Below are 57039 nucleotides of genomic sequence, written 5' to 3'. Positions count from 1 at the left end.
TCGGGGTGGCGGGATTCGAACCCACGACCTCTTCGTCCCGAACGAAGCGCGCTACCAAGCTGCGCCACACCCCGTGTACCGCTGGAGAAGTCTAACTCACGACTGCCTCGGAACGCGAAACGCCCTCGTCGGAGACGTTTTTCGGACCCATTCTGGGGGCCGGAGTCAGCGTGATCAGGGTGGCCTCGGGCCGGCAGCAGAAGCGTGCCGGCGCGTAGGGCGAGGTTCCGATGCCCGCAGAGACGTGCAGTTGGGTGTGCGCGCCCCACTTGGACGGACCCTTGACTCGGGAGCGGTCGATCTCGCAGTTCGTCACCAGGGCACCGTAGAACGGCAGGCACAGCTGCCCACCGTGCGTGTGACCGGCGAGGACGAGGTCGTAACCGTCCTGGGCGAACTTGTCCAACACCCGCGGCTCCGGTGAATGCGTGATGCCCAGGCGCAAGTCGGCCAATGGATTGGGCTGACCGGCGATGGTGTCGTATCGATCGCGCTTCAGGTGGGGATCGTCGACGCCTGCAGCCGCGATGCGTACCCCGGCGACCTCGAGCTCACGACGCACGTGCGTGACGTCGAGCCAGCCGCGCTCGGAGAACGCCGCCCGCAGATCGCGCCACGGCAGCGATTCACCCGTCGTGCGCTTGTGGTTCTTGTCGAAGTACTTGAACGGGTTCTTCGGCTTGGGTGCGAAATAGTCGTTGCTGCCGAACACGAACAGACCCGGCCGGGCGAGCATCGGCCCCAGCGCTTGCACGACGCTGGGGACGGCGCGCTGGTGGGAGAGGTTGTCGCCGGTATTGACGACCAGATCGGGTTCGAGCCGGTCGAGTTCACGCAGCCAGTTCTGCTTCATCCGCTGGCCCGGCATCATGTGCAGGTCGCTGATGTGCAGCACCCGCAGGGTCGCCGAACCCGGCTCCAACACGGCCATGGACGTCTCGCGCAGCGTGAAGGCATTGCGCTCGATGAGGGTGGCGTATCCGAGCCCCAACGCCGCCGCGCCTGCAGTCCCGATCACGGAACTCTTCAGCGGAGCTGCTCGGACGGCGTCGCGAGCCTGCTCTGCAGCACTGCGCAGTTGCGTGGAGGCGCTGCGAAGCTGCGTCGAGGTACGGAGAAACGAGGGACTGAATTGTGCGGACACCCTGTCCACGATACGGCAGCAACGGGATATGGACGTGCGAGCCGACGACTGCTCCGCGTAGCGTTTCCGCCATGTCCGAACTCAAGGCCCGTCTCCGTACCGACCTCACCGCAGCGATGAAGGCGAAGGACAAACTCCGCCTGGCAACGCTGCGCATGATTCTCGCCGCCATCCAGACCGAGGAGGTCTCCGGTAAGGAGGCCCACGAATTGACTGATGACGACGTGCTGAAAGTGCTTGCCAAGGAAGCGAAGAAGCGCGGCGAATCGGCCGAGATCTACACCCAGAACGGTCGCGGCGAACTTGCGGCGAACGAGCATGCCGAAGCGCAGATCATCAACGAATACCTGCCCACTCCGCTCACCGACGAGGAATTGGCCACCATCGTCGACACCGCCATTGCGCAGGTGGCCGAGGACCTCGGCGAGCGACCGGCGATGAAGCAGATGGGTCAGGTCATGAAGATCGCGTCGGGACTCGCAGCGGGTAAGGCCGACGGATCGCGACTGTCGAAGGCTGTCAAAGACCGCCTGTAGTGCGCTCCGCGCAGTGGTGCGGTTAGGTGCCCCAGGAGGGCCGTAACCACACCACTGCCGCAGGCACTAGCGAGGAGCCGTCAGGCCCGGGATCGCCGGTATCTGAATGCCCGGCGGCAGTTCCGGTATCTGAATGTTCGGCAGCGCAGGGGCCGGAGCCGGTGCCGGTCGAACCGAGCCGTCGCTGACGTAGATCGTGATGTTGGATCCCGGTACCGCCGAACCCGACGGTGAGGTCGACACCACGGTGCCTCGCGCAGCCTGGTCGGCCGTCGTCACCGCCGTCACCTGGAAACCTGCACCCTGCAGCGTGGACGTCGCAGACGACTGGCTCTGACCGGTCACGTCGGGAACCTGACCGTTGGCGGAGCCGCGGACGTACTTCTGGTCGACGGGTGGCAACGCGACGGGACCGTAGTTGTTGGCGATCGGGGTCATGGCGTCGAACCACGTCCGCGCCGGCTCGTTGCCGCCGTACAGGTTGCCCGAGCCGCAGGGCCGCAGCGGGAACGAGCAGATCTCGCTGGGCGTCGGTGAGTCGCCGTAGGTGTACACGGCGGCGGCGTAGTTGTTGGTGAAGCCGAGGAAGCCTGAGGATCGGTTCGACTCGGTGGTGCCGGTCTTGCCGGACATCGGCAGGTTCCAGCCGGCCGAGCCGGCGGCGGACGCGGACGTGCCACCAGCCTGATCGTCTTTGCTCATCGCGTTGGCGAGCGTGTTCGCCAAGCCGGGCTCGACGACCTGCTCGCAGGCCTGGTGAGCGACCGGCACGGGCTTGCCGTCACGGTCGAAGATCGAATCGATCGGGGTGGGCGGGCACCATTTACCGCCGGAAGCCAATGTGGCAGCCACGTTGGACAACTCCAGCGGGTTCACCCAGGTGGGTCCGAGGGTGAACGAGCCCAGGTTCTGACTCTTCTGGAAATCGGCCATCGACTGGTCGGTACCCGACGAACCCGGGTCGGTGTACGAGCGCAGGCCGAGGCGAACGGCCATATCGACCGTCGGCGTGACGCCTACCGACTCGATCAGCTTGACGAACGCGGTGTTGGGGGACTGAGCCAGCGCGTCGGTGATGGACAGCGCGGGTGGGTAGTTGCCCGCGTTCTCCACGCAGTACGTGGAAGCGGGGCAGTTTCTGGCACCGCCATCGCCGACGCCCTTGACCTCCACGCGCTTGGGAACCTGCAGCGTTGCGCTGGTGCCCAGTCCGCGCTCCATGGCTGCGGCCGTGGTGAAGATCTTGAAGATGGAGCCCGCTCCGTTGCCGACGAGGGAGTGCGGTTGCGGCTGCACGGTCTCGTCGTCGTCGGCGTTGAGGCCGTAGGTGCGGCTGCTGCCCATCGCGAGTACTCGGTGTTGGTTCTGACCTGGCGCGACGACGTTCATGACAGTGGCGACGCCGTCGAGCGTCGGGCTGGTGTTCTCGACCAGCGCGGCCTTGGTGGAGTTCTGCACCGCGGGGTCGAGCGTCGTGCGGATGAGGTACCCGCCCTTGTCGATCTGCTCCTGGCTGATTCCGGCCTGGGCGAGGTACTGCAGTGCGTAGTCGCAGAAGAATCCGCGGTCGCCTGCCGCGATGCATCCGCGGGGCAGAGTCTGAGGGACCGGAAGCACGCCGAGCGGCTCGGCTTTGAGGGCGGCCAGTTCGTCGGCACGCTCGGGGAGGTTCTGAATCATCGTGTCGAGCACGGTGTTACGTCGCTCGATCACGCCCTCCTCGTTGGTGTACGGGTTGAGGGCCGAGCTGGACTGCACCATGCCGGCCAGCATGGCGGCCTGGACGGCGCTGAGCTGGCTGGCGTCGATGCCGAAGTAGGTCTGGGCCGCGTCCTGGATGCCGAAGGACGCGTTACCGAACGGCACCAGGTTGAGATAACGGGTGAGGATCTCGTCCTTGGTGAGCTCTTTGTCGAGCGTCAGCGCCATCCGGATCTCGCGGATCTTGCGGGCGGGTGTCGTCTCGATCGCGGCACGACGCTCGGCGTCGGTCTTGGCCACAACCAGCAGTTGGTAGTTCTTCACGTACTGCTGATCGATGGTGGACGCGCCCTGCTCCACCTGGCCGCTGGTGGTGTTGGTCAGAAACGCGCGCAGCGTGCCCTGCCAGTCCACGCCTCGGTGTTCGGCGAAGCGGCGATCCTCGATGGAGACGATGGCGAGCTTCATCTCGTTCGAGATCTTGTCGCTCGGTACCTCGAAACGGCGCTGCTCGTAGAGCCACGCGATGGGGGTTCCGTTGACGTCCGTCATCGTCGAGACGGCAGGCACCGCGCCCTCGACCAACTCGGCCGAGACGTTGTCGACGGTATCGGCGGCACGGTTCGAGGCGTACCCGAATCCTCCGGCCATGGGGAACATCACGCCGGCGAGCAACGCACCGGCGAGTGCTGAACATCCGGCGAGCTTCGCCACGGTTTTTCCGACTGACACAGAGCACAGCGTACGTGGGTACTGCTCGGACCGGCATCAGGCCCGCACGCGCTGTGTGCTGCGCCCCTGCTCGGGACGGCCGTACCAGAAATGTGACCTCGCCGTCTTGCATTCGCGGCTCGCTTTACCTAAATTATGAGCACGGTGTGATTCACGTAACACTTGATAATGATTGTGGGGCAGCTCTTAGAATTTGTGCTTCGCCAGCGAGGTACAAACTTCCTTGGAGCCTCCGGGACGTCCAGCGAGGACGACCGACACGCAAAGGGGTATCCGCATGCACACGACAACCGCGCCGACGCGACTCGATGTAGAAGAAGCAGAAGCACGCATCGCCTGGGTGTCGCACGCCCGCTGCAAGGGGACGGACCCGGATCAGCTCTTCGTCCGGGGTGCAGCGCAGCGCAAGGCCGCGACGATCTGCCGGCACTGCCCGGTGCTGATGCAGTGCGGTGCGGATGCACTCGACAATCGAGTCGAGTTCGGTGTGTGGGGCGGCATGACGGAACGCCAGCGCAGGGCGCTGCTCAAGCAGCACCCCGAGGTCGACTCCTGGTCCGAATTCTTCGAGACCCAGCGCCAGCAGCAAGCGGCCATCTAGCCCCTGCCGGGCCCGGCTGGTCCACAGCCCTGCCGGGCGTGGCCGATCTAGCCCTTGCGGGTCAGCTGATCGGCCACCGCGCGCAGCGCGGCGAGGTCCGAGACCTCGAACGGCAGGGACGGAACACCGACGATGGGCACGCGGGGGTGCGCGCCGGTGAAGCGTCGAAGCAGTCGTACTTCACGCGCTGCCGTCACTGCGCGTTGCGCGTGGATTCGGAGAACCGCAGCGGTCAGCGTCGAGCCCGGGTCGTCTATCCGATCCAGCAGGTCTGCGGCGGTGGCAGCATGATCGGCCTGCACCGACGACAGCGTCGGGTGCGTCCTGTTCACCACGAGCCCGGCCAGCGGCATCTTCTCCGCCGAGAGGCGTTCGACGAAGAACGCGGCCTCCCGCAAGGCGTCGGGCTCCGCGGCAGCAACGACGAGGAAGCTGGTGCCGTCCTCGCGTAGCAGCTGGTAGGTGCGCGTCGCGCGCTCGCGAAACCCGCCGAACATCGAATCCAGTGATTGGACGAAAGCTGATGCGTCCGAAAGCATTTGGCTTCCGATAACCGTGGAGACGCCGCGCATCGCCAGACTCATCGCGCTCGTGACCACCCGGGTGATGCCGCGGCCGGGAGCGGTGAGAAGCCGGATGAACCGGCCGTCGAGGAACGAGCCGAGCCGCTGCGGCGCATCGAGGAAATCCAGTGCATTGCGCGACGGGGGAGTGTCCACCACGATCAGATCCCACGACTTGTCCAGGGACAACTGCCCCAGCTTCTCCATCGCCATGTACTCCTGCGTGCCCGAGAAGGACGACGCCACAGTCTGATAGAACGGGTTGGCGAGGACCTGCTCAGCCTTCTCCGGCGTCGAATGTTCGATGACCATCTCGTCGAACGTGCGCCGCATGTTCAGCATCATCGCGTGCAGCTCGCCCTTGGCGCCGGCACCCAACTTCACCGGCTGCGGGCTGTTGTCGAGGTCGCCGAGCCCCAGAGCCTGAGCCAGACGGCGGGCCGGATCGATCGTCAACACCACCACGCGCCTACCCTGCTCGGCGGCACGTAACGCCATCGCGGCCGCCGTCGTCGTCTTGCCGACCCCGCCTGCCCCGCAGACCACGACGATCCTCGATGCGGGATCGGTCAGAATGCGATCGACGTCGAGTTCGGTTGCTACTGGTCGAGTCATCGGACACCCTGTTCTGCCAGCTTGGCGGCGAGCTCGTACAAGCCGCCGAGATCGACACCGTCGGCCAACATCGGCAACGACATGCGCGCGACGTCGAGTTCGTCGAGTTGGGTCGCGCTCTCCACCTGAGCCGAGAGCGTCGACGCGTGCTCGATCGATTCGGTGAGCAGACCCGCGAAGTCGGCCTCGGAGAGCGTGATTCCGGTCTTGGCGAGGCCGTCCTGGATCGCAGCGGCGTCGATGTCACCCTCGGCGATGGCCTCGAGCGACTCGTCCGGCAGGAACGTCGGCTCGGTGCGGTTGACGATGACCGTGCCCAGCTGCAGGTCTGCCGCCTCGAGTTCACGTACCGCGTCGGCGGTCTCCTGAACCGGCAGGGCTTCGAGCAGTGTGACGAGATGCACGACGGTGTCCGCCGAGTGCAGCAGCCGAACCACGCCCTCGCTCTGCGAACGCACCGGGCCGCCCTTGGCCAGATCGGCCATGGCCTTGGTGACGTCGAGGAAGTTCCCGATCCGACCGGTCGGCGGTGAGTCCACGACGACCTCGTCGTACGCGCGGTTTCCCTTCTTGTCGGTCCGCACCACACATTCCTTGACCTTGCCGGTCAGCAGGACGTCGCGCAGACCGGGTGCGATGGTCGTCGCGAACTCGATTGCACCGATCTTGCGCATCGCGCGGCCGGCGAAACCGAGGTTGTAGAACATGTCGAGGTATTCGAGGAACGCGGTCTCGATGTCGATGGCCAGCGCGTAGACCTCTCCGCCGCCGTCCGCCGAGGCCACGCGCGTTTCCACGGGTGGCAGCTGCGGCACGTCGAACAGTTGCGCGATGCCCTGCCGTCCTTCGACCTCCACCAGCAGTACCCGTCGGCCGCCGGCGGCGAGCGCCAGCGCCAACGCGGCGGCGACGGTCGACTTGCCGGTGCCGCCCTTACCGGACACGAAATGCAGCCGCGCGGCATCTGCCTTCGCCGGCCATCCCTCTTCGTTCGATGTACCCACGCCTCGACCATATAGAGCTACGCCCCGAACGTCCGACGGACGCGGCTAACCGGGGGTCGGTCGTCGACGCAGCTCGTCGACCAAGTCGTGTGTGTACGCCGTCAGCGACGGCATCACATCGGGGCACGCGACGGCGACGACCGTCACCGTCTCACCGAGCCCGAAGAAACCGTGCGTCAGCCCGCGCCCGTCTTCCAGATAGGGGAAACCGGCGGTGAATCGCGCAGTAGCACCACACAATTCGAGGTTCGCGGCACCACGGTTCACGCTGACTACCGTCGTCTGACCGGCAACGTGAACGGGCTCTCGGGTGCGACGGCGAAACCGACGGTTCTGAACGAATCGGACGATCGGCGCGGGCACCTGCTCGTCGGCTCGGGCGAGGCGCAGAACCGGGTCACCCGTCACCCGCGCCCGCTCGTCGTCCAGGGATCGGGCGATCCGCGTCCGTCGCTCGTCGGGGTCGAGAGTGGCGACGTGAAGATTCACCATGCCGATCACCACGCGGTTGGCCGCGGGCCACGAGCGGTCCGGCGGCAGCGCCACGGGCACCGTGGCGGCGACGTCGAGGCCGTTGTCCTGCCCGTCGACGTCGCGCAGATATTTGTTCAGAGACGATCCGACCGCTGCCAGTGCAGAGACCGTGACGGTCGAGTTGCCCGCGCGCACCTCGTCGGCGGGGATCGGCACGATGCGAACGGCGCGGGACGCGCTTGCGGCTCGGTTCAGCGAACTCGCCCGAACCCAGGGCGGCATCGGCGTCCCCAGAACTGCGCGCAGCGATCTGTGCGCTTCCAGTCGAGAAATCGCGAGATCGACGGGTGCCGACAAGAGGGCACGCGCCGCGCCCAGCATGGCGCGGACCGGTGTGTCCGGCTCGGTGTGTCCGGGCAACGGAGCGTCGATCGTTCGATCGTCGGACGGTGGCGCGAAAAGCGCTCGTAGCAGTCGAGTCACGCCGAGGCCGTCGGTCAACGCATGCCCCACCTGGAGAACGACGAGAGTAGCGGTACCCCGAACGAGTGGAGCATCTCGTACGCCGCGGATCACGTGCAGCTTCCAGGCGAGGTCACGCATGTCCAGACGCGTGCACAGCAGCTCGCCGATGAAGTGTTCGACTCCGTCCCAGTTCTGTTGTCCCAGATCGTGATCGACGAGGTGGTGTCGAGGGGGAGAATCGTCTCGTACCCATCGTGGATAGTCCAGGCCCCACAACGTCTCCTGCAGCCGCACTCCGAGGCCGGAGACTCGAGGAGCTCGAGATTCCACGTGTGCCTGCACGTCGGCAAACGTGGGTTCGGAACCGTCGATCGAGTCGAACACGAGGAGCGCGAACTGATCGCTCGACCCCCCGTGATCGCGACCGAAATGGTAGACCGCGTCCTTCATATCGAGTCGAGACATTCATCGACCCTAGATCGACCGCACCGGGGCCACCACCGGACGATAGGGTCAACAGCATGAGCGAAAAGATCATCTGGGAGTACTTCACCGCACCGGTTCTGATTCACGCCACCAAGCAGATTCTCGACAATTACGGCTCCGAGGGCTGGGAGCTCGTGACGATCATGGCCGGACCCAACGGCGGCGACACTCTGGTCGCGTACTTCAAGCGTCCGAAGGCCTGAGCGCGGTGGCCAACTGGAGCGAACGACTGTCCGAGCTGGGTATCGAGCTGCCCGAGGTCGTCCCGCCGCTGGCGGCATACGTCCCCGCGGTACAGGTGGGTTCCCTCGTGTACACCTCGGGTCAGCTGCCGATCGTGGACGGAACTCTGACGTCCGTGGGCAAGGTCGGCTCCGACGTCTCGGCGGACGACGCCACTGCAGCGGCGCGCATCTGCGCTCTGAACGCGCTCGCCGCGGTCCATGGCCTCGTCGGCATCGACTCGATCGCCCGCGTGGTCAAGGCCGTCGGCTTCGTGGCGTCCGCGCCGGGGTTCACCGGCCAGCCCGGGGTGATCAACGGGGCGTCGAACGTCATCGGTGAGATCTTCGGAGATGCAGGTAAGCACGCGCGCTCGGCCGTGGGAGTGGCCGAGCTGCCCCTGGGTGCTTCGGTGGAAGTGGAGCTCATCGTCGAACTGCGCTGACGCGCAGTGGTGTGCTTATGTGCCCTCTGGGGCACCTGACCACGCCACTGGGGCGCAGCCGCACGTCACTGGGGCGCGGCCGCGCTGATCACCTTCTGCAGATGCAGGCCTCGGTGCACCGAGCATTCGTGGTCCACACCCGACTCGACGGATTCGAGGAACTCGTCCAGCAACACGGCGAAACAATCGGTCGACGAGGTGGATCGATCGGTGAGGGTCTCGACTCCGTCGGTACCGCTCAGCTCGATGCGCATGAGCGAGGGCGTGATCGGGGTCCGCAGTGACAACTGCACGGTGCTGCGGGCACCGCCCTCGTGTTCGAGCACAACCGTCCAACTGTCCGACGCCACCTCGCGGTGCGAGTAGGCAACGCGTGCAATGGGTCCCAGCGCAGCGTCGAGTAGGTCGAACACGTGTGGCCCGATGTCGAGTATCGCCCCGTCGTCGTGTCGCCACTGTGAATTGGCGTATGCCCCGCCGAGGATCGCTCCGGAGAACCAGGTTCCCGATCCTGCTGCCCAGGTGCGTCCGGCCGCAGCGTCGAGGAATTGTCTTGTCTCCGGGGCGAATCGGAGAGTCAAGGTCACCATCGACCGCACTCCGGCTGCCGTGACGGCAGCAGCAAGTTCCTCGGCCTCGGCCACGGTTGCCGCAATCGGTTTGTCCAGCAACACATGTTTGCCTGCCTCGACTGCGCGCAGTGCGTACCCGGCCTGTACGGCGGGTGGCACTGCGAACGCCACCGCGTCGACTGCGCCCAACAATGCGTCGAACGAGTCGAAGACCGGTGCTCCCAGTTCGGCCGCGGCTTCCGGTCTGCGTGCCCACACTCCGGTGAAGTCCACTCCCGGATGAGCGAGCAGCGAGGGGGCTTGAGTCTTGCGAGCCCAGGGGCCCGCTCCGACGAGTCCGATCTTCATGAGAGTCGACGGTAGTCCTCGTCACCACGGCCTGGGGCGGGCGACCTACAGTACTTTCATGGCCGTCTCGAACCCCCAGCATCCCGCGTACGGACTTCTTCGGCAGGTGACGCCGACCGCGTCGGTTCTGCTTGCCGACAACCCGGGCAAGATGACTCTCGACGGAACGAACACCTGGATTCTTCGTGCGCCGGGTGCCGAGGAGTGCATCGTCGTCGATCCGGGGCCGAAGGACCGCGCCCATCTCGACGCCGTCGCCGCGTCGGGCACGGTGGTTCTGACGCTCGTGACCCATCGCCACGCGGATCACACAGGCGGAGTGAAGCGGTTCCACCGCACGTCGTCCGCTCCGGTACGGGCGATCGGCGAGAAGTTTCTGTACGGGGATGGCGCAACCCTTGCCGACGGCGAAGTCATCGAGGCAGCGGGGCTACGGATCGAAGTACTGCACACGCCCGGACACACAGCGGATTCGGTGAGCTTCGTGCTCGATGACGCAATCCTGACCGGCGACACGATCCTCGGCCGCGGCACCACGGTGCTCGACCCGAAGGACGGCTCCCTCGCGGACTACCTCGACTCGTTGGACCGGCTGGAAGCAGCAGGTGCCGGGAAGACGGTTCTGCCTGGGCACGGGCCCGAACTACCGGACGCTGCCGAGGTGGCGCGAGCGTATCGCGCTCACCGTCGGCAGCGGTTGGACCAGGTTCGTGCGGCGCTCGTCGAGATCGGCGAGAACGCAAAACCGATGCAGGTGGTACGCCACGTCTACTCGGACGTGGACAAGAAGTTATGGCCGGCTGCGCGGATGTCGGTCAAGACGCAGCTGGCCTACCTCAGAGAGAACGGGTCTGTCTAGCGAGCTCGGCGGGCCAGACGCTCGGAGTCCGAGATCAGCACGGACTTGCCCTCGAGGCGCAACCAACCGCGGTGTGCGAAATCGGCGAGTGCCTTGTTGACGGTCTCACGAGAGGCACCGACGAGCTGAGCGATCTCTTCCTGCGTCAGGTCGTGGGTCACGCGAAGCGATCCCGCCTCCTGCGTGCCGAAGCGCTGCGCGAGCTGCAGCAGCGCCTTCGCGACTCGTCCGGGGACGTCGGTGAAGATGAGGTCGGCCAGGTTGTTGTTGGTGCGGCGCAACCGGCGAGCCAGCACGCGCAGGAGCTGCTCGGCGATCTCGGGTCGCTGGTCGATCCAGTCCTTGAGTGCAGCGCGGTCCATGCTGACCGCGCGGACCTCGGTGACCGTGGTGGCCGAGGACGTACGGGGGCCGGGATCGAAGATGGAGAGCTCGCCGAACATGTCCGACGGTCCCATGATCGTCAGCAGGTTCTCGCGGCCGTCGGGAGAGCGTCGTCCGAGCTTGATCTTGCCGGAAACGATGATGTAGAGCCGGTCTCCGGGCTCACCCTCGTTGAACACGACGTGTCCGCGGGGGAAATCGACAGGCTGCAGCTGCTTCGTCAGGGCCGCAACCGCAGAGGGTTCGACTCCTTGGAAGATGCCGGCCCGTGCCAGGACGTCGTCCACTTGCGCTCCTTTAGGGATGTCGGCGATGCGGAAAACCCACACCACCGAAGGCGTTTGTACACAGTCGTGCCACCCACCGAACTGCGTGGGCAGTTCAGGCGTCGAAGCCGGTGCAATGTTCAAACACAACAATTACCTCAGGGGAGTCTACTTCGACTCGGTCGAAACCGAGTGATCGACGCCACCACAGGTTGCCAGAGCGATTGCCTGTGTGTTCCCGTTCACCGAAAATTCATCGAAATCGCGGCCTATCGGACAAATCGGTGGCTCAGCTGGCGCGTTGGTCGACCATGCCGTCGCGCGTGTCGATGGTCCGCGGTGGGGTCTGCCGACGCTTGCGGGTGTTGAAACGAGCCAGCGCGTGCGGGAAGCCTTCGTTGGCCAGTGTGGCGACCTCGGACCTGCTCGCCTGATCGAGGAATTCCTCTACTTCGTGCTCCCGAACGCCGAGCTTGCTGAGTCGGAACTCGACGCGCTCCATCGCGAGTGCGAAGAGCATGAGTAGTACCGGAAAGAGCACCACGGCGAGTCCTTGCATACCGGCCAGTTAACACCGAAAAGGTCTCGATACAAACACAGCTCGGTGCGGTCGCGTAGTTCGTTACGCATTCTTGTCCGTACAGTTGTGGAGTGGATTCGACAGCTCCGAAACGCCCCGACGTGCGCAAACGCGAGGAGACGCACCTCGGGCTCGTGCGTCGAGCTCGGCGAATGAACCGGACGCTCGGGGTCGCCTTTCCGCACGTGTACTGCGAACTCGACTTCACCACGCCCCTCGAATTGGCGGTGGCGACCATCCTGTCCGCGCAGTGCACCGACAAGCGCGTCAACATGGTCACTCCGGCACTGTTCGTGAGATACCGCACAGCCCGCGACTACGCCGAGGCCGACCGGACCGAACTCGAGGAGTTCATCCGCACCACGGGGTTCTATCGCAACAAGGCGAACTCGTTGATCGGTCTCGGCCAGAAGTTGCTGGAGAACTTCGACGGCGAAGTGCCGGCGACCCTGAAAGACCTCGTCACCCTGCCGGGTATCGGCCGCAAGACGGCCAACGTCGTTCTCGGCAATGCGTTCGACGTACCCGGCATCACGGTCGACACCCACTTCGGTCGGCTGGTGCGGCGCTGGCAGTGGACGGAGGAAGAGGACCCGGTCAAGGTCGAGCACGCGGTCGGTGCATTGATCGAGCGCAAAGAGTGGACTCTGCTCTCGCATCGCGTCATCTTCCACGGCCGACGCGTCTGCCACTCCCGTACGCCGGCGTGTGGGGTGTGTGTCCTCGCGAAGGACTGCCCGTCGTTCGGCTTGGGTCCGACCGATCCGGCCGCCGCTGCAGCCCTGGTGAGGGGCCCCGAGACCGAACACCTTCTCGCTCTTGCCGGAATCGTGTCGTGAACAAAGCCGCTCTTCGCTGGTCTCTTGTTGCGCTCATTCTCGTCGTCGGGATGGTCTACGCGCTCTGGCCCCGCAGTGAATCTCCCGGCGCGCAGCGCTCGGACGGTCCCGGACTCGGGCAGGCGGGACCGTCGACGGCCGAACGCCGCGCCGCCGACACACCCGAAGCTCTCGCACCGCTGCGACGCAGCGCCGGTCTGGCCGCATGTCCGACGCCGTCGGGCACGTCGACGGGCCCGTTGACGGGCATCACACTCGAATGCATCGGCGACGGCTCGTACGTCGACCTGGGCCAGGCCCTGGCCGGTCGACCCGCGCTGCTGAACATCTGGGCCTACTGGTGCGGACCCTGCGCGGAGGAACTGCCGTACCTGCAGCAATACGCTGAGCGGGCGGGTGATGCCGTCACGGTCCTCACGGTGCACAACGACGCCAACGAGGCGAACGGCCTCACTCGGCTCACCGATTACGGGGTCACTCTGCCCGGAGTTCAGGACGGCGGCGGCCGCATCGCGGCCGCGGTGGGAGCACCGAACGTCCTGCCCGTATCCGTTTTGATATCTGCGGATGGCACTGTCGCCAAGGTGCTACCTCAACCCTTCTCGAGCGTCGACGACATCGCCGACGCCGTGCGCGAGAATCTCGGAGTCGCGTCGTGAGCGCGCCCGAGTGGCTCGGGCGCATGCTCGACGTCGCCGGCAGCGCGAACGGACTGACCGACACCACCGGCATCAACCCGGTGCTGCAGCGGCACGCGCAGCCGGCCGACCGAACTCGTTCCGCGGCGGTGTTGGTGCTCTTCGGCGGGCCGGCCGCCGCTGATCCGACCGCTCCCGGTGGGCTACCCGCCGATGCCGACGTACTGCTGACCCAGCGCGCGTCGACGCTGCGCGATCACAGCGGTCAGATCGCCTTCCCCGGTGGTGCCACCGATCCCGGCGACGACGGTCCCATCGGTACTGCGCTACGGGAGGCGCAGGAGGAAACCGGTCTCGACCCCGCCGGCGTCGTACCGCTGGCGACGATGCCGGGGATCTATGTGCCGCCGTCGCGCTTCGATGTGGTGCCGGTGCTCTCGTACTGGCAGGCCCCGAGTCCGGTTCGGGTGGTCGACGCGGGCGAAACCGAGCGGGTGGTGCGAGTTCCGTTGCGAGAGTTGCTCGATCCGGACAACCGATTCCAGGTGCGCCATCCCGCCGGCTACCAGGGCCCGGCCTTTTCGGTACAGGGAATGCTGGTGTGGGGATTCACGGGCGGTATTCTGGCGGGCCTGCTCGCTGTGTCGGGCTGGGAGTCCGACTGGGACACGGGGGACATACGCGATCTGGAGGCCAGCTTGACTGCGGTAGGAGCGAGGCTCGATCGGTGACGGGTTCAGGGTGGGTCGATATCGCGGTGGTCGCCATCGCACTGTTGGCGGCAACATCGGGATGGCGGCAGGGTGCGGTGGCGTCGGCGCTGGCGTTTCTCGGCGTCGTGCTCGGGGCCGTTGCCGGCATTCTGGTGGCACCGCACGTGCTCGAGCACGTCGACGGTTCGCGAATGCGGGTATTCGTCGGCATCGCGTTGATCGTGGTGTTGGTGATCGTCGGCGAGGTAGCCGGCATGGTTCTCGGTCGCGCGCTGCGCAGCGGAATACATTCGCGCGCAGCCAGATCCGTGGACAGTACGATCGGGGCCGGTCTGCAGGCCGCGGCCGTTCTCGCTGCCGCATGGCTGCTCGCCATTCCGCTGACGTCGTCCTCGCAGCCCGAGGTCGCCAGTGCGGTGCGTGGCTCGACGGTCCTGGGCAAAGTCGACGAGGTGGCACCCGACTGGTTGCGTCAGGTGCCCAAGGAATTCTCGGCGCTGCTCGACACGTCCGGATTGCCGGACGTCATCGGACCGTTCGGTCGTACGCCGGTTGCCGACGTCGCGGCGCCGGATTCCGGCCTCGCAGCGGGTCCGATTCCGGTGGCGCTGCAATCCAGCGTCATCAAGATCAACGGCATCGCGCCGAGCTGCCAGAAGGCCCTCGAAGGCTCTGGTTTCGTCGTCGGGTCCGACCTGGTGATGACCAATGCGCACGTCGTGGCAGGTACGTCCGAGGTGACCGTCGATTCACCCAACGGCCCGCTCGACGCCGATGTCGTACTGTTCGACCCCGAAGAAGACGTTGCGGTGCTTCGTGTTTCGCAGCTGCAGGCACCGGTGCTGAATTTTGCTCCGACGCCGGCCGAATCCGGATCCGACGCCATCGTGCTCGGTTACCCCGGCGGCGGTCCCTACACGGCGAGCCCGGCTCGGATCCGCGAGATCATCAACCTCAGCGGCCCCGACATCTACCGCACCGGAACCGTCCAACGCGAGGTCTACACGGTGCGCGGATCGGTGCGACAGGGCAATTCCGGTGGACCACTGGTCAACTCGTCCGGTGAGGTTCTCGGTGTCGTGTTCGGCGCCGCTGTCGACGACCCCGACACCGGATTCGTGCTGACCGCGTCGGAGATCGCGGACGAGCTGGCGCGCAGCTTCGATGCGCCGGTCAGCGTGGGTACCGGCGACTGCATCGTCTGACCCAGTCGTCCAGCCCGGTCGTCTAGTCCTCGCGCACGATGCGCAGGATCTCCTCGGACACCACATCCGGTGCTTCCTGGTGCACGTAGTGCCCCACGTCCCGCACTGTTCGACGCGTCAGGCCCGGGGCCCAGTGCCGATCCCGATCGAGGGTGGTGGGCAGCACGTACGGGTCCAGGTCGCCGATGATCTGCGCGACGGGAATCGAGGTGCGTACGTCGACGGCATCCATGAAGCGGCGGCCGTCGGAGCGGAACTGGCTACGGAACGCCCAGCGTTGATATTCGAGCGCACAATGTGCGGCACCGGGAATGCGGATGGCCGAGCTCATCTTGGCTGCGGTGTCTGCGAAATCCTCGGTGCTCTTCCATGCGGACCCGGCTCGACTACGCATCAGTTCTTCCACCGCGCCGCCGCCTCGACGCGTCAGCAGCCTTTCGGGCCGCAGCGGAACCTGGTAGCGAACGAAGTGCGGCAGCAGAGCCGCGCGTTGTGCAGAATCCTTCAACACGGCGCGGCGCAGGGAGATGGGATGTGGGGCGTTGATCAGCACCATCGAGCGCACCAGACGTGGATGGAGAGCCGAACTGGCCCAGCAGACCAGTCCGCCGTCGGCGTGGCCGACGAACGTGGCGTTCGGGTAGCCGAGGGCGCGAATCAGGCCGACGATGTCGCCGGCCAGGGTCCACCCGTCGTATCCGCGTGGGGGTTTGTCGGAATCGCCGTACCCACGCAGGTCGACGGCGATGGCGCGGACACCGGACCGAGCGAGTGCGTCGAGTTGGTGTCGCCAGGAGTACCAGAAATCGGCGAAGCCGTGCAGTAGGACCACCAGCGGCGCGTTCGGTTCGTGTTCGCCGACTTCGACGATGTGGAACCGGATTCCGTTGGCGTGTATATCGCGATGGATCCACTGTCCCGGATAGCGGACCGTGGACGGATCGGGTTGATTCATACTGCTCGACTCGCCGGGCGTCGACTACTTCTTGTAGCCGGGAATTCCGGGGATGGAATCGTGCTGGTTCGGCAGCACCGTCGACGCCTGCTTGAGCGAGTCGATGGTCTTCTCGGGCTTGCGCAGCTTCTTCACTCGGCGATAGCCGAGGAAACCGAACAGCGCCGCGGCCAACACCATGACGGCGAACACGATGAGGAAGGCCGCCCAGCGGTAGAGCCACACGTCGAGCAGTTCGGCGGCGAAGAAGAAGAAGAAGAACGTACTGAACAGCAGCACCGTCAGCGCGACGATGAAGAAGACGCTGCCCTGCAGACCCTTCTTGACCTCGCCGGTGACCTCGGCCTTGGCGAGGGCGACTTCGGCGCGCACGAGCGTCGAGACCTGGGTGGTGGCGTCCTTGACGAGATTTCCGATGCTGGCGCTACCAGGGGTGCGGGCATCGACATCGGTCAGAGGTATCGACGAAATCGTGTTCGGGACGCCGTTTCCGTATCCCTTGTCATTGCTGACGCTCAACTCTCGACCCCTTGTAATCGCTCTGCTCGGTGTTATGCGGATCGTATCGACAGTAGTGCCTAGGTAGCAGGTTAACCGCTCCGCTGCGGGCGAGCGATGCTCGGCCCGCCGATGGTTACCTCCCCGCCCGTCGAGACAAACACGGAAAAGTTGCACGAATCGGCAACGAACGGACCGGGGGCGTGAAATTCTCAGGTGTTCATCAGGTAATTTTCAGGGAACTTCCCTCTTCAGGAGCAATTCGTGAGTTCACCACACGTCGTCACGAACGACGGCGCAATTCCCGCACCTCAGGTGCCTCGGTCACGCATCGTGATCGCCTCGATGGTCGGCACGTCGATCGAGTTCTTCGACTTCTACATCTATGCCACCGCCGCAGTGCTCGTCTTCCCCCGCCTGTTCTTCCCCGCGGGCAACGACACGACCGCGCTGCTGGCGTCGTTCGCGACGTTCGGTTTGGCGTTCGTCGCGCGACCCATCGGCTCGATTCTGTTCGGCCACTTCGGTGATCGCATCGGACGGAAGGCGACCCTCGTCGGGTCCCTGCTGACGATGGGTGTCGCGACGTTCGCGATCGGACTCCTGCCGACGTACGCCGCGGTGGGTCTGTGGGCTCCGGCTCTACTGGCGATCATGCGCTTCACCCAGGGCGTCGGCCTCGGCGGTGAGTGGAGCGGTGCGGCGTTGCTGGCCACCGAAACCGCCAAGCCGGGTAAGCGAGCCTGGGCGGCGATGTACCCGCAGCTGGGCGCGCCGATCGGCTTCTTCTTCGCCAACGGCATCTTCTTGCTCATCGTCATCGCGACCGGCTACGACTCCGCGAACTCCGGCACCGACCACGCGTTCCTCACGTGGGGCTGGCGTATCCCGTTCCTGCTCAGCGCGATCATGGTGATCATCGGCCTGTACGTCCGGCTCAAGCTCGAGGAGACGCCGGTGTTCAAGCTGGCCGTCGAGCGCGGCCAGAAGGTCAAGACCCCCTTGGCTCAGGTGTTCAAGACCAGCTGGCGCCAGCTGATCATCGGCACCTTCGTCATGCTCGCCACCTACACGTTGTTCTACATCATGACGACGTGGGTGGTCAGCTACGGAACGGGCAAGGTGGCCGACGTCAACGGCCCCAAGTTGGCCATCCCGTACACCGACTTCCTGGAGCTCCAGCTCATCGCGGTGCTGTTCTTCGCAGCCCTGATCCCGGTTGCCGGGCTGCTCGCCGACAAGTACGGCCGTCGCCCGACGCTCATCGTCATCACTGCGGCGATCGTGCTGTTCGGTCTGTCGTTCCACTGGTTCGCCGACCCGTCGTCCGCGTCGGCAGGCAAGATGCTGGTGTTCATGTGTGTCGGCCTCGGATTGATGGGCCTGACGTTCGGGCCCATGAGTGCCGTTCTGCCCGAACTCTTCCCGACCAACGTGCGCTACACCGGCTCGGGAATCTCGTACAACACTGCGTCGATCCTCGGTGCCGCAGTGGCCCCGTTCATCGCCACCTGGCTGGTGAGCAGCTACGGCGTCGGCTGGGTGGGCGTCTACCTCGCCATCGCTGCCGCGCTGACACTGATCTCGCTGATCATCATGAAGGAAACACGAGACCAGTCGCTCGACAGCGTGTAGAGCGGCTTCGCCGCAGGTGAGCGGAAACTCGTAGCACGGGTCGAGTTTCCGCTCACCTGCGTAGCTCGTTTCGGTGATCACTGGACATAGACAGGCGATTGCCAGGAAGTCGGCAGCGGACCCTCAGGGTCGAGGGCAACAGTGATCGTTTGTGACCATCCTCCCTGTGACCACCGCTTCCGAGCGCGACGCGCGTCGACCGCGCTGGGCGTTGCCCGCTCTAGCCGCCCTTCTCGTCGGAACAGCAGGGGCATATGCCCTCGATCTGAACCGCGAGCAGTGGGGTAATTCCTTCTACGCGGCGGCCGTTCAGGCCGGTTCGATCAGTTGGAAGGCATTCCTGTTCGGTTCGTCCGACGCCGCGAACTCCATCACGGTGGACAAGCCGCCGGCATCGCTGTGGATCATGGAGCTCTCGGTACGAATCTTCGGCCTCAACTCGTGGTCGCTGTTGTTGCCGCAGGTGCTGATGGCCGTGCTGAGCGTGGGAATCATGTACGCGATCGTCGCCCGTCGATTCGGGTACGGGGCAGCGCTGATTGCGGGCGCGGTCTTGGCCACTACGCCGACCTTCGCGCTGATGTTCCGCTACGACAATCCCGACGCCTTGCTCACCCTCACCCTGTTGGGGGCAGCGTGGGCGATGCTGCGTGCTCTCGAAGACGGACGCACTCGCTGGCTGGTGCTGACGGGCGCTGTTGTGGGTCTCGGATTTCTGACCAAACAGCTGCAGGCGTTCCTCGTTGTTCCGGCTCTTGCCGTGGCCTACGCGGCGTTCGGTCCGCCCAAGCTCGGAACTCGACTGCTGCAGTTGCTCGCCGCCGGTGCCGCAGTGCTCGTCTCTGCTGGATGGTGGGTGGCGATCGTGCAACTGGTGCCGGCAGCGGACCGCCCCTGGGTCGGTGGATCGAAGACCGACAGCATTCTGGATCTGACCTTCGGCTACAACGGCTTTGGTAGGTTGACCGGTAACGAACACGCGGGCACCGCCGGATCGTCTGCCGGTGATGCAGCGCAGGCGGGCGGTTTCGGTCCGGGCGGCCACGGACCGCAGACGGGCATCACCCGGATGTTCGCGGCTGCCCAGGGCGGTCAGATCTCGTGGCTGATTCCGGCCGCGCTGGTGCTCGTGGTCGCGGGAATCGTGTTGCGCGGCAAAGCTCTTCGGCGGGACTTTCGACGCGCCTGGTTCGTGATGTGGGGACTGTGGCTCGTCGGGTGCTCGCTGGTGTTCAGCTTCATGTCGGGCACTTTTCACCCCTACTACACGATCGTCGTCGCTCCGGCGATCGCCGCCATTGTCGGAGCGGCTCTCCACGAGCTGTGGGCGCGACGCGAAAAAGCTTGGTGGCGAGCTGTTCTCGTGTTGGCATCGGCGATCACGACGGCTACCTCGTTCGTCTTTCTGGCCCGCAGTCCTGAATTCCTGCCGTGGCTGCGATGGGTGGTGCTGGGAGTCGGGGTCTTCGTCGCAGTGGCCCTGGTGTTCCGTCGGTCCCGACCGATGTCGATTGCACTGGGGGCGTTGGCAATTGCGGTCGCTCTCGCGGGCCCCGTTGCCTACGTCGCCGATACCGTGGTCACTCCACACACGGGAGGTGGCCCGTCGGCCGGGCCTGCCGTTGCGTCCGACCAGGCCGCGTATCGAAGTGGTCGAGGGGATGAAGATGCCGAGCGGTCAACGCAATTCGGCTCCCCATCTACTCCCGACGCGGAGTTGACCGGACTCCTCGAAGCCGATCCGCAGAAGTACACCTGGGCGGCGGCCACGATCGGATCCAATGCCGCCGCGGTTCTACAACTCGCGACCGACGACCCGGTGATGCCGGTGGGCGGATTCTCCGGAACCGACCCGTCGCCCACACTCGAACAATTCGAGGCCGACGTGGCCGCGGGAAAGATCCACTACTTCATCGCGGGAACGGGCAAATCCAGGCCGTCGGTGATCGGTGACTGGGTGGCTGCGACTTTCACACCGAGGACCGTCGGCGATTACACGGTGTTCGATCTGACGGCCTTGGCGGCCTGAGCGGCTGCGCCGCATGTGCACGGAACCTCGTGACGGGTTCACGTGGTCGTCGCAACGAGCAGTCGTTTGTTGTACTCCTCGAGGGGAGTATCCCATCCCAGGGTTTTTCTGGGGCGGTTGTTCAGTAGAGCGGCGACCTCGTCGAGCCGTTCGGGACCGTGCACCGACAAGTCGGTGCCCTTCTTGAAGTATTGACGGAGCAGGCCGTTGGTGTTCTCATTGGTCCCCCGCTGCCACGGGGAGTGCGGATCACAGAAGTAGATCTGCACTCCTGTGGCGATGGTGATCTCGGCATGCTTGGCCATCTCCCCACCTTGATCCCAGGTGATCGAACGCATCAGTGCCGCAGGCAGTTCCGCGATCTTCGCCGTCATCGCCTCGGCCACCGACGCCGCCGAATGATCTGTGGGCAGATGCAGCAACATCACCAACCTCGACGTCCGCTCGACCAACGTCCCGATCGCCGACCCGCCCTTGGTGCCGATGATCAGATCACCCTCCCAATGGCCGGGAACGTTGCGGTCGGCGACCTCGGCGGGCCGCTCGGAAATGTTGATCATCCCGCGGATTTTCGATCGCCGTTCGGTGGTACGGCGATGCGCGAGACGCACCGGCCGACCCGTCCGAAGGTGCCTGGTCAGCTCCTTGGTCAGGCCACCTTTGCTCTGAACGTACAAGCTTTGATAGATCGTTTCGTGCGACACATGCATCTCCGGCGAGTGAGGAAATTCCTTCCTCAGTGTCGCCGAGATCTGTTCGGGCGAGTAGTCCAACTCGAGCAGCGCCTGCACCCGATCGCGCAGTAACGGTGTCAGCTCGAGCTTGCCCTTCTTCGGACGTTTGGCTGCCTTCCGGGCATCACGTTCGGCCTGATGCGGCTTGTACTGACCACGGAAATAGCTGTGCCGCTTGAGTTCTCGACTGATCGTCGACACCGATCGACGCAAGCATGCTGCGATCGCGGTCATCGTCCAGCCGTCCCGGACACCGTCGGCGATGAACTCCCGCTCCTCCAATGAGAGGAAACGGCCCGTCGGTGGCGGCGTCGAACGTGGCCGTACACCACCGCGTTCGTACACCCAGTTCCAGCCGCTGCCCTCGCTGATCCCGACCGCAAGGGCAGCATCCTTGACCGTCACGCCACTACTACGCAGTGACCAGAACGCCATCCGAACCTGATGAGAGAAACCCGGGTGAACCATCGCAAACATCCCTAATGATCAGGCACGTTGCAACCACCGCTCGAATCCGCCCGTAGCCCACTACGAGTTTCCGCGCACATGCGCGAAGCACTTACCGGCCTTTTTTGATTGCCTCGAATACCTTCGGGTCGACGAGGGTGGAGACGTCGCCGAGTTCGCGGCCTTCGGCGACGTCGCGGAGGAGGCGGCGCATGATCTTGCCGGAGCGGGTCTTCGGGAGTTCCGGCACGATGGAGATCTCGCGTGGTCGGGCGATCGGCGAAATCTCTTTCGAGACCTGCGCTTTGAGTTCGGCGATCAACGCATCGCCGGTGTTCTCCTCGCCGGCACGCAGGATGACGAACGCGACGATGCCCTGTCCGGTGGTGTCGTCGGCGGCTCCGACGACGGCGGCTTCGGCGACACTGTGATGGGTGACCAGTGCGGACTCGACCTCGGAGGTGGAGATGCGGTGGCCGGAGACGTTCATGACGTCGTCGACGCGGCCGAGGACCCACAGGGCGCCGTCGTCGTCGTACTTGGCGCCGTCGCCGGCGAAGTACCAGCCTTCTTCGGCGTAGCGGGACCAGTAGGTGTCCTTGTAGCGCTCCATGTCGCCCCAGATTCCGCGCAGCATCGCCGGCCACGGCTCGTCGAGGACGAGGTAGCCGTTGCCGCCGTTGCCCAGTGGTTTGGCGTCGTCGTCGACGATCTTGGCGGAGATACCGGGCAGCGGGGTCATCGCCGAGCCGGGTTTGGTGGCGGTGACGCCGGGCAGTGGGGAGATCATGATCGCGCCGGTCTCGGTCTGCCACCAGGTGTCGACGATCGGGGCGGTGCCGCCGCCGACGACGTCGCGGAACCAGCGCCACGCCTCGGGGTTGATGGGTTCGCCGACGGAGCCGAGCAGGCGGATCGAGCTCAGGTCGTGGGCTTCGGGAATCTCCTTGCCCCACTTCATGAATGTGCGTACGAGGGTGGGAGAGGTGTAGTAGATCGAGACCTTGTACTTCTCGATGACGTTCCAATGCCGGTGCTCGTCGGGCGAATTGGGGGTGCCTTCGTAGACGACCTGGGTGGCGCGGTTCGAGAGCGGCCCGTAGACGATGTAGGAATGTCCGGTGACCCAGCCGATGTCGGCGGTGCACCAGTAGACGTCCGTGCCGGCCTTGTGGTCGAAGACGTTGTGGTGGGTGTACGAGGTCTGCGTCAGGTAGCCGCCGGAGGTGTGGATGATGCCCTTGGGCTTACCCGTCGTGCCGGAGGTGTAGAGGATGAACAGTGGATGCTCTGCCGGGAACGGCTGCGCCTCGTGTTCTGTCGACGCCTTGGCGACGGTGTCGTGCCACCACAGGTCGCGTCCGTCGGTCCAGGCGACGTCGGAGTCGGTGCGCTTGACCACGAGCACGTGTTCGATCGATGCCGCCCCGTCGACTGCTTCGTCGACGGTGTCCTTGATGGGGGCGGGTTTGCCGCGTCGCCATTGTCCGTCGGTGGTGATGACGAGTTTGGCTTCGGCGTCGTCGATGCGTGAGCGCAGCGCGGTGGCCGAGAAGCCGGCGAAGACGACCGAGTGCGTCAGGCCGAGGCGCGCGCAGGCGAGCATCGAGACGATGGCCTCGGGGATCATGGGCATGTAGATCGCGACTCGGTCGCCGGAGACGAGGCCGAGTTCGGTCAGGGTGTTGGCGGCTTGGCTGACCTCGGCGAGCAGGTCGGTGTAGGTGACGTCGCGGCTGTCGCCGGGTTCGCCTTCCCAGTGGATGGCGACTTGGTCGCCGTGGCCGTCGAGGACGTGGCGGTCGACGCAGTTGTAGGCGACGTTGAGTTCGCCGTCGGCGAACCATTTGGCGACGGGGGCGTCGGACCAGTCGAGTACCTCGGTGAACGGGGTGTGCCAGTGCAGGCGGCGGGCCTGCTCGGCCCAGAACCCGAGTCGGTCCTTCTCCGCGGCGGTGTAGAGATCCGCCTGAGCGTTCGCCTGAGCCGTGAACTCGGCCGAGGGTGCGTAGGAAGCAACCGCGGTCTCGTCGGTTCCGGAGGTACTGGTCGTCATCTCGAATAGCTCTCTTTCGTCCGATGCTTTTCACCCATGAAACGGCACTTGTCAGCCGGTCTCGAGCCCCTAGTGAGGGTAGTCACATGTGATCGCGATCGCACCGTTGCAATCGCCTGCAACCCCCTGATCTGCGGTGATCGGTAGTTTCTGCACGATGGGCGGTAGTCGGGGTGCCTGGTGAGTCGGCTCGGCGGGGTCCCAGCCCGAAATGTGAGAAATCGACTTGCTCAAACGTTTCGATCATGTTTCGGAGTTACTGACGGGTCAGCAAAATCTGGGGGAGTTCACATGTTCGTTTCAGGATGTGTCTAAAGTCCATCCCATCAGATCGTTGGAACGGCTCACATGCCGTGCCATGCGGTTGCCCACGAAACCCCGGGCGTCGCGCCCGAGGAACTGAGCACGGACGACCCCGTGTTCACATCTGGATGGAGGATTTCCTTGCGTAAAACACGCATCGCGTCAGCTGCGATTGCAGTTGTCGTTGGAGCGGCGCTGGTCACGGCGTGCTCTTCGAGCGATTCGACCGGCGGTGGTGGATCGGGAGACGGCTCCGCGATCATCAACGCCTGGAGCGGCGAGCCGCAGAACCCGCTGGTTCCGACCAACACGAGTGAAAATACCGGTGGACGAGTCGTCGACTCGATCTTCGCCGGCCTGGTTTCGTACACCCCCGAGGGCGGTGTCGAGAACGAGGTTGCCGATTCGATCGACACCACCGACGGCCAGAACTACACCGTCACGCTGAAGGACGGGTGGACGTTCACCGACGGCACTCCGGTTACCTCGAACTCGTTCGTCGACGCGTGGAACTACGGTGCCCTCTCGACCAACGCGCAGCTGCAGGGCTCGTTCTTCGATCCGATTCAGGGTTACGACGAGGTCGCTGCCGAGAATCCGACGGTTCAGACCATGTCCGGTCTGAAGGTCGTCGACGACAAGACGTTCACCATCGAGCTCAAGCAGCCCGAGGCAGCGTTCCCGGATCGTCTCGGTTTCGCCGCGTACTACCCGTTGCCCGAGGTTGCGTACCAGGACATTGCAGCCTTCGGTGAGAACCCGATCGGCAACGGCCCGTACAAGTTCGCTCAGGAAGGCGCTTGGCAGCACAACGTCAAGATCGACCTGGTGACCAACCCGGACTACGCCGGTAACCGCAAGCCCGCCAACGGCGGCATCAGCTTCATTCTGTACAGCAATCTCGACACCGCGTACACCGATCTGCTCTCGAACAACGTCGACGTTCTCGACAACGTTCCGGCATCGGCTGTCACCACGTTCGAGTCCGATCTGCCCGGCCGCACGGTGAACCAGCCGTCCGCGTCCATCGAGGCCTTCACCATCCCGGGCCGTCTCGCACACTTCGGCGGCGAGGAGGGCGTGCTCCGTCGTCAGGCGATCTCGAAGGCGATCAACCGCGACCAGATCACCGAGCAGATCTTCAACAAGACCCGCACCCCGGCAAAGGATTTCACCAGCCCCGCCATCGACGGCTGGACCGGTGACCTCTCCGATGTCTCGAACGTCGAGTACGACCCCGACGGTGCCAAGGCCCTGTGGGCACAGGCCGACGCGATCGCGCCGTGGTCCGGCACGTTCTCCATCGCGTACAACTCCGACGGTGGCCATCAGGAATGGGTCGACGCGGTCAGCAACAGCATCCGCAACACGCTCGGCATCGAAGCACAGGGCGCGCCGTACCCGACGTTCGCTCAGCTGCGTACCGAGGCAACCAACCGCACCATCGCTACGGCGTTCCGCTCGGGCTGGCAGGGCGACTACCCGCAGCAGTACGGCTTCCTGGCGCAGAACTACCAGACCGGTGGCAGCTCCAACGACGGTGACTACTCGAACCCCGAGTTCGATCGTCTGCTTCGTGCGTCTGCCGGCGAAACCGACAAGACCAAGGCACAGGACCTGACCAACCAGGCTCAGGAACTCCTGCTCAACGATCTGCCTGCTGTGCCGACCTGGTACCGCAACGCGGCCAGCGGTTGGTCGGAGAACGTCACCAACGTCAAGATCGGTTGGGACGGAATCCCGATCTACAACCAGATCGAGAAGAACTGATCTCGTTCGCTCCACCTCAGTAGAGACCGAGAAGGGCGGTAGGTCTTCCACCTGCCGCCCTTCTCGCGTGCTCGTTCCCGCACCTACGCTCGACGCCCCGCTGCAGCTGATCCTTGTCCTCTGCCGTGACGTCCACCTTCCTCCAAAGGAGGTGATCCGATGCTCTGGTACATCGGACGCCGATTACTTCAGATGATCCCCGTGTTCATCGGGGCGACATTCTTGATCTATGCCATGGTCTTCCTGCTGCCAGGAGACCCCATCGCCGCACTGGCCGGAGACAAGGCGATCAGTCCCGCCGTCGCCGATCAACTACGTGCCCGCTATCACCTCGACCAGCCGTTCATCGTGCAGTACCTGCTGTACCTGAAGGGCATCTTCACCTTCGACTTCGGCATGTCCTTCTCGGGCCGCCCGGTCAGTGAAGTTCTCGTACAAGCGTTTCCGATCACCGCCAAACTTGCCTCGATGGCCCTCGTGATCGAGGCCGTGTTCGGTATCGGCTTCGGTCTGATCGCCGGACTGCGCAAGGGCAAGTTGTTCGACTCGACGGTCCTCGTCGTCAGCCTCGTCATCATCGCCGTGCCGATCTTCGTCATCGGCTTCCTGGCTCAGTTCTTCATCGGCATCAAATGGGGGTGGGTGCCCCCGACGGTGGGCGGCAACACCAGCTTCACCAATCTGCTGCTGCCGGCCTTCGTTCTCGGTGCCGTGTCGTTCGCATACGTCGTTCGGCTCACGAGAACATCGGTCGCCGAGAACCTGAGTGCGGACTTCGTTCGGACGGCGACGGCGAAGGGCCTCTCACGCGGCCGCGTCGTCAACGTGCACGTGCTGCGCAACTCTCTGATTCCCGTCGTGACGTTCCTCGGAGCAGACCTCGCCAGCCTCATGGGCGGTGCCATCATCACCGAGGGAATCTTCAACATCAACGGAGTCGGCGGAACCATCTACCAAGCCGTCATCCGAGGCGAAGCGCCGACCGTCGTGTCGTTCGTGACCGTCCTGATCGTTGTCTATCTGGTCGCCAATCTCATCGTCGACCTTCTCTACGCCGCGCTCGACCCAAGGATTCGCTATGTCTGATCCGATCACTCCGAACAGCGTCGACGCCGATCGCGCTACTCGCCAAGCCCGTTTCGTCGAAGCCGATCAGGTCGTCGACGTGTCCCAGACCGATGCCGTCGTCATCGACGACGCACCGGCGAGCATCTGGTCCGACGCCTGGAAGAACTTACGCACGCGTCCGATGTTCATCGTCTCCGCGATCATCATCGTGGCAGTCATCGTCGTGGCTGCAGTTCCCGGTTTGTTCACCAGCACCGATCCGCGCTTCTGCGACTTGCAATTCAGCATGCAGGGGCCGGGATCCGGGCATTGGTTCGGGTACGACCGACAGGGATGCGACATCTACTCTCGGGTGCTCTTCGGTGCCCGCGCGTCGGTGCTGACCGGTGTCGGTGTAACCCTCCTGGTCCTGATCATCGGCGTCGTGTTCGGTGCTCTCGCCGGCTTCTACGGAGGACTTGCGGACTCCTTGCTCTCCCGCATCACCGACATCTTCTTCGGTGTACCGCTGATCCTCGCTGCGATCGTGCTGATGCAGCTGTTCACCGACCGCACGATTTTCACCGTCATCCTGGTGTTGGCACTGTTCGGTTGGCCGCAGATGGCCCGAATCACCCGTGGTGCGGTGCTGTCGGCGAAGGGCAACGATTACGTAATGGCCTCGCAGGCACTGGGATTGACCCGGCTCCGCACTCTCGTTCGACACGTGCTGCCCAACGCGATGGCTCCGATCATCGTTATCACGACGATTTCGCTCGGAACGTTCATCGTGGCGGAGGCAACTCTGTCGTTCCTCGGTATCGGCCTCCCTCCGACCGAGGTGTCATGGGGCGGCGACATCAGTGCCGCGCAGGTCACTCTGCGCCAGGGCTCGACCATCCTGTTCTATCCCGCTGCAGCACTTGCTATCACGGTGCTCGGCTTCATCATGATGGGTGACGCGTTGCGTGACGCCCTCGATCCGAAGGCGAGGAAGCGATGACCGACCGCCAAGGCGTCGCAGTGGAGCAACCTCTGCTCGACATCCAAGATCTCGAAGTGTCGTTCACATCCAATTCCGGCCCTGTTCCTGCCGTCCGTGGCGTTTCTCTGACGGTCTACCCGGGACAGACGGTAGCGATCGTGGGTGAATCGGGCTCGGGTAAGTCGACCACCGCTCACTCGATCATCAACCTGCTGCCCGGAACCGGAAAGGTAACGGCGGGTCGCATCCTGTTCGAGGGTCGCGACCTGGCGCAGGCGAAGGAGAAGGACTTCGTCGACATTCGCGGAAGTCGGATCGGCCTGGTTCCTCAGGACCCGATGTCGAATCTGAACCCGGTGTGGAAGATCGGATTCCAGATCGAGGAAGCGTTGGCCGCCAACGGTATTGCCAAGGGGAAGGCTGCCCGCGTACGCGCAGTCGAGCTGTTGGAAGAAGCCGGGCTCGGCGATTCCGAGAAGCGCGTCAATCAGTACCCGCACGAGTTCTCCGGCGGCATGCGTCAGCGCGCGCTCATCGCGATCGGGCTGTCCGCGCGGCCCAAGCTGTTGATTGCGGACGAGCCGACATCGGCACTCGACGTGACCGTTCAGCGGCAGATCCTCGACCACCTCGAGGGTCTGACGAAGGAACTCGGCACCGCAGTATTGCTGATCACTCACGACCTCGGACTTGCCGCCGAACGAGCAGAGCACCTCGTCGTGATGAGCAAGGGTCGGATCGTGGAGTCCGGTCCGGCACTGGAGATCTTGCAGGACCCGCAGCATCCTTACACCAGGAAATTGGTGTCAGCGGCTCCATCTCTGGCGTCGAAGCGATTGAAGTCCTCGGTCTTGCGCAAGGAGATAGTCGAACAAGCCAAGGAAGTAGCGGTCGAGGCCGTCGCCGAGGAATCGGCGAACTCGGGGTTCGAGCCTGCTACCGACACCGTGTTGGTTGTCGAGGGTCTGACCAAGGAGTTCAAGCTCCGGGGCGGAAACCCGTTCAAATCGTCCGTCTTCACCGCCGTCAACGATGTCTCGTTCGGTGTCGAACGAGGCACGACCACGGCCATCGTCGGAGAATCCGGATCCGGCAAGTCGACTGTCGCGCAGATGGTTTTGGGTTTGTTGGCCCCTACCGCAGGTTCTGTGAAGTTCGACGGTCGCGACGTCGCCGGGTTGAACAACAAGGATGCGTTTGCGTTCCGTCGTCGAGTCCAGCCCATTTTTCAGAACCCGTACGGCACTCTCGATCCGATGTACTCGATCTTCAGTACGATCGAGGAGCCGCTGCGGACGCACAAGGTGGGCTCGAAGTCCGAACGTGAAGCCAGAGTGCGGGATCTGCTGGACAAGGTGGCCTTGCCGTCGTCTGTGATGCGTCGATTCCCCAACGAGTTGTCCGGTGGTCAACGGCAGCGCGTGGCGATCGCACGTGCTCTGGCGCTCGAGCCCGAAATGGTCATCTGCGACGAGGCGGTGTCTGCTCTGGATGTGTTGGTCCAGGCACAGATTCTGGCTCTGCTGAACGATCTGCAGGCAGAACTGGGCCTGACCTACCTGTTCATCACCCACGATCTGGCGGTGGTCCGACAGATCGCCGATGACGTGTTGGTGATGCGTAGCGGTGAGATCGTCGAGGCAGCGTCGACCGATGCGGTGTTCGACAATCCGCAACAGGAGTACACGCAGAAGCTACTCGCGGCTATCCCGGGTGGTTCGGTACAACTGGGCGCTTAGGCGCAGGGAGCGAGGGGGTACCGTCGTCTGTCGTGACGGACCCCCTCGCCCCGCTGTTGGAACTGCCCGGAGTTGTCGACTCCGCCGAACGTGCGCGTGACGCTCTGGGCGCGGTGCATCGGCACAAGGCCAACCGTCGCGGCTGGCCGGCCAACGCAGCCGAGGCCGCAGTGCGTGCGGCTCGCTCGTCCTCGACGCTGGAGGGCGGGTCGATGGATTTCCCCCGCGACGGCGAAGAAGGCGACCCCGTCCTCGCCGGTGCACTCCGAGTCGCCGCCGCCCTGGACGGTGATGCTCTGCAGAACACGCTGTCGACCTGGAAGCGCGCCCCCTTGCAGACCCTTGCTCGTCTGCACTTGTTGGCCGCTGCCGATCTCGTCGACGACGCCTCCGCCCTCGGTCGTCCTCGCGGCGATGCAGGAGTAGGCGAGCGACTCGATCTGCTCGCTCAGCTGGTGACCGGCGGAACCTCGGCACCCGCCCCGGTGATCGCGGCGGTGGTGCACGGTGAGTTGTTGACGCTCAAAGCTTTCGGATCTGCCGACGGTATCGTTGCGCGGGCTGCGTCACGGCTGGTAGCGGCATCCTCGGGATTCGATCCGCACAACCTCGGCGTGCCCGAGGTGAGCTGGATGCGTCGCGCGAACGCGTACCGAGACGGTGCCGCGGGATTCGCCGAGGGCACTGCGACGGGCGTCGGGAGTTGGGTGATTCTGTGCTGCGGAGCATTCGAAGCCGGTGCGGCAGAGGCGACTTCGATTGCCGAGGCCGCGCAGTAGTGAGCACGTAAAAGGGCGGCGATGTCGACTTGCGTCGACGTCGCCGCCCGTTAGCACGGAGCGCCTGGTTACCAAGCGTGCACAGGTGGGCTGTGATGGACTACCACGTGGCCTCGGCGAGGATTCGACAGTGATGAGGTCATCCCTGCAACCGGTGCAGGGTTCTTGCTGATCATTGGCGAATTTCGCAGGCCCACAGCGCTTCTGCCATTAGGTGGCAAGCTCCGCGTGGGTGCCGGTGTCCGTGCTGGGAATCCCGGTCGGGAGAGCGAATCTTCTCTTCCGATTCGTTCTTGGCCTTGCGTTCTTCCGTACGTCCTTTGTACCCCGTGACGCGCTTCACATCAAGGGTTTGTCCCTCATCGTTTTCTGCGAAACAGTCCGTAGGTGATCGCACCTGCGGCAAGAGCGCTGAAACTTGCTGCGGCACTGACCGCTACGGTCTTGCCTGACGGGGTCTGGATACGCGATCGCAGCGAGACCGGGTTGGAGAACGTGAGAATCGGCCATCCGTTGGACGCGGCTTCCTTGCGTAGTGCGCGATCGGGGTTGACGGCCGTCGGGTGCCCGACAGCGCGGAGCATCGGTACGTCGGTGATCGAGTCCGAATACGCGTAGCTCGAACCCAGGTCGTAATCGTGTTGCGCTGCCAGGGAGTTCATGGCGTCGACCTTGCCCTCGCCGTAGCAGTAGAAGTCGACCTCGCCGATGTACTTGCCGTCCACGGTCACCATCGTGGTGGCCATGCTGTGATCGGCCCCCAGCAGTTCTGCGATGGGGTGCACGATTTCGTCGCCGGATGCAGAGACGATCACGACATCATGTCCGCGGAGCTTGTGGTCGGCGATGAGGTCGGCCGCTTCGGCGAACACGAGGGGGTCGACGATGTTGTGCAGGGTTTCCGCGACGACAGCGCGTACCTGTTCCACATCCCAACCGGCTGTCATGCTCGCGATGTGGGCGCGCATACGTTCCATCTGGTCGTGATCGGCCCCGGAGAGCAGGAAAAGGAACTGCGCGTAGCTGCTCTTGAGCACTGCCCGCCGGTTGATCAGACCTTGGTCGAAGAACGGCTTGCTGAATGCCAGCGTGCTCGACTTCGCGATGATCGTTTTGTCGAGGTCGAAGAATGCCGCGACGCGCGCTGGGCGTCGGCCGGCGGGGGCGTCGTCGTTGCTCGCGATCTGGGTCACGTTTGTCACCATAGTGGCCGGTGGTGACCGGTGGATGTTGCGCGGCGACACTGGGGGACTCGGCCGAACTCGATCCAGAAAATCCGACGGTTGAACTTGCAAACAAGGATGTCCACGGGTGTAGTATTTTCTACGAGCCCGGTTCATTCCGGGCGGTGTTCAGCCCGACCCCCCGGGGCTGAACCAGACGACCCTCGCCTCCTCCCCCCCTGGCGAGGGTCGTCCTCTTTTCTGGGTTAGGTCGAAAATTGGTACAGGGGTACCGGTATTCATCCACAGGGCCGAATCTATCCACATTTCCCCAAGTCGCGCGTATCTCGAGCAGATTCTCACGCAGGCTTGGCGCATGGAAACGGACTCGCGACAGCGAAGCGCACAGCCTGCGGTCACGATGTCGATCGAACTTCGCGGCCTCCGCGAGGACGTGTATCGAATCGCTGCAGCCGCGGATTGTGTTGTGGAAGAGCAGAACTTACTGGTCGGTATCGGTTCGACGCGGTCGATTTGGGATCGCACCGGAATTATTCTGATCGATTTCTCGTCCGCAGAGACGGCATTGTCGAACGGATTCCCTCGGCGGGAGGGGGTCATTCTGGTCACGGGTGCGCCGCCCACCCTCGACGACTGGCGAACTGCGACTGCCCTCGGGGCCGAACAGGTGATCTCACTGCCCTCGGACGAGGACGCGCTCGTTCGAGTACTCGGAGAGCCCGCGTCGGCACCGACTGGAGATGGCGGCGTCATCGCCGTGGTCGGCGCGCGGGGCGGAGCGGGATCGTCGACGCTCGCTACTGCGCTCGCTCTCAGCGGTAGCCGCTCGGGTCGGCGTGCATTGCTCGTGGAGGGCGACCGCTACGGCAGTGGACTCGATCTGTTGCTCGGCTGGGAGAACATGCCCGGTCTGCGGTGGTCCGGGTTGGTTGTCGAAGGTGGACGTGTATCGGCCGACGCCTTGCATGGTGCACTGCCCTCGCGGGACGGGTTGTCGGTGTTGGCCCTGGGCAGATCCGAGAGGCCGAGCATCGGGCTGACTGCCGTCGCTGTGACGGCTGTGCTCGACGCAGGACGCGCAGCGGGCGATCTGGTGGTGTGCGATGTCCCGCGTCATCCCGGCGAGATTTCCGACGCTCTGTACGCCGCCGCGGACCTCGTCGTGTTGGTGCTGCCGGCGGAGCTACGCGCCGTCACCTCCGCGGAAGCGGTCGCAGCGCACGTGGCAGATCGAAATGCCAACGTCGGTGTCGTCGTTCGAGGGCCGGCACCGGGCGGGCTGAGGGCCGACGACATTGCCGCCGCCCTCGATCTACCGCTGTTGACGTCGATGCGTGCCGAGCCGGGATTGGCCGAGCGACTCGAGCGGGGCGGACTCGTGCTCGGTCGACGTTCTCCCTTGGCTGCAGCGGCGAGTGGCGTGCTGGAGACCTTCGCGCAGAAGCCCGGCGCCCGGCGGTGGGCGGCGTGAGCGCCGTCGTCACTGCGGATCTGTTGGACCGCGTCCGTGATCGCCTTGCTGTATCTGCCGCCGCTCCCGTTCCGGCGACCCTTGCCGCTGCCATCCGAGCCGAGGCGGGCGGTGTCATCGGCGACACGGATATGCTTGCAGCTCTTCGTGTTCTGCAGACCGAGCTGACCGGAGCGGGCCCGCTCGAGCCGCTGCTGTCCGAACCCGGAGTGACAGATGTTCTGGTCACCGCGCCGGACCAGGTATGGATCGATCGTGGGCGCGGACTCGAACGCACCGACATTCGCTTCGTCGACGAATCTGCCGTGCGTCGGCTGGCGCAGCGGCTCGCGCTGTCGGCCGGCCGCCGATTGGACGACGCGCAACCCTGGGTCGACGGTCGGCTGCCCGGAGTGGGGCGGGACGTGTTCGGCGTCCGGCTGCACGCTGTGCTGGCACCGGTGGCCAGTGGTGGAACGTGCGTGTCGCTTCGGGTGTTGCGGCCGGCAACCCAGGGTCTCGCAGCACTACGTGCATCCGGTGCCGTCACCGATGGCGGATACGAACTGTTGCGCCGGATCGTGTTCGGACGCTTGGCTTTCCTGGTCGTCGGCGGTACCGGCGCCGGAAAGACCACATTGCTTGCCGCGCTGCTGGGCGAGGTGGATCCGGCCGAACGGATCGTCTGCGTGGAGGACGCGGCCGAGTTGGCTCCGACGCACCCGCATGTGGTGCGTCTGGTGGCTCGTGCGCCCAATGTCGAAGGGGTGGGGGAGGTATCGGTGCGGCAGCTGGTGCGTCAAGCACTGCGGATGCGCCCCGATCGGCTCGTCATGGGGGAGGTACGCGGCGCCGAGGTCATCGACCTGATGACGGCCCTCAACACCGGCCACGACGGCGGAGCCGGAACGATCCATGCGAACTCTCCCGCCGAAGTGCCCGCGCGTCTCGAAGCACTTGCAGCGCTGGGCGGAATGGGACGCGATGCGCTGCACAGTCAGCTCGCCGCGGCCGTTCAGGTGGTGCTTCACGTTCATCGCAGCGCGGACGGTACGCGACGGCTGCGTGAGATCGGGGTGGTCGACGTTGATTCGACCGGACGGGTACACATCGTGCCGGCCTGGTCCGTGGACAGCCCCGCACTGCCGGGTGAGAGTCGGCTGGTCGAACTGCTGGACCGACGCTGCGGCGATGCCCGATGACGGTCATGCTGACGCTCTTCGCCGTCGCAGTTCTGTTGTGGCCGAACGGTTCCAGGGGACTGGCTGAAGGGAAGCGCAGGGCATCGACGGTGCCGCGGTGGCTGGTGCCGAGCTGCGCTGCACTGGTTGCGGCTGTCGCGGTGTGGTGGCTCGGCGGCGTCTGGGCCGTGGCCGCAGCGGGGTTGGCGGGAGGTACCGGGTGGAGGCGCTTCAGGCGGCGGTTGGAGCGTGATCGACGAGCGACCGAATTGCAGTGGTTGGCAACCGGAGTCGAGGTCATCGTCGGTGAGCTTCGCGTGGGATCTCACCCCGCCACGGCCAGCGCGGTGGCGGCCGACGAATGCGGCGGAATCGCTTCGGCTGCGCTACGCGGCGCGGCATCGCGATCCAGGCTCGGCGGCAGGGCTGCCGACGGTATTGCCGCGGCCGATTCGCTGCTGGACGCCGAGCTCGGACGGCTGGCCGCAGCGTGGCACGTAGCCGACGAGCACGGGCTCGCGCTCGCCGAACTGCTCGACGCTGTTCGCGACGACATGCTGGGGCGCAGACGGTTTCGCGAACGAACCGAGGCGTCGCTGGCCGGTGCGCGGGCTACGGCGTTGGTGCTGGCTGGACTGCCGATCCTCGGTGTAGCGCTCGGGCAGCTGATGGGTGCGAACCCGCTGCAGATTCTGCTCGGCGGTGGGGTGGGCGGCATTCTGCTGTGTATCGGCACGGCACTCGGCTGCGCGGGCCTGCTGTGGACCGACGCGATCACCGGCAAGGTGACGACATGATGTGGGCTGCAGTCCTATGCGTGGCGACGGCGCTCGTTGCTGTGCCTTCGGTTGGCACCGGGCTGCGCAGACATGCGGCCGATGGCCGCGTCGAGGCCGACACTGTCGATGCCTCGAGACCCGATCCACTCGCGGTGGCGACGACATTCGACCTGCTCGCCGCATGCTTGCGATCGGGGCTTCCGATAGCAACGGCCGCTACAGCCGCAGCGCAGTCCGCTCCCGCCTCGTTCGGGATGGCGTTGCGCAAGGCCGCCGATCTGCTCGAACTCGGTGCCGATGCCGAGACCGCATGGGACGCCGTCGCGCACGATCCGGAAACCGAGGCACTGGCGCGAATGGCACGTCGTTCGGCTCGGGCAGGCTCGTCCATGGCGTCGGCGATGACGGAACTGGCTGCAACACAACGAACTCGCGCCGAGGACACGTCGGCCGCTGCGGCCGAACGCGCGGGCGTTCTGATCAGCGGGCCGCTGGGACTGTGCTTTCTGCCTGCCTTCATCTGTCTCGGGATCATCCCCGTGGTGATCGGCCTGGCGGGCAACGTACTGGGCGGCGGCCTGCTGTGACCGCCGCGCAGACAATCTTCCGGTGCGGAACTGCCGCGTCGGAGAACAGGGAGGGGAATCGAGATGATCGAGAACGCACTGCAGGAGTTGAAGACTCGAATCGCACTGTTGGCAGTGGAGGACGACGGGATGTCCACGGCGGAGTACGCGATCGGTACCATCGCGGCCGCGGCATTCGGGGCGGTGCTGTACACGGTGGTGACCGGGGACAGCATCGTGGCGGCGTTGACGGGGATTATCGATCGAGCGTTGAACACAGCCGTCTGATACCGGTGGGTGATGACGGTGCCGTGACGGTGGAGGCGGCGTTCGCGATCGCGTCCATCGTCGCGGTGATCGTGGTGTGCATCGGTGCGATCGTGTCGGTGACGATGCACATCGGTTGCGTGGATGCGGCCAGGGAGGCAGCTCGGTTGGCGGCCAGGGGCGATGGGGCCCGGGCTGTTTCGGTGGGGGAGCGGGTTGCGCCGGACGGTGCGCGCATCACGGTGATCGAGGACGGGGAGTTCTTCGTCGCGCGGGTGGAGGTGGCGAGTCCGCTACCGGGATTGACGCTGTCGGCCGAGGCGGTTGCTGCTGCGGAACCGGTTGCAGCGGAATGAGAACGGGCCTGCGCGACGACGAGGGTGGCGCGACGGTGTTGGCGGCGCTGGCGATGTCGGCGTTGATAGCCGTCGTGGTGATGGTGATGCACGTCGGCTCGGCGGTGGGTGCTCGTCATCAGGCGCAGTCGGCGGCCGATCTCGCTGCGTTGGCCGGGGCGGGGGCTCTGGACCGTGGGGTGTCCGACGCTTGTGAGACGGCGCGATCAGTAGCGAGCAGGATGTCGACCGATGTGCGGGAGTGCGCGATCGACGAGTGGGACGTGATCGTGACGGTGGGGCAATCGGTGTTCCTCGGGCGCTTCGGAATGTCCGAGGCCATCGCCTCGGCGCGGGCGGGTCCGGGGTGACCGGACGCCCGCCCGCCTGCGGTGGTCAGCTCGACGTGAAGGTGCGCGCACCTGATTGCAGGGGAGCCAATCGAGTCAGCTGAGTGACGTGCTCCGGGGTCAGTTCCGCAAGCGAATTGACCTGCAGCAGTTGCATGGTGCGCACTATTTCTTCGCGGAGGATCTCGATCATGCGGTCGACGCCCGCGCGACCTCCGGCCATCAGGCCGTAGAGGTATGCCCGGCCGACGAGTGTGAAGGACGCTCCCATCGCGATGGAGGCGACGACGTCGGCACCGTGCATGATGCCGGTGTCGACGGCTACTTCGAAGTCGGAGCCGACTTCGCGGACGACCTGGGGCAGCAGGTGGAACGGAACGGGAGCGCGATCGAGTTGTCGACCTCCGTGGTTCGACAGAATGATGCCGTCGACTCCCAGTTCGGCTAGACGTGCCGAATCGGCCACCGACTGAACACCTTTGACGACGAGCTTGCCGGGCCAGATGTCGCGGATGACGTCCAGATCCTCGAACGAAATGGACGGATCCATCGCTGAATTGAGCAGCTCTCCGACCGTGCCGCCGGTAGAAGACAGCGACGCGAATTCGAGCTTGGCCGTGGTGAGGAAGTCCCACCACCACCACGGACGCGGAATGGCGTTGGCGATCGTCGACGCGGTCAACTGCGGCGGGATGGAGAACCCGTTTCGCTTGTCTCGTAGGCGAGCTCCGGCGACCGGTGTGTCGACCGTGAACAGGAGTGTGTCGAAGCCTTCCTTTGCGGCGCGTTCGACCAGCCCGAACGAGATGTCGCGGTCGCGCATGACGTAAAGCTGGAACCAGTTTCGCCCAGTCGGATTGGTGGCCTTGACGTCCTCGATCGACGTGGTGCCCAAGGTCGATAGGCAGAACGGGATTCCGGCAGCGCCGGCTGCGGCAGAACCGGCGTATTCACCCTCGGTCTGCATCAGGCGGGTGAATCCCGTCGGTGCAATACCGAACGGGAGCGCGGACGGCCCACCGAACACCGTCGTCGAGGTGTCGACGTGGGAGACGTCCCGCAGGATCGAGGGATGGAATTCGACGTCGCGGAAGGCCTGACGAGCCCGTGAGAGCGAGATTTCCGCGTCGGCGGCACCGTCGGTGTAGTCGAATGCCGCGCGTGGGGTACGGCGACGGGCGATGGTGCGGAGATCGTCGATGGTCAGTGCCGCGCTGAGGCGTCGTCGACGCAGGTTCAGATCGGGCTTCTTGAACGAGAGGACGTCGCGCAGGTCGGTGGCTTTGGGCATCTGCCGGGTGATGGGCATGCGTTGTCTCGATTCTGTGGGCTGATCCTCTTCCCACCACACCACCCGAGGTGTTCGCAACAACAGGCAGGGTGGCGCGCCAGTGTGCTCCAAGCCCCAAATGCGCGCGCGTTTGCCGATGACCTGGGCCTAGGTGCTCAACCCTCCCGAGTGACGGCCGCGAGTACCGCGGTCAACACTCGAACGGCACCGTCCTTGTCCAGTGGATCGTTGCCGTTTCCGCATTTGGGGGACTGCACGCAGGATGGGCATCCGGTCTGGCATTCGCAGGAAACGATGGCGTCTTTCGTAGCCGCGAGCCAATCCGCGATGGCTACGTGGCCGCGGTCGGCGAAACCTGCTCCGCCGTCGTATCCGTCGTAGACGAAAACGGTAGGCAGCCCGGTGTCGGGGTGCAGTGCCGTCGAGACTCCACCGATGTCCCATCGATCACACGTTGCAACCAAGGGCAGCAACCCGATGGCGGCGTGCTCGGCCGCGTGCAGAGATCCGGGGAATCGCTCGTACGGAACACCGCTGTGCTCCAACAACTCCGGAGTGATGGTGTACATGACGGCTCGGGTGTCGAGTGTCTGCGCGGGCATGTCGAGTTCGATGGAATCGAGAACCTCGCCCGAGAGCAGGCGTCGCAGATACCCCACGACCTGATGGTTGACGTTCACCTGCACCAGCGCGACGCGCACCTCGCCGTAGTCGACCGATTCGTGCACCGCAGTGATCGAGATGTCGGTGATCTCGCGAGCCGAGGTGTTCCACTCGGGTTGCTCTGGATGTACCAGCGCCAGCCCGGCTTCGAGATCGAGTTCGTCGACCACGAACGACTCGCCCTGGTGGATGTGGACGGCACCGGGATGTGCAGTGGCGGGGGCTCGCCCGCCGTCGACGGTACCGAGCATGCGGCCGGATTCACCGTCGACGATGGCCACCTGCACACCGGTGCCGCCGCGGATGTTCACCGCACCGTGCGGCGAGAGTTGCTGGCCCTCGGGCGTGATGAACCAGCCGTGCGGACGCTTGCGCACGTAGCCCTTCAGCTCGAGCTCTTCGAGTACCGATTCTGCGCTCAGCTCCTCGGCCTCGGTCAGGGTGATCGGCAGTTCGACTGCAGCGCAGAGCAATTGCGGGGCAAGAATGTACGGATTGGTGGGGTCGGTGACGGTGGCCTCGACAGGCTTGTCCAGCAGTGCCGCCGGGTGGTGCACCAGATACGTGTCGAGGGGATCGTCGCGCGCCACGAGCACCAGCAGTGAGCCCTCCCCACGTCGTCCGGCGCGGCCGCCCTGCTGCCAGAACGACGCAACGGTACCGGGGAAGCCCGCGACGATCACTGCGTCCAAGCCGGCGATATCGACGCCCAATTCGAGTGCGTTGGTGGTGGCGACGCCCAACAACGTGCCGTCGGACAGATCCGATTCGAGTTTTCGCCGGTCCTCCGCCAAGTACCCTGCGCGATAGGCGGCGACGCGTCGCACCAATTGCGGATCGACGTCGGCGAGAATTCTCTGAGCGCCCAGTGCGGTGACTTCCGCACCGCGCCTGGACCGAACGAACGCCAGCGTTCGGGCACCCTCGACCAACAGATCCGCCATGATGCGCGACGCCTCCGCGCCGGCGGATTTCCTTACCGGAGCACCGTTTTCGCCGGTGATCTCTTTCAGCAGCGGTGGTTCCCACAGTGCGACGGTGCGGGCGCCGTGCGGGGACCCGTCCTCGGTGACTTCTTCGCACGGCGCTCCGATGAGTCGGCTCGCCGCTCGTCCGGGTTCCGATGTCGTGGCACTGGCCAAAACGAATGTCGGAGATGCTCCGTACCGTGCGCACAGGCGTCGCAACCGCCGTAGCACCAAAGCCACATTGGATCCGAAAACGCCACGGTAGTAATGGCATTCGTCCACCACCACGTAGCGGAGATTGCGGAGAAACCGAGACCAGCGCTCGTGCGAACCGAGAATGCCCAGGTGCAGCATATCCGGGTTGGTGAAGATCCAGCGAGCGTTCGCGCGTGCCCACTGGCGAATCTCGATCGGAGTGTCACCGTCGTAGGCACTCGGGAACACCTCTGCGAGTTCGCCTGACAGTTCCCGCAACTCGTCGGTGATCGAGATGGTGGTGCGTAGCTGATCGGCGCCGAGGGCCTTGGTGGGAGCCAGGTACAGCGCCGTCGCCCGAGCGTCGGCAGACAGTGTCGTCAGAATGGGAAGTTGATACGCCAAGGATTTGCCCGACGCGGTGCTCGTCGAGAGCACCACGTGATTGCCCTCGGCGGCGAGTGTTGCCGCACGTGCCTGATGCGTCCACGGTTGTGCGATCCCACGAGAGGTGATCACCTGCACCACTTCCGGGCCCACCCACGACGGCCAGGAGGCGAACTGCGAGGCCCGTGCCGGCAGCTCGGCGACGTGGGTCAGCGGGCTCTCGTTCGCGGGCGAACCCGCCAATACTCGATCCAACAACCGCTGCCCGTAGCTCGCGCCATCCGCACCGCCCAGCGGATGCTTCTCGCTCACTGCCGGTCTCCATGCATTCGTTCGATCTACAAGCGTCGTCGGGCTCTTCGCGACCTGGGATCCCCATGCTATCGCGGACCCCGGTCGGCTCTTTCGTGCCCTGGTGGGGGCCGCAATTCATCCGTCTCGTGTTGTGCGTTTCCACAACATGGGCAAATTGTTCGAAAAGGGTCGGTTTTCGACTGTTGCGAACGTGGAGTTCATGGTTCACTTGACGCGGTCGCAGCTTCTGTGTTCGTTCTACGCTTCGCAGGATCTCATGTTGCGGGCGCGGTACTGGGAGAGCTCGTCCATCAGGGGGAATCCTGAGGGGGATTCGTACAAGTGCAGCGGTCGGAACCGGCCCGATGGATCGAAAGTGCGCTCCATCGAATCCGGTGTTAGAAAGAGAAGGAAAAGCATGGCACAGGGAACTGTGAAGTGGTTCAACGCCGAAAAGGGCTTTGGATTCATCGCACCAGAAGACGGCTCCGCTGACGTTTTCGTCCACTACTCCGAGATTCAGGGCAGCGGTTTCCGCACCCTCGAGGAGAACCAGCGCGTGGAGTTCGAGGTCGGCCAGGGCACCAAGGGTCCTCAGGCAACGGGCGTTCGCGCAGTCTGATCCTCGTCTCATCGAGTCGAGTTACCTCATCCCCCTTCTCGATCGGCTCCCTTCCGGGTCGATCGCGGAGGGGGATGACTCATATCCGAACCACCCGAGTGCGGCGAAAGCCGTGAGCGTGGCCGCCGATGTCCTAATGTCCTTGCTGTGAACCAGCTGTCCTTCTTCTCCGCCGAATCGTTGCCGCCCGCGGTGACCGATCTCAGTGGGCTGCTGGCGGCCACCGGCCACGTCGTCACCTCCGCGGGCTCGGCCCGTATCTCTGTCGTCGTCGACGCGCAGTGGCGCGCGGATGCCATCGCCGAACTCATCGCGCAATGTGGTCTGACTGCAGAGCTGGGGAGATCGGAAGAAAACCGGCCGTTGGTGCGTACCGCGTCGGTGCCCGAACTGTTCGCACTGGCGTCTCTGTGGACCAAGGGTGCTGTCAAAGCCGTCCCTCCCGGGTGGATACCGGGTTCTCGCGAACTCCGCGCCTGGGTGCTCGCGTCCGGTCGTCCGGAGGCCGAGGGTGAGCGGTACGTGCTCGGACTCGATCCTCACGCACCGGACACCCATTCCGTCCTCGCCCAATCGTTGATGCGTGCGGGCATCGCGCCGACGCTGATCGGTACTCGCGGCTCCAATCCGGGACTGAGAATCACCGGTCGACGTCGGCTGCTGCGTCTCACCGAGAACGTCGGTGAGGCTCCCCGGAACGTGGACGCACGTACCATTTGGCCGCACGCGGAGTAGGCCGATATGTGACTGATCTGCGAGTATTTGGTCGACGTATGTCAGTCTGTTAGTAGTGGGACAGGCAAATGTGCCTGTGAAAACGCACTAGGGAAGGTTCGGCAGCAAGGTGGCAGCACGTAAGAACGGCACGGGGGACAGCTCCGCCGAGCCGCGTCGTCTGGTCATCGTCGAGTCCCCGACCAAGGCAAAGAAGATCGCCCCGTACCTCGGGAGCAACTACGTCGTCGAGGCCTCCGTCGGCCATATTCGCGACCTTCCCCGTGGTGCCGCGGACGTCCCTGCCAAATACAAAGGCGAGCCCTGGGCGCGTCTCGGTGTGGACGTCGACCACGACTTCGAGGCCCTCTACGTCGTCTCGCCCGAGAAGAAGGGCAAGGTCGCAGAGCTGAAAAGCCTGCTCAAGGACGCCGACGAGCTGTATCTCGCCACTGACCCCGACCGCGAGGGTGAGGCCATCGCCTGGCATCTCCTCGAGACCCTGAACCCCAAAGTCCCTGTTCGACGCATGGTCTTCCACGAGATCACCAAGCCGGCGATCCTCGCGGCCGCCGCCGACACTCGCGACCTCGACCAAGACCTGGTCGACGCCCAGGAGACCCGTCGTATCCTCGACCGTCTCTACGGCTACGAAGTGAGCCCGGTGCTGTGGAAGAAGGTCATGCCGAAGCTGTCGGCGGGCCGAGTGCAGTCCGTCGCCACCCGCATCATCGTCCAGCGTGAGCGTGAGCGGATGGCATTCCGCAGCGCCGAGTACTGGGACATCTCCGCCACGCTGGACGCCGGTGCCGAGGCGAGCCCCCGCAGTTTCGGAGCCCGGCTGGTCAATGTAGACGGCAATCGCGTGGCCGCCGGCCGCGATTTCGGTGCCGACGGCAAGCTCAAGACCGAGTCCGTGACCGTGCTGGACGAACCGCGTGCTCGACGCCTCGCCGAGGCTCTCGAAGGCGTCGATCTGACGGTCGCGTCGGCGGAGGACAAGCCGTACACCCGTAAGCCGTATCCGCCGTTCATGACGTCGACACTGCAGCAGGAGGCCGGCCGCAAGCTGCGGTTCAGTTCCGAACGGACCATGCGTGTGGCGCAGCGTCTGTACGAGAACGGTTACATCACCTACATGCGTACCGACTCGACGTCGCTGTCCGCGTCGGCTGTCTCCGCGGCACGAGCGCAGGCGACCGAGCTCTACGGCCCCGAGTACGTGCATCCCACTCCGCGGCAGTACACCCGCAAGGTCAAAAACGCGCAGGAGGCGCACGAGGCCATCCGCCCCGCGGGTGACGTGTTCCAGACTCCCGGTCAGCTGCACTCGGCGCTGCAGACCGACGAGTTCCGGCTGTACGAGCTGATCTGGCAGCGCACGGTGGCGTCGCAGATGGCGGATCTGCGCGGTACCACGCTGACGCTGCGCATCACGGGAACCGCAGGCACCGGCGAGGAGTGCACGTTCTCTGCGTCGGGTCGCACCATTACGTTCGCCGGCTTCCTCAAGGCCTACGTCGAGAGCGTCGACGACGAGGCGGGCGGCCAGACCGACGACGCCGAGTCACGTCTGCCCGCGCTGAAGGCCGGCCAGGCAGTGACGGCCACCAAGCTCGATCCCGACGGTCACACCACCAACCCGCCGGCTCGATTCACCGAGGCGTCGCTCATCAAGACGCTCGAAGAGCTGGGAATCGGTCGGCCGTCGACGTATTCGTCGATCATCAAGACGATTCTCGACCGCGGTTACGTCTACAAGCGTGGCAGTGCTCTGGTGCCGTCGTGGGTGGCGTTCTCGGTGATTGCGTTGCTGGAAGCGCACTTCGGGCGTCTGGTGGACTTCGATTTCACCGCCGGCATGGAAGATGATCTCGACGCGATCGCGGGAGGCCGTGAGCGACGCGGCGATTGGCTGCAGAACTTCTACTTCGGCGGCGAGACCGGTGCCGAGGGTTCGGTGGCGCGATCCGGCGGCCTGAAGAAGATGGTGGGCCAGAATCTCGAAGAGATCGACGCCCGCACCATCAACTCGATCCGTCTGTTCGACGACTCCGAGGGACGCGATATCCATGTGCGCGTTGGCCGTTACGGTCCGTACCTGGAACGGATGGTCAAGAATGACGACGATCCCGACGGCGACCCGATCAGCCAGCGCGCCAACCTGCCCGACGATCTGCCGCCGGACGAGTTGACCCTCGACTTCGCCGAAAAGCTCTTCGCCACACCACAAGAGGGCCGCAAGCTCGGCGTCGATCCGTTGACCGGCCACGACATCGTCGCGAAGGAAGGCCGTTTCGGGCCGTACGTCACCGAGATCCTGCCCGAGCCGGAACCCGAGCCGACGCCGCCTCAGCCCGACATCGTGCCGATCCCGTCCGGTAACGACGGTGATGGTGGCGGTGGCGTCAAGACTGCGGTGAAAAAGGCTGCAGCCAAGAAAGCGCCGGCCAAGAAGGCCGCCGCGAAGAAGGCCACCGGCCCCAAGCCTCGGACCGGCTCGTTGCTCAAGTCGATGGATCTGGCGACGATCACGCTCGAGGATGCCCTCAAGCTGCTGTCGTTGCCGCGTATCGTCGGCGTCGATCCCGAGTCCAAGGAAGAGATCACCGCGCAGAACGGCCGCTACGGCCCGTATCTGAAGAAGGGCACCGACTCTCGCTCGCTCGCGGACGAGGATCAGATGTTCACGGTCAGTCTCGAAGAGGCTCTGAAGATCTACGCCGAACCCAAGCGACGCGGCCGTCAGGGTGAGGCCAAGCCGCCGCTGCGAGAGCTGGGCGTCGATCCGATCAGTGAGAAGCCGATGGTGATCAAGGACGGCCGATTCGGGCCGTACGTCACCGACGGTGAAACCAACGCGAGCCTGCGCAAGGACGACGAGGTCGAGTCGATCACCGACGATCGTGCGTCGGAGTTGTTGGCGGACAGGCGTGCTCGCGGACCGGTGAAGAAGAAGGCACCGGCCAAGAAGGCGGCCGCCAAGAAAGCCCCGGCAAAGAAGGCTGCGGCGAAGAAGGCTCCGGCCAAAAAAGCTGCTGCCAAGAAGACCGCCACCAAGACCACTGCCGCGAAGAAGGCCCCGGTCAAGAAGGCTCCTGCGAAGAAGACCGAGAGCGAATAGCCCGACGAGCTCGAAGTTGTGGACGAAAATGGCGGCCGAAAGCCGCCGTAACTTCGAGTTCGGCGGGAACATTCCGTCGACGGGATGCGTCGAACCGTCGTGAAGCGCGGATTGATCGGTCTCGTAACCCTCGGATGCATCGTAGCAACGTCGACGGGCTGCTCTCAGGTGGTCCAGGGCCGAGCGACGGCAGCCGAGCAGGGTTCGGTGACTCCGTCGGCGTCGAGACCCGATGTGCCCGCAGGTGAGCTGTTCGATCCGTGTTCGCTGCCGCTCGCGAGCTTGGATCCCAAGGGCGCGCTCGAGTTGAAGGACTCGCTCACACCAGGGATACCCGATACATCCGGCGTCTGTGTGTGGACGAGTTCGGACTACTCGCTGTCGGTGACCATGTCCGTCACCGAATTCCTGATTTTCTCCGATCCGAAGTCGACTCCGGATTTGGAGGACGTGCGGTCGGAGAAGGTGGGTGCCTTCACCTTCGACATGTTTCGAATCGGTTCGACCCTCGACGACGACGGGAAAAGTCAGTCGTGCAATGCACAGACCACGACGTCCAGGGGAAACGTGAGCTTGAATGTGTTCGAGATCGACTTCGAGCCCACGCAGCCCATCGACGCCTGCGGAACCACCGAGAAGATTCTTCGGTCGCTCGAGCCGTACCTGCCCGCGCCGAGGTAGTCGGTCCGACGCACTAGGGTTTCCTTCATGGCGGGTGTGTTCGATCGATTGGTCGGTCAGGAAGATGTCGAGGCCGATCTGACGGCCGCTTCGGTGGCTGCTCGTACAGGCGTCGACTCGTCGGCGATGACGCATTCGTGGCTCTTCACCGGCCCTCCCGGATCGGGGCGCTCCGTAGCCGCTCTGTGCTTCGCTGCGGCGTTGCAGTGCACCACCGAGGGTGTTCCCGGGTGCGGTCACTGTCAGGCGTGTTCGACGACGATGGCCGGTACCCACGGCGATGTGCGACGCGTCGTACCCGAGGGCCTGAGCATCAGCACCAAGGAGATGCGCGACATCGTCTCCATCGCCTCGCGTCGGCCGAGCACAGGTCTGTGGCAGGTGGTCGTGGTGGAGGACGCCGACCGTCTCACCGAGGGTGCCGGAAACGTGTTGCTGAAGGTGGTCGAGGAGCCGCCGGCGCGGACGGTGTTCCTGTTGTGCGCTCCGTCGGTCGATCCGCAGGACATCTCGGTGACCTTGCGCTCCCGATGCCGCCATGTCTCGTTGGTGACGCCCACGGTGCCCGCGATCGCGCAGGTGTTGCAGACCCGCGACAAGCTCGACGCCGAGACGGCGGAGTGGGCCGCGTCGATCAGCGGCGGGCACGTGGGCAGAGCGCGTCGGCTCGCCACCGACGAAGATGCGCGAGCGCGGCGCAAACGGGCGCTGGCGCTGGCGTCGGCCGCGGCCCGGCCCAATCAGGCCTACCTCGCGGCCGAGGAACTGGTGAAGGCCGCCGAGGACGAGGCCAAAGAGATGAGTGCCTCCCGCGACGAGGCCGAGACAGAGGAGCTGCGAACGGCTCTGGGCGCGGGCGGCACCGGCAAGGGCGCGGCAGGCGCGCTGCGCGGGTCTGCCGGTGTGCTCAAGGACCTCGAGAAGCGGCAGAAGTCTCGGGCCACCAGAACCGGGCGTGACTCGTTGGATCGAGCATTGATGGACCTCGTGGGACTGTATCGAGACGCGCTCGCGCGCTCGTACGGATCGACCGCGACGGCCACTCATCCCGACATGGCCGAGCAAGTCGAGCGGATGGCTAAAGCCGTCTCGCCGGAGGCATTGCTGAAGAGCATCGAGGCAATTCTCGAATGCCGAGAGTCGTTGGCGGTCAACGCGAAACCGAAGTTCGCGATCTACGCGATGGTGGCGACTCTGGGCGACGTGCTGCGTTAGTCCTTCGCTTTTTTCCGCGCCCGCGAAGCCCGCAGATTGGCAACGTTGCCGCAGGTCTTCACGTCGTGCCAGACGCCACTGTTGTTGCGGGAGCGGTCGTAGAAGGCAGATCCGCACACCTCGTTCTTACATCGCTTGAGTCGACGCCACGTGTCTGCCTTCTGTGCAAGAAGCACTTCGGACCAGATCTCCGACGCGATGTACTGGGCCCCGCTGCCGGTGGGCGAGAGTCGGACGGTGCCATCGGTGCCCGGTATCAATTCGACGCTCACCGCTGGGATCGGCGGTAGTTCTCCGGCTAGGGCTGCTTCGACGTTCGCTCGCAGTGTTCGGAGGGCCGCCGCGTCGGCGTCCGACAACGCCATTTCCCAGGTCGTGGACGCTGCGTTGCCATCGGCGATGAGGTCGGGGAGTCCATACACGTCGATAGCTCGCGTGTTCAACAGATTCTGAACCACCTGCAGGCCGTCGGGTGCCGGTGCGAGGTGAAAGCGCTCTGTCGGCGATTGTGACATAAGTGAACAGTATTTGACTATGTCGTCCTGGTCAACTAAGACTGACATAGTCAAAAGCTTTTAACCTCTGTCGTAAGGATGAGTCCGATGGTGTCGATTTCTGGAGCAACGGTGTTGGTGACCGGCGGTCAGCGCGGTCTGGGCAAGGCGACGGTCGATGCATTGCTCGAGCGTGGGGCAGCGAAGGTGTACGCGACTGCACGGAACCCACGCGAGGACTCGGATCCTCGTATCGTCCCGGTATCACTCGACGTCACCGACGCGGATTCTGTTGCAGCGCTTGGTGATATCGCATCCGATGTGTCGATTGTGTTCAACAACGCAGGCGCTCCAGGAACAACACCGTTGCTGACGACATCGATCGACGACGTGCGTGCGGTGTTCGAGACCAACGTGTTCGGGGCCCTGCGGATCGCGCAGGAATTCGCGCCGATCCTGAAGGCGAACGGGGGCGGAGCACTGATCGACATCCACTCGGTGCTGTCGTGGCTGGGCGGTGCGGGCGCGTACGGGGCATCCAAGGCGGCGATCTGGTCGGCGACCAACTCGCTGCGGCTCGAGCTGGCCCCGCAGGGGACGCTGGTCGTCGGAGTCCATCTGGGATATACCGACACCGACATGATCGCCGAACTCGACGTCCCGAAGAACGACCCACGGGACGTGGTGCGCCAGGTTCTCGACGCCGTCGAAGCGGGCGAGACCGAAGTGCTCGCCGACGACCTGACCAGGCACATCAAGTCGATCCTCAGCGGACCGGCGGAGGGCCTGGGCCTCGCAGGCTGACCGCCGAGGGGAGGCGATTTTCGTTTCGATGTGATGCTCCGTTAGACTCACCAACGCCGAAAGGCACGCCGCCTTAGCTCAGTCGGTAGAGCATTTCACTCGTAATGAAAAGGTCAAGAGTTCGATTCTCTTAGGCGGCTCGTAGTAGGTCCTGGCCAGCGGTTATGCAATATGCATAGCCGCTGGCCTTGTTTTGCGTCCAGGTCGACAGCCCGGAGCCGACTCACCGACCGAGTTCGTTCTGTAGGCGGCGAGCGGCCGATTCGAGGGCAGGAACTCGACCACGTCGTGGCGCGCGTCGTGCGAAGAGAACGAACGCCGCGGTGGCCTGGACGGTGGGGACGGCGATTGCGGCGATGTCTGGATCGGCGAGTCCGTCGCTGCGGGCCAATCGATCTCGACGAATCGTCGGCAGCTCTCGCTGAAACTGCGCGGCTCCCTCCGGGTCGTTTCCACGTAGTCCGCTCAGAATCCTTTCACGCACGGGCTCGTCGGCGCGGGCGAGCAGGAGTCGTCCCGCCGCAGTGCGCAACGTGGGTCGGGGCCGGTGGTCGTCGGCCACTATCTGGATGTGGTCGGGTGCGCGCGGCCCGGCATGGTCGAGGTAGTAGATCTCGTGCCCCACCAGAGCGGCGATACCGATCGGTGCCCTGGCCACCTCGCTCAGGCGGACGAGCTCGGCGTGATCGACCCCTGATGCCGTCGCCGAGCCGGCGATCATTCCCAGCATGTGCGGGCGGAGGCCGAGGGCATACCGCTTGCCGGTCATCGTCAAGTACCCGAGGACACACAATTCCCGGACGAGGTCCTGCGTCGAACTCACCGGTGCATCGATCGAACGCGCGAGCGCCGACAGTGTGGGCGGTTCGTCGCAGCGCGCGACGTAGTCGAGAATCCGGTCCGTGCGCATCAACGTCCGATGACCCTCGTTGCTCATTCGCACCATATTACGGATATACGTACACATGCGACGACATGTTCGGCGTCGTTCATCGTGGAGTCAGGACCCAATCGGTTCCGAACACGGGGTCATGTCTCCGCCCGGCGGTTCGACCTTGATCACGTCGGCTCCGAGATCGCCCAGTTGTTGCCCGGCGTACTGTGCCATGATCACGCTCGCGAATTCGATGACTCGAATTCCCTCGAGGAGACCGGTTTTCGCGTTGTCTTTCGCGCGCGTTGCACATGCTCTGGACCGGCGAATTCATCGATGCAGCAACAGCTTTGAGTTGGGGTCTCGTGGACGAGGTGCACCCGTTCGAGAAACTGCGTTCTGCCCTGGAGGCGACGGTGGCTCGGCTCGCTGCGCAGCCCCCGGTTGCGGTTCAACTCATCAAACGCGCGGTCCGAGCCGGCGCTCACGGCGACCTGCGCCTGTCGCTCGACCTGATCGCATCGCACCAGGCCGTCGTGCAATCGACGCAGGATTCGGCCGAGGCGATGGCCGCGTTCACCGAGCATCGGCAGCCGCACTTCGAGGGTCGGTGAACGGTACTGTGTGCTGCCCCTAGCTCACGAGCACGAACTCCGCGCGACCGTAACTCACGCCATTGATCTGGAGCTCGATCGCGTGTGGGCCGGGGTAGTACTTGCGCGTGGTTATCGTCCTGAACGAATGTTGCCGCGCAACGTCGAGGCTGGCACTGGGCGCGATCGTTGTCGTCTTCAGTTTGAACGTCTTTCCTGTCACCCCACCGTTCGCCTTCGTGTGGTGAACGATGTAGTCGATCACCACCTTTGCGGGTTCGAGGCCGAGGTTGCGGATCGATGCGCTGAACTCCACGCTGTCGCCTACGTGCACCTCCACAACGTCGAGGGCCGGGCCCGTCACGTCCAGATCGGCCGGGGCGAACCCCAGTAGGGCAAGTGCGTCGGTGTTGCCGTTCTTGATGACCGTCCGAAGCGCGTGTCGAACGAGCCGGTCGGTGTTCGCATCCGGGTCGTCGAGCCACCGCGCCGCAGTCTGGACGACGATGTCCGGGACGTCTCGGCTGAAGTCGTTGAGATGGTTGGCAACCGAGCGTCGAACGTAGTCACTGTCGTCTCGGTAGAGCCTGTCCAGAATCGGCACCGTGATCCCTGGGCGCGTGAGTATCTCGGGGACACGCACCGACCACGGAAGATACGGGCGGGTCCCTTCCGATGCCAGACGGCGCACGTGCTCGTCCGATGATTGCGTCCATTCGAGCGCGATGGCGAGAGCTCGATCCAGATCGGCTCGGAGCAAGGTGCGGATGGCGAATTCCGAGCTGAGCCTGCCGGTGAGCTCGGCGAGCAACGCCATCCCGTCGTCGAACGCTCCCGAGCTCTTCTCCTCGACGGCCTTCGATGCAACAGCGCTGGTGACGGGCCAGACCAACCAACCCTGGAAGTCCGGATCCGTGGCTGCCCGTCGGATGGTGTCGGCGAACTGGACGTAGCTGCCCGGCAGTCCCGTCAGAAGCGCATCACGCAGTAGATCGGCGCGCGCTCGAAGCGCGAGTGGCCCCAAAACGTCTGCCGAGCCATCGAGTAGCGACAGATCAGCGCTCGGTGCGGCGGTGCGAACGGTCCGAAACAGCGCGCGAGCTGTGTCCGGACCGATGAGTTCGTCGGCGAAGGGCATGAGAGGTTCTTACCCTGAAGCAGCGACATCGTAGGGATGCTGGTTGTTTGCGGGAACTGGGCGCAGGGTCGAGATCGGCTCTGCTCGTCGTCGTGGGGCACACGAAGATCCGAAATGCTCGCAGCGACACCCAAATTCGGGCTGCGCGAACGTCAGCGGTTCGAATCGGACTGGGATAGCCTTCGCGGATCAACAATGCGCTGGGCTGCTGATCGACTGGAGTTTCTCCGGCCGGACCTGCCCCTGTGCACCATGGGTCATAACCCTGGGGGGGTCGCGTCGTGCCCGTCGTTCGTGTCAAGTTGCATCGGGGTGCATGTTCCCGGAGCCGATCCGGTGAAGTGTCGCCGTGAGCGGCTGGCTTTGGGTGGTGATTCTCAACGGAATCACCGCGGCGGCGTACCTGGGAATCGTGCTGTTCATCGTCCGGGGACTGTTGCGAACAAGGCAGCTCCGTACCAACCGGTTGGCGGTCGCGACGGCCGCAATCTTCTTGACCTGTGCTGCCCACCACCTGATTCATGCGGTGCACTTGCTGTCGGGGTTCGACAGTCATGCCTTCCATCTGAGAGCAGGGTCCGACTCGAGCATGCTCGACGCGATGCGCGAGTCGATGGGAGGAGGCGTCGACGTTGCGGTGACGGCGTCGACGGCGATCGCCGGTGTGGTCTACCTGGGGATGCGTCGCCTCTACGGTCCGTTACTCGGCTCGCCGGCGATGTTCGACGATGCGAGCGAGGCTCGTTACCGACAGCTGGCCGCGAATCTGCCGCACACCTCGGTGTTCGTCGTGGATCCAGACTTGCGATTCGTCCTCGTCGAGGGAGCTGACCTGGTCGCGGAGGGCTACAACCCGCGACGAATGGAGGGTCAGCTCTTGCGGGACACGGTGTCGCCTGAGGCTTACGCCCGACTCGAGCCGCACTATCGATCGGCCCTCGCCGGTGACGAATCCTCTTTCTATACCGTCAGCCCAAAGACCGGCGCAATTTTCCAGGTGAGGACCAGTGCGCTTCGTGATAGTTCAGGTCGGATCATCGGCGTGATGGTGCTCTCCGCGGATGTCACGGCCGAACGTGAGGCCACCGCCGAGCTCGAGGAGGCGCGGGCATTTCGTGACGCGGTGTTGACGGCGTCACCGGACATCACCACCGTCACCGCTGTCGATACCGGTCGTGTGACGTGGGCTTCTCGCAGCCTTCGATCACTGTTGGAGGGGCCGTCTGTGGACGGATCGATCGACGACCTTCGGGCGCCGTGGAGCGGGCTCGGTGGATCCGACGACGCGACTGCCGGCGAGGATCGACTCGACGGGGTGGTGGAAGAAGATGTCGACGTCGTCCGGGCCGCGGATCTGGAGGCGGCATCGCTGCCGGAGGGGGAAAGCATCAGCATTCGGTATCGGGTCCGGGCGTCCGACGGCACCGTGCGGTGGCTTTCACGACGCACCACCCCGTTTCGCCACGGGCCGCCGGGTGCAGTGGCGGAGGTGCTCTCGGTCGTGCGGGAGGTGACCGACGTCGTCGAAGCCGAGCTCGCCCTCGAGCAGGCAGCCCTGCAGGATCCGCTGACCGGTCTCCCCAACCGGATGCTGTTGCTGGACCGAATCGGCTCGGCGATCGAGCGCGGCGCGAGTACGGGGGCTGCTGCCGCGGTGCTGTTCTGCGATCTGGACGGGTTCAAACGAGTCAACGACACCGGCGGCCACGCCGCCGGTGACGCGGTTCTCGTCGAGGTTGCTCGACGGTTGCGCTCGGTGTTGCGAGCCGACGATTCGATCGCCCGAGTGGGTGGTGACGAGTTCGTTCTCGTCATCGAAGCGCTGCCCGCCGAACGTAGGTTCGGCAAGCAAGCGGGCGGCGGATTGGCCGAGCGCGTGGCCGAGCGCATCCGGACGGTGCTTGCTGCGCCGATCGTTCACCGAGGTCGCCAGTACGTGGTGTCTGCCAGTGTCGGGATGGTGCTGGTTCGCAAGGGTGCCAGTGCGCAGGAGGTGCTGCGGGACGCAGACTCCGCGATGTACCGGGCCAAGCAGCTCGGCAAGGACCGGATCGAACTGCTCGACGACGCGTTGCGCGCGAACGCACTCGAGCGCGCCTACGTCGAGCAGACTCTGCGGAGTGCGCTCGATTCCGGACGGAGTGGAGCCGCGACGTTGAGCGTGGCGTATCAGCCTGTCTACGACCTCGAGAGCCGGCAACTTGCGAGTTTCGAGGCTCTGGCTCGCTTGCGCGACGACGACGGCGCAGAAATCACACCCGACAGGTTCATACCCGTGGCAGAGGACACCGGGCTCATTTCCGAGCTCGGTGAGCGAGTGCTCGACGACGCGCTGAGAGCTCTCGCGCAGTGGCGGTTCGCGAATCCGCCCACCTCAGTGTCGAACGCCCCCGTCACTATCGCGGTGAACTTCAGTGCCCGGCAGGCTCAACACGTCGACATGTCAGCAGCGGTGGGCGCTGCCCTCGCTCGGCACGACATGGCCCCGGTGGATCTCGTCCTGGAGCTGACCGAGTCGGTGCTTCTCGAGTCCGGTTCCTCGATGCTGCGTCAGCTCGGCGAACTGCGTGCATCGGGTGTCGGAATCGCCATCGACGATTTCGGGACCGGGTTTGCGAGCCTGCGGTACCTCGCCACCCTCCCGGTCAGCGCGGTGAAGATAGACCGTTCGTTCACGGCCACGATGACCAGCGATTCGACGAGCAGCAGCATCGTTCGGGCGATCATCAACCTCGCCCGCGATCTGAATCTGGGTTGTGTGGTCGAGGGCATAGAGACTCTCGACCAACTCGACGCACTGCCGAGTTCGGTTCAGGGACAGGGCTATCTGTTGGGCCGGCCCGCGAAGATCCCCGCTGACTCGTGGGGGTCCTGAATTTCTCGCCTGAGCTGCGGTAACCGGGAAGCTTTGCGCGCCCCGGTGCGTTGAAAACAGATAATGGAAGATCTTCTGGTTGCCCCCACCCGACTCTGGACGCCCTCTCGTGTCCTGGTCACCAAGTCCGCGTCCGTGCTACCGCACACCGCGGAGATCCTTCGCCGGTGCGAAGCGGCCGGGGTCGCCGACATCGACATCCTCCCGGGCGATCGTCTGACCGGATTGCGCGGTGAATCCGAGCGAGAGACCTATTCGCGAGCCAAGACGACGATGGCCGTGGTGGTAGCACCGCCGAGTGTGTTGAAACCCCAACCCATCCCGCCCAGTGCGGACTGGCGCATCGACTTGGCGAAGGGGTGCCCGGCGCACTGCCAGTACTGCTATCTTGCGGGCTCGTTGTCGGGGCCACCGATCACCAGAGTGTTCGCCAATCTCGACGACGTCCTGGCCGGTATCGGCACTCATGCGGGCCGTGGTTCCATTACCTCCGGCACCGAGGAGCGGGGCCACGAGGGCACTACCTTCGAGTTGTCCTGCTACACCGACCCGTTGGGGATTGAACACGTGACGGGGTCCCTTGCGGAGGCCGTTCGCAGAGTCGGAGCGGGTGCGTACGGCGATGACGTATCGCTGCGTTTCACCACAAAATTCGACGACGTCCGTGAGCTGGTGACACTCGATCACGGTCGACGTACACGAGTTCGCTTGTCGGTCAACGCAGATGACATCGCACACCGATTCGAGGGTGGAACCGCACGCATGCCGGCCCGGATCGAGGCACTGCGGCAGTTGGCGCTGGCCGGTTACCGAGTCGGTCTCACCATTGCCCCGATCATGCCCATCCCGGAATGGCGGGAGCAGTACGGGCGATTGCTCATCGATGTCGCCGACGCGTTGCGTGATGTTCCCGATCTCGATCTGACCGCCGAAATCATCACTCACCGGTTCACGCCGTCGAGCAAAGACGTGCTGTTGAGCTGGTATCCGGGAACAAAGCTGGAGATGGACGAAAATGCGCGCACCGCAAAGAGAAACAAGTTCGGCGGAGTGAAGTACGTCTATCCCAAGGACACGATGGCCGAGATGCGCAGCTGGTTCACCGACGAGCTTCGCGTGGTCCTGCCCGACGCGCAGCTGCTCTACTGGACCTGAAGAACCCTGCCGCGCGGGTAAGGCGCTGCGCTACTTCGTCTTTTCGAAGTCGCGTCGATCTCGGCCATTTCCATCTCGGCCGTCTTTTGAATCAGTTCCATCAGTTCAGTGCTCAGGCCCGGTGCGAACTTCTCGAGTCGCTCCGGCGCGACCTCCAGTGGGCCCCCAGGAGCCTGCTCGCTGGCATCGAGTTCGGTGCCGTCCTTCGACGGCGACATGCCGTGGGTACATGCAGACCGCCTCGGATGCACCGGTGAGATCGACACTGTATTGCGTGCTCTGCAAGCTGGGGCGAACAGACGCGCAACATCCTCGTGTATCGCACGGCCTGAGAGGTCTGCGCGGGATCGAAGAGCGTCCCACGTCGGAATTCCATTGCCGGCATGTTACGGTACGAAACGTGTCGTATCGTAATTGGAACAACGAACCCGAGCAGACCTCGGCACCCGTGGGGCGTCCGCGGGACGTGGAACGGGAAGCAGAAATCCTGAACGCAGTCATCGGCCTGCTGGGTGACGTCGGCTATGACGCCGTGACATTCGAGGGGGTCGCACGTAGAGCCGGAGCGTCGAAAGCAACTCTGTATCGACGCTGGAAGACCAAGCGCGACATGGTTATCGCAGCTGTCAAAGCTGGTCCGGCGCAGCGCGTCGACTCGGACGAGATCGACACAGGAAACTTGCGGGGAGACCTCCTGGCGCTGTGTGCGCGCCTGCGGCGCACCATGACTGCTGCCGACAGCTCGATGCCGTTACTACTCCTACAAGCTGGGCTCGAGGACCCTGACCTGTGCGAGGAGATCGAGCGAGCGACCGGCCCCACCGGTTCGCGGCTCCCGAATTCGGTACTCGATGCTGCGATACGTCGCGGTGAGCTACCCGAGGGGGCCGACCCGTTTCCATTCGAGGAAGTGGTCGGCTCGGTGGTTCTGCTTCGGCGCCTCAATGGGCTCTCGATCGATGACAGCTACCTCGCATCGCTGATCGATTCAGTTGTCATCCCCGCCTTGAAGGCCTCGGCACTCACGACCCGCCCGCTTCCACCGGGGATCTTTTCCGGCCACCCCGATCACAGAACGAACGAGGAGCAACGATGAACGACCTGAAGATCGACGATTTCGACTACACGATGATTGCGGTCGACGAAGAGGTCGAATCGAGTGTCGCCGTAGCAGGCAGTGGTCCCGCTTTGGTTCTGCTGCATGGCTTTCCGCAGACCCACTACATGTGGCGAGATGTCGCGCGTGAACTGGCGACCCGCTTCACCGTCGTCGTGCCCGATCTCCGTGGATACGGGGCCAGCTCGAAACCGGCTGAGCGCGATGCAGCGACCTATTCGAAGCGCACCATGGCGAGGGACGTCGTGCGGGTAACGCAGTCACTCGGGCTCGAGCGGTTCGGGTTGGTGGGACACGATCGCGGCGCGCTCGTCGGCGTTCGTGCGGCACTCGATCACCCGTCGACGGTGCAGTACCTGGGCATCCTGGATGTGCTGCCGACGGCGGATACCTGGGAAGTTCTGCGGGGAATCGACGCGAAGGTGGCCTGGCACCTGTACTTGATGGCGCAGCCTGCGGGGTTGCCGGAGCGGATGATTCGGGCCGTGGCTGCCGAATTCTTCGGTTCCTTTCTAGACGCGTGGGACCCCGACGGCTCGACGTTCTCGGCCGAAGTCCGTCAGCACTACATCGACAGCTCGGTGGCGGCAGTCGACTCGATCGTTGCCGACTACCGAGCGACTGCCGGCATCGACCTCGAGATGGATCTACAGGACCGCATCGACGGCAGGCGTCTCGCCATGCCCGTAGGGGTGATATCTCAGGACTGGGGTTCGCAACTGGGCTTCGACGCGGCCGCGCTCTGGGGTGCCTGGGCACCTGATCTGACGTACGAGGCCATCGACGCAGGCCACTTCATGGCGGAGGAGAAGCCGACAGAGATCGCGCGCTTCATCACCCGTTTGTCCGAGCGCGCCGAGGTGTCATCGGTGCCGTCATAGGGAATCGAATCGGTCTCGCGCTCGGTCTATGTCGTCCATATGCACGGTTGCCCACGCCAGCAGTACGTCGACGGGAGCCCGAAGCGTTTTGCCCAGGGGTGTGATTCGATATTCCACCGCCACCGGGCGGGTGCTCAGAACCGTGCGTTCGATGATCCCGTTGCTTTAGAGCTTCCGCAGAGTTGCGTTGTCGAGGCGACGGCCATTCTGGACTGAATCCGCGGTTAGGCCGGTGACTTCTCGTCGGTGCGTAGGTCGATACTGACAAACCCACCCGACCTCAGGAGTGACATGGCCATTCTGACGTACAACATGATCGTTTCCCTCGATGGCTACGTCGAGGACTCCGCAGGCAGTCTCGATTACGCCATGCCCGACGCGGAGACGCATCGATTCTTCAATCGTCAGACGGAGGAGACCGCGGCCTTCCTGTTCGGCCGTCGAATGTACGAGGCCATGGAGGACTTCTGGAC

55 protein-coding genes, 2 tRNA genes and 2 pseudogenes (1 of these 59 only partly in view) are annotated in these 57039 nt (G+C 64.6%); 37 read left to right on the top strand and 22 right to left on the bottom strand.

Annotation, left to right across the window (positions count from 1 at the left end; translation table 11 throughout):
- Together O4220_RS15635 and O4220_RS15630 are read right to left on the bottom strand one after the other, a co-directional pair.
- Nucleotides 1-74, bottom strand: a tRNA-Pro gene (locus O4220_RS15635).
- 17 nt (nucleotides 75-91) lie between these two features.
- Nucleotides 92-1030: a metallophosphoesterase gene (locus tag O4220_RS15630; protein ID WP_032380682.1), complete on the bottom strand. Its 939-nt coding sequence runs from the start codon at nucleotides 1028-1030 to the stop codon at nucleotides 92-94.
- Nucleotides 1031-1215: 185 nt separating this feature from the next.
- Here O4220_RS15630 and O4220_RS15625 point away from each other — a divergent pair, with 185 nt between their 5' ends.
- Nucleotides 1216-1680: a GatB/YqeY domain-containing protein gene (locus O4220_RS15625; RefSeq protein WP_032380026.1), complete on the top strand. Its 465-nt coding sequence runs from the start codon at nucleotides 1216-1218 to the stop codon at nucleotides 1678-1680.
- Nucleotides 1681-1746: 66 nt separating this feature from the next.
- On the opposite strand, the gene O4220_RS15620 is transcribed toward O4220_RS15625, so the two are convergent.
- Nucleotides 1747-4095, bottom strand: coding sequence for a penicillin-binding protein (locus O4220_RS15620; protein ID WP_269606308.1), 2349 nt, complete (start codon nucleotides 4093-4095; stop codon nucleotides 1747-1749).
- Nucleotides 4096-4390: 295 nt separating this feature from the next.
- On the opposite strand from O4220_RS15620, the gene O4220_RS15615 reads away from it, so the two are divergent.
- The gene (locus tag O4220_RS15615) at nucleotides 4391-4714 is read left to right on the top strand and encodes a WhiB family transcriptional regulator (RefSeq protein WP_008712729.1); all 324 of its coding nucleotides are present in this window, start codon (nucleotides 4391-4393) and stop codon (nucleotides 4712-4714) included.
- A gap of 47 nt (nucleotides 4715-4761) precedes the next feature.
- On the opposite strand, the gene O4220_RS15610 is transcribed toward O4220_RS15615, so the two are convergent.
- Genes O4220_RS15610 through O4220_RS15600 form a run of 3 tightly spaced genes read right to left on the bottom strand, consistent with a single transcriptional unit; the run spans nucleotide 4762 to nucleotide 8300 of the window.
- Nucleotides 4762-5892, bottom strand: coding sequence for an ArsA family ATPase (locus tag O4220_RS15610; RefSeq protein WP_269605743.1), 1131 nt, complete (start codon nucleotides 5890-5892; stop codon nucleotides 4762-4764).
- The gene (locus O4220_RS15605; protein ID WP_037176000.1) at nucleotides 5889-6896 is read right to left on the bottom strand and encodes an ArsA-related P-loop ATPase; all 1008 of its coding nucleotides are present in this window, start codon (nucleotides 6894-6896) and stop codon (nucleotides 5889-5891) included. Before O4220_RS15605 ends, O4220_RS15610 begins: the two co-directional genes overlap by 4 nt.
- 45 nt (nucleotides 6897-6941) lie before the next feature.
- Entirely contained in the window at nucleotides 6942-8300 is a 1359-nt protein-coding gene (locus O4220_RS15600) for a wax ester/triacylglycerol synthase domain-containing protein (RefSeq protein WP_269605740.1), read from the bottom strand.
- Nucleotides 8301-8356: 56 nt separating this feature from the next.
- On the opposite strand from O4220_RS15600, the gene O4220_RS15595 reads away from it, so the two are divergent.
- Together O4220_RS15595 and O4220_RS15590 are read left to right on the top strand one after the other, a co-directional pair.
- Entirely contained in the window at nucleotides 8357-8524 is a 168-nt protein-coding gene (locus O4220_RS15595) for a DUF4177 domain-containing protein (protein WP_094609297.1), read from the top strand.
- A gap of 5 nt (nucleotides 8525-8529) precedes the next feature.
- Nucleotides 8530-8988, top strand: coding sequence for a RidA family protein (locus O4220_RS15590; protein WP_420030401.1), 459 nt, complete (start codon nucleotides 8530-8532; stop codon nucleotides 8986-8988).
- 65 nt (nucleotides 8989-9053) lie between these two features.
- On the opposite strand, the gene O4220_RS15585 is transcribed toward O4220_RS15590, so the two are convergent.
- Entirely contained in the window at nucleotides 9054-9908 is an 855-nt protein-coding gene (locus tag O4220_RS15585) for a Gfo/Idh/MocA family protein (RefSeq protein ID WP_269605735.1), read from the bottom strand.
- A gap of 58 nt (nucleotides 9909-9966) precedes the next feature.
- On the opposite strand from O4220_RS15585, the gene O4220_RS15580 reads away from it, so the two are divergent.
- Nucleotides 9967-10767, top strand: a complete 801-nt coding sequence (locus O4220_RS15580; RefSeq protein ID WP_269605733.1) for an MBL fold metallo-hydrolase — start codon at nucleotides 9967-9969, stop codon at nucleotides 10765-10767.
- Here O4220_RS15580 and O4220_RS15575 read toward each other — a convergent pair.
- Both O4220_RS15575 and O4220_RS15570 read right to left on the bottom strand, forming a co-directional pair.
- A complete protein-coding gene (locus tag O4220_RS15575) occupies nucleotides 10764-11438 on the bottom strand; it encodes a Crp/Fnr family transcriptional regulator (protein ID WP_027494494.1) in 675 nt (224 codons plus the stop codon). The genes O4220_RS15580 and O4220_RS15575 overlap by 4 nt on opposite strands.
- 268 nt (nucleotides 11439-11706) lie before the next feature.
- Complete coding sequence (locus O4220_RS15570; RefSeq protein WP_269605731.1) at nucleotides 11707-11976, bottom strand: hypothetical protein; 270 nt, start codon at nucleotides 11974-11976, stop codon at nucleotides 11707-11709.
- 173 nt (nucleotides 11977-12149) lie between these two features.
- Between O4220_RS15570 and nth the strand changes: the two genes are divergently transcribed.
- The 4 genes from nth to marP are packed head-to-tail and all read left to right on the top strand — an operon-like array spanning nucleotide 12150 to nucleotide 15392.
- Nucleotides 12150-12836, top strand: coding sequence for an endonuclease III (nth, locus tag O4220_RS15565; protein WP_269606304.1), 687 nt, complete (start codon nucleotides 12150-12152; stop codon nucleotides 12834-12836).
- A 50-nt stretch (nucleotides 12837-12886) separates the two neighbouring features.
- Complete coding sequence (locus O4220_RS15560; RefSeq protein ID WP_269606303.1) at nucleotides 12887-13495, top strand: TlpA family protein disulfide reductase; 609 nt, start codon at nucleotides 12887-12889, stop codon at nucleotides 13493-13495.
- Between the two features lie 23 nt (nucleotides 13496-13518).
- Entirely contained in the window at nucleotides 13519-14205 is a 687-nt protein-coding gene (locus O4220_RS15555) for an NUDIX hydrolase (protein ID WP_269606302.1), read from the top strand.
- On the top strand, nucleotides 14202-15392 hold the full coding sequence (marP, locus tag O4220_RS15550) for an acid resistance serine protease MarP (RefSeq protein ID WP_269605728.1): 1191 nt from the start codon (nucleotides 14202-14204) through the stop codon (nucleotides 15390-15392). Before O4220_RS15555 ends, marP begins: the two co-directional genes overlap by 4 nt.
- A gap of 22 nt (nucleotides 15393-15414) precedes the next feature.
- Here marP and O4220_RS15545 read toward each other — a convergent pair whose 3' ends face one another.
- Together O4220_RS15545 and O4220_RS15540 are read right to left on the bottom strand one after the other, a co-directional pair.
- Nucleotides 15415-16347 (bottom strand): alpha/beta fold hydrolase, encoded by a 933-nt coding sequence (locus tag O4220_RS15545; protein WP_269605727.1) that lies wholly within the window; start codon nucleotides 16345-16347, stop codon nucleotides 15415-15417.
- A 24-nt stretch (nucleotides 16348-16371) separates the two neighbouring features.
- Complete coding sequence (locus O4220_RS15540; RefSeq protein ID WP_269605725.1) at nucleotides 16372-16866, bottom strand: phage holin family protein; 495 nt, start codon at nucleotides 16864-16866, stop codon at nucleotides 16372-16374.
- Nucleotides 16867-17109: 243 nt separating this feature from the next.
- Here O4220_RS15540 and O4220_RS15535 point away from each other — a divergent pair, with 243 nt between their 5' ends.
- Both O4220_RS15535 and O4220_RS15530 read left to right on the top strand, forming a co-directional pair.
- A complete protein-coding gene (locus O4220_RS15535) occupies nucleotides 17110-18480 on the top strand; it encodes an MFS transporter (RefSeq protein WP_269605723.1) in 1371 nt (456 codons plus the stop codon).
- A gap of 166 nt (nucleotides 18481-18646) precedes the next feature.
- Nucleotides 18647-20509 carry a glycosyltransferase family 39 protein gene (locus O4220_RS15530; protein WP_269605722.1) on the top strand — a complete coding sequence of 621 codons (1863 nt, stop codon included), beginning with the start codon at nucleotides 18647-18649 and terminating at the stop codon, nucleotides 20507-20509.
- Nucleotides 20510-20547: 38 nt separating this feature from the next.
- On the opposite strand, the gene O4220_RS15525 is transcribed toward O4220_RS15530, so the two are convergent.
- Nucleotides 20548-21711 (bottom strand): IS30 family transposase, encoded by a 1164-nt coding sequence (locus O4220_RS15525; protein ID WP_420030400.1) that lies wholly within the window; start codon nucleotides 21709-21711, stop codon nucleotides 20548-20550.
- Nucleotides 21712-21802: 91 nt separating this feature from the next.
- A complete protein-coding gene (gene acs / locus O4220_RS15520) occupies nucleotides 21803-23746 on the bottom strand; it encodes an acetate--CoA ligase (protein WP_269605720.1) in 1944 nt (647 codons plus the stop codon).
- 444 nt (nucleotides 23747-24190) lie between these two features.
- Here acs and O4220_RS15515 point away from each other — a divergent pair, with 444 nt between their 5' ends.
- From O4220_RS15515 to O4220_RS15495, 5 genes are all read left to right on the top strand, one after another.
- Complete coding sequence (locus O4220_RS15515) at nucleotides 24191-25819, top strand: peptide ABC transporter substrate-binding protein (protein WP_269605717.1); 1629 nt, start codon at nucleotides 24191-24193, stop codon at nucleotides 25817-25819.
- 159 nt (nucleotides 25820-25978) lie between these two features.
- On the top strand, nucleotides 25979-26905 hold the full coding sequence (locus O4220_RS15510; RefSeq protein WP_269605715.1) for an ABC transporter permease: 927 nt from the start codon (nucleotides 25979-25981) through the stop codon (nucleotides 26903-26905).
- Complete coding sequence (locus O4220_RS15505) at nucleotides 26898-27869, top strand: ABC transporter permease (protein WP_269605712.1); 972 nt, start codon at nucleotides 26898-26900, stop codon at nucleotides 27867-27869. Before O4220_RS15510 ends, O4220_RS15505 begins: the two co-directional genes overlap by 8 nt.
- Nucleotides 27866-29590 (top strand): dipeptide ABC transporter ATP-binding protein, encoded by a 1725-nt coding sequence (locus O4220_RS15500; protein ID WP_269605710.1) that lies wholly within the window; start codon nucleotides 27866-27868, stop codon nucleotides 29588-29590. Before O4220_RS15505 ends, O4220_RS15500 begins: the two co-directional genes overlap by 4 nt.
- 32 nt (nucleotides 29591-29622) lie before the next feature.
- On the top strand, nucleotides 29623-30369 hold the full coding sequence (locus O4220_RS15495) for an oxidoreductase (protein ID WP_269605708.1): 747 nt from the start codon (nucleotides 29623-29625) through the stop codon (nucleotides 30367-30369).
- A gap of 359 nt (nucleotides 30370-30728) precedes the next feature.
- Here the strand turns inward: O4220_RS15495 and O4220_RS15490 are convergent, their stop codons facing one another.
- Nucleotides 30729-31574 (bottom strand): HAD family hydrolase, encoded by an 846-nt coding sequence (locus tag O4220_RS15490; protein ID WP_269605706.1) that lies wholly within the window; start codon nucleotides 31572-31574, stop codon nucleotides 30729-30731.
- 334 nt (nucleotides 31575-31908) lie between these two features.
- On the opposite strand from O4220_RS15490, the gene ssd reads away from it, so the two are divergent.
- The 7 genes from ssd (at nucleotide 31909) to O4220_RS15455 (ending at nucleotide 36502) form a co-directional block, all read left to right on the top strand.
- Nucleotides 31909-33024: a septum site-determining protein Ssd gene (gene ssd / locus O4220_RS15485; protein WP_269605704.1), complete on the top strand. Its 1116-nt coding sequence runs from the start codon at nucleotides 31909-31911 to the stop codon at nucleotides 33022-33024.
- The gene (locus O4220_RS15480; RefSeq protein WP_269605701.1) at nucleotides 33012-34205 is read left to right on the top strand and encodes a TadA family conjugal transfer-associated ATPase; all 1194 of its coding nucleotides are present in this window, start codon (nucleotides 33012-33014) and stop codon (nucleotides 34203-34205) included. Before ssd ends, O4220_RS15480 begins: the two co-directional genes overlap by 13 nt.
- Nucleotides 34202-34981, top strand: coding sequence for a type II secretion system F family protein (locus O4220_RS15475; protein ID WP_269605699.1), 780 nt, complete (start codon nucleotides 34202-34204; stop codon nucleotides 34979-34981). The genes O4220_RS15480 and O4220_RS15475 overlap by 4 nt, the downstream gene beginning before the upstream one ends.
- Nucleotides 34978-35550 (top strand): type II secretion system F family protein, encoded by a 573-nt coding sequence (locus tag O4220_RS15470; protein ID WP_269605696.1) that lies wholly within the window; start codon nucleotides 34978-34980, stop codon nucleotides 35548-35550. Before O4220_RS15475 ends, O4220_RS15470 begins: the two co-directional genes overlap by 4 nt.
- Nucleotides 35551-35613: 63 nt before the next feature.
- Nucleotides 35614-35817, top strand: coding sequence for a DUF4244 domain-containing protein (locus tag O4220_RS15465; protein ID WP_269605694.1), 204 nt, complete (start codon nucleotides 35614-35616; stop codon nucleotides 35815-35817).
- Nucleotides 35818-35822: 5 nt separating this feature from the next.
- Nucleotides 35823-36152: a TadE family type IV pilus minor pilin gene (locus O4220_RS15460; protein ID WP_269605692.1), complete on the top strand. Its 330-nt coding sequence runs from the start codon at nucleotides 35823-35825 to the stop codon at nucleotides 36150-36152.
- Nucleotides 36149-36502: an Rv3654c family TadE-like protein gene (locus O4220_RS15455; RefSeq protein ID WP_269605690.1), complete on the top strand. Its 354-nt coding sequence runs from the start codon at nucleotides 36149-36151 to the stop codon at nucleotides 36500-36502. Before O4220_RS15460 ends, O4220_RS15455 begins: the two co-directional genes overlap by 4 nt.
- 25 nt (nucleotides 36503-36527) lie before the next feature.
- Here O4220_RS15455 and O4220_RS15450 read toward each other — a convergent pair whose 3' ends face one another.
- Together O4220_RS15450 and O4220_RS15445 are read right to left on the bottom strand one after the other, a co-directional pair.
- Nucleotides 36528-37790, bottom strand: a complete 1263-nt coding sequence (locus tag O4220_RS15450) for an alpha-hydroxy acid oxidase (protein WP_269605688.1) — start codon at nucleotides 37788-37790, stop codon at nucleotides 36528-36530.
- Nucleotides 37791-37927: 137 nt separating this feature from the next.
- On the bottom strand, nucleotides 37928-40297 hold the full coding sequence (locus O4220_RS15445) for a DEAD/DEAH box helicase (protein WP_269605687.1): 2370 nt from the start codon (nucleotides 40295-40297) through the stop codon (nucleotides 37928-37930).
- A gap of 400 nt (nucleotides 40298-40697) precedes the next feature.
- Here O4220_RS15445 and O4220_RS15440 point away from each other — a divergent pair, with 400 nt between their 5' ends.
- The 6 genes and pseudogenes from O4220_RS15440 (at nucleotide 40698) to O4220_RS15420 (ending at nucleotide 46635) form a co-directional block, all read left to right on the top strand.
- Nucleotides 40698-40901 (top strand): cold-shock protein, encoded by a 204-nt coding sequence (locus O4220_RS15440; protein WP_005248460.1) that lies wholly within the window; start codon nucleotides 40698-40700, stop codon nucleotides 40899-40901.
- A gap of 147 nt (nucleotides 40902-41048) precedes the next feature.
- Nucleotides 41049-41636: a hypothetical protein gene (locus O4220_RS15435; protein WP_269605685.1), complete on the top strand. Its 588-nt coding sequence runs from the start codon at nucleotides 41049-41051 to the stop codon at nucleotides 41634-41636.
- 109 nt (nucleotides 41637-41745) lie between these two features.
- Nucleotides 41746-44739, top strand: a complete 2994-nt coding sequence (topA, locus tag O4220_RS15430; RefSeq protein ID WP_269605684.1) for a type I DNA topoisomerase — start codon at nucleotides 41746-41748, stop codon at nucleotides 44737-44739.
- A gap of 84 nt (nucleotides 44740-44823) precedes the next feature.
- Nucleotides 44824-45420, top strand: a complete 597-nt coding sequence (locus O4220_RS15425; RefSeq protein WP_269605682.1) for a DUF3558 family protein — start codon at nucleotides 44824-44826, stop codon at nucleotides 45418-45420.
- Between the two features lie 43 nt (nucleotides 45421-45463).
- Nucleotides 45464-45502: pseudogene (locus O4220_RS27935) on the top strand (hypothetical protein).
- A complete protein-coding gene (locus O4220_RS15420; protein ID WP_420030405.1) occupies nucleotides 45499-46635 on the top strand; it encodes a DNA polymerase III subunit delta' in 1137 nt (378 codons plus the stop codon). The pseudogene O4220_RS27935 and the gene O4220_RS15420 overlap by 4 nt, the downstream one beginning before the upstream one ends.
- On the opposite strand, the gene O4220_RS15415 is transcribed toward O4220_RS15420, so the two are convergent.
- On the bottom strand, nucleotides 46632-47150 hold the full coding sequence (locus O4220_RS15415; RefSeq protein ID WP_269605677.1) for a CGNR zinc finger domain-containing protein: 519 nt from the start codon (nucleotides 47148-47150) through the stop codon (nucleotides 46632-46634). The genes O4220_RS15420 and O4220_RS15415 overlap by 4 nt on opposite strands.
- Nucleotides 47151-47237: 87 nt before the next feature.
- Here O4220_RS15415 and O4220_RS15410 point away from each other — a divergent pair, with 87 nt between their 5' ends.
- Both O4220_RS15410 and O4220_RS15405 read left to right on the top strand, forming a co-directional pair.
- Complete coding sequence (locus tag O4220_RS15410; RefSeq protein WP_269605675.1) at nucleotides 47238-47933, top strand: SDR family oxidoreductase; 696 nt, start codon at nucleotides 47238-47240, stop codon at nucleotides 47931-47933.
- Between the two features lie 67 nt (nucleotides 47934-48000).
- Nucleotides 48001-48073, top strand: a tRNA-Thr gene (locus O4220_RS15405).
- Nucleotides 48074-48156: 83 nt separating this feature from the next.
- Here O4220_RS15405 and O4220_RS15400 read toward each other — a convergent pair.
- The gene (locus O4220_RS15400) at nucleotides 48157-48870 is read right to left on the bottom strand and encodes a helix-turn-helix domain-containing protein (protein ID WP_269605673.1); all 714 of its coding nucleotides are present in this window, start codon (nucleotides 48868-48870) and stop codon (nucleotides 48157-48159) included.
- 63 nt (nucleotides 48871-48933) lie between these two features.
- Nucleotides 48934-49071, bottom strand: coding sequence for a CoA transferase (locus tag O4220_RS15395; RefSeq protein WP_269606298.1), 138 nt, complete (start codon nucleotides 49069-49071; stop codon nucleotides 48934-48936).
- Nucleotides 49072-49112: 41 nt separating this feature from the next.
- On the opposite strand from O4220_RS15395, the gene O4220_RS15390 reads away from it, so the two are divergent.
- Entirely contained in the window at nucleotides 49113-49421 is a 309-nt protein-coding gene (locus tag O4220_RS15390) for an enoyl-CoA hydratase-related protein (protein WP_269605671.1), read from the top strand.
- Between the two features lie 19 nt (nucleotides 49422-49440).
- Here the strand turns inward: O4220_RS15390 and O4220_RS15385 are convergent, their stop codons facing one another.
- Nucleotides 49441-50538, bottom strand: coding sequence for a DNA alkylation repair protein (locus tag O4220_RS15385; RefSeq protein WP_269605669.1), 1098 nt, complete (start codon nucleotides 50536-50538; stop codon nucleotides 49441-49443).
- A gap of 349 nt (nucleotides 50539-50887) precedes the next feature.
- Between O4220_RS15385 and O4220_RS15380 the strand changes: the two genes are divergently transcribed.
- Together O4220_RS15380 and O4220_RS15375 are read left to right on the top strand one after the other, a co-directional pair.
- Nucleotides 50888-53413 (top strand): putative bifunctional diguanylate cyclase/phosphodiesterase, encoded by a 2526-nt coding sequence (locus O4220_RS15380; protein ID WP_269605667.1) that lies wholly within the window; start codon nucleotides 50888-50890, stop codon nucleotides 53411-53413.
- Nucleotides 53414-53476: 63 nt separating this feature from the next.
- Nucleotides 53477-54568, top strand: coding sequence for a spore photoproduct lyase family protein (locus O4220_RS15375; RefSeq protein ID WP_269605664.1), 1092 nt, complete (start codon nucleotides 53477-53479; stop codon nucleotides 54566-54568).
- Here the strand turns inward: O4220_RS15375 and O4220_RS15370 are convergent.
- A complete protein-coding gene (locus O4220_RS15370) occupies nucleotides 54556-54786 on the bottom strand; it encodes a hypothetical protein (RefSeq protein WP_269605662.1) in 231 nt (76 codons plus the stop codon). The genes O4220_RS15375 and O4220_RS15370 overlap by 13 nt on opposite strands.
- 182 nt (nucleotides 54787-54968) lie before the next feature.
- On the opposite strand from O4220_RS15370, the gene O4220_RS15365 reads away from it, so the two are divergent.
- Complete coding sequence (locus O4220_RS15365; RefSeq protein WP_269605661.1) at nucleotides 54969-55664, top strand: TetR/AcrR family transcriptional regulator; 696 nt, start codon at nucleotides 54969-54971, stop codon at nucleotides 55662-55664.
- Nucleotides 55661-56566, top strand: a complete 906-nt coding sequence (locus O4220_RS15360) for an alpha/beta fold hydrolase (protein ID WP_269605659.1) — start codon at nucleotides 55661-55663, stop codon at nucleotides 56564-56566. The genes O4220_RS15365 and O4220_RS15360 overlap by 4 nt, the downstream gene beginning before the upstream one ends.
- On the opposite strand, the pseudogene O4220_RS15355 reads toward O4220_RS15360, so the two are convergent.
- A pseudogene (locus O4220_RS15355) lies at nucleotides 56561-56752 on the bottom strand (winged helix-turn-helix transcriptional regulator); the annotation flags it as partial. The gene O4220_RS15360 and the pseudogene O4220_RS15355 overlap by 6 nt on opposite strands.
- 105 nt (nucleotides 56753-56857) lie before the next feature.
- Here O4220_RS15355 and O4220_RS15350 point away from each other — a divergent pair.
- Nucleotides 56858-57039, top strand: the start of a protein-coding gene (locus tag O4220_RS15350; RefSeq protein WP_269605657.1) for a dihydrofolate reductase family protein. It continues 376 nt past the right edge of the window; 182 of the gene's 558 nt are visible here — the first part of the coding sequence; its start codon is at nucleotides 56858-56860; the stop codon falls past the right edge of the window.

This window comes from Rhodococcus ruber, from assembly GCF_027270735.1.
Lineage (GTDB): Bacteria > Actinomycetota > Actinomycetes > Mycobacteriales > Mycobacteriaceae > Rhodococcoides > Rhodococcoides rubrum_A.
This window is presented reverse-complemented; position numbering and strand designations above follow the sequence as displayed.

Bases quoted from the DNA above. Each gene is read 5' to 3' on its own strand.
- O4220_RS15470 (WP_269605696.1), top strand. From the start codon at position 34,978: ATGATGTGGGCTGCAGTCCTATGCGTGGCGACGGCGCTCGTTGCTGTG.
- O4220_RS15615 (WP_008712729.1), top strand. From the start codon at position 4,391: ATGCACACGACAACCGCGCCGACGCGACTCGATGTAGAAGAAGCAGAA.
- O4220_RS15440 (WP_005248460.1), top strand. From the start codon at position 40,698: ATGGCACAGGGAACTGTGAAGTGGTTCAACGCCGAAAAGGGCTTTGGA.
- O4220_RS15525 (WP_420030400.1), bottom strand. From the start codon at position 21,711: ATGGTTCACCCGGGTTTCTCTCATCAGGTTCGGATGGCGTTCTGGTCA.
- O4220_RS15375 (WP_269605664.1), top strand. From the start codon at position 53,477: ATGGAAGATCTTCTGGTTGCCCCCACCCGACTCTGGACGCCCTCTCGT.
- O4220_RS15425 (WP_269605682.1), top strand. From the start codon at position 44,824: ATGCGTCGAACCGTCGTGAAGCGCGGATTGATCGGTCTCGTAACCCTC.
- O4220_RS15465 (WP_269605694.1), top strand. From the start codon at position 35,614: ATGATCGAGAACGCACTGCAGGAGTTGAAGACTCGAATCGCACTGTTG.
- O4220_RS15490 (WP_269605706.1), bottom strand. From the start codon at position 31,574: ATGGTGACAAACGTGACCCAGATCGCGAGCAACGACGACGCCCCCGCC.
- O4220_RS15625 (WP_032380026.1), top strand. From the start codon at position 1,216: ATGTCCGAACTCAAGGCCCGTCTCCGTACCGACCTCACCGCAGCGATG.
- O4220_RS15400 (WP_269605673.1), bottom strand. From the start codon at position 48,870: ATGAGCAACGAGGGTCATCGGACGTTGATGCGCACGGACCGGATTCTC.
- O4220_RS15595 (WP_094609297.1), top strand. From the start codon at position 8,357: ATGAGCGAAAAGATCATCTGGGAGTACTTCACCGCACCGGTTCTGATT.
- O4220_RS15570 (WP_269605731.1), bottom strand. From the start codon at position 11,976: ATGCAAGGACTCGCCGTGGTGCTCTTTCCGGTACTACTCATGCTCTTC.
- O4220_RS15500 (WP_269605710.1), top strand. From the start codon at position 27,866: ATGACCGACCGCCAAGGCGTCGCAGTGGAGCAACCTCTGCTCGACATC.
- nth (WP_269606304.1), top strand. From the start codon at position 12,150: ATGAACCGGACGCTCGGGGTCGCCTTTCCGCACGTGTACTGCGAACTC.
- O4220_RS15455 (WP_269605690.1), top strand. From the start codon at position 36,149: ATGAGAACGGGCCTGCGCGACGACGAGGGTGGCGCGACGGTGTTGGCG.
- O4220_RS15370 (WP_269605662.1), bottom strand. From the start codon at position 54,786: ATGTCGCCGTCGAAGGACGGCACCGAACTCGATGCCAGCGAGCAGGCT.
- O4220_RS15450 (WP_269605688.1), bottom strand. From the start codon at position 37,790: ATGCCCATCACCCGGCAGATGCCCAAAGCCACCGACCTGCGCGACGTC.
- O4220_RS15505 (WP_269605712.1), top strand. From the start codon at position 26,898: ATGTCTGATCCGATCACTCCGAACAGCGTCGACGCCGATCGCGCTACT.
- acs (WP_269605720.1), bottom strand. From the start codon at position 23,746: ATGACGACCAGTACCTCCGGAACCGACGAGACCGCGGTTGCTTCCTAC.
- O4220_RS15600 (WP_269605740.1), bottom strand. From the start codon at position 8,300: ATGTCTCGACTCGATATGAAGGACGCGGTCTACCATTTCGGTCGCGAT.
- O4220_RS15360 (WP_269605659.1), top strand. From the start codon at position 55,661: ATGAACGACCTGAAGATCGACGATTTCGACTACACGATGATTGCGGTC.
- O4220_RS15510 (WP_269605715.1), top strand. From the start codon at position 25,979: ATGCTCTGGTACATCGGACGCCGATTACTTCAGATGATCCCCGTGTTC.
- O4220_RS15410 (WP_269605675.1), top strand. From the start codon at position 47,238: ATGGTGTCGATTTCTGGAGCAACGGTGTTGGTGACCGGCGGTCAGCGC.
- O4220_RS15580 (WP_269605733.1), top strand. From the start codon at position 9,967: ATGGCCGTCTCGAACCCCCAGCATCCCGCGTACGGACTTCTTCGGCAG.
- O4220_RS15555 (WP_269606302.1), top strand. From the start codon at position 13,519: ATGCTCGACGTCGCCGGCAGCGCGAACGGACTGACCGACACCACCGGC.
- O4220_RS15545 (WP_269605727.1), bottom strand. From the start codon at position 16,347: ATGAATCAACCCGATCCGTCCACGGTCCGCTATCCGGGACAGTGGATC.
- O4220_RS15475 (WP_269605699.1), top strand. From the start codon at position 34,202: ATGACGGTCATGCTGACGCTCTTCGCCGTCGCAGTTCTGTTGTGGCCG.
- O4220_RS15415 (WP_269605677.1), bottom strand. From the start codon at position 47,150: ATGTCACAATCGCCGACAGAGCGCTTTCACCTCGCACCGGCACCCGAC.
- ssd (WP_269605704.1), top strand. From the start codon at position 31,909: ATGGAAACGGACTCGCGACAGCGAAGCGCACAGCCTGCGGTCACGATG.
- O4220_RS15385 (WP_269605669.1), bottom strand. From the start codon at position 50,538: ATGCCCTTCGCCGACGAACTCATCGGTCCGGACACAGCTCGCGCGCTG.
- O4220_RS15585 (WP_269605735.1), bottom strand. From the start codon at position 9,908: ATGAAGATCGGACTCGTCGGAGCGGGCCCCTGGGCTCGCAAGACTCAA.
- O4220_RS15610 (WP_269605743.1), bottom strand. From the start codon at position 5,892: ATGACTCGACCAGTAGCAACCGAACTCGACGTCGATCGCATTCTGACC.
- O4220_RS15560 (WP_269606303.1), top strand. From the start codon at position 12,887: ATGGTCTACGCGCTCTGGCCCCGCAGTGAATCTCCCGGCGCGCAGCGC.